This window comes from Streptosporangium sp. NPDC023963, from assembly GCF_040639135.1.
GTDB lineage: Bacteria > Actinomycetota > Actinomycetes > Streptosporangiales > Streptosporangiaceae > Streptosporangium.
On sequence record NZ_JBEZZK010000007.1, the window covers coordinates 340,313 to 389,278 of the forward strand.

At 70.1% G+C, this 48,966-nt stretch carries 44 protein-coding genes and 1 pseudogene (1 of these 45 running past the window's edge); 19 read left to right on the plus strand and 26 right to left on the minus strand.

Features of this window, described 5'->3' with window-relative positions; genetic code table 11:
• The 6 genes from AB0F88_RS23450 to AB0F88_RS23475 all read right to left on the minus strand — a co-directional run.
• Nucleotides 1-651: the 5' portion of a hypothetical protein gene (locus tag AB0F88_RS23450; protein WP_362687670.1), read on the minus strand. Its footprint begins 1,182 nt before the window's first position; 651 of the gene's 1,833 nt are visible here — the first part of the coding sequence; the start codon lies at nucleotides 649-651; the stop codon falls past the left edge of the window.
• Nucleotides 652-700: 49 nt separating this feature from the next.
• The gene (locus AB0F88_RS23455; protein ID WP_362687673.1) at nucleotides 701-2,305 is read right to left on the minus strand and encodes a glucoamylase family protein; all 1,605 of its coding nucleotides are present in this window, start codon (nucleotides 2,303-2,305) and stop codon (nucleotides 701-703) included.
• 53 nt (nucleotides 2,306-2,358) lie between these two features.
• The gene (locus AB0F88_RS23460; protein ID WP_362687677.1) at nucleotides 2,359-3,168 is read right to left on the minus strand and encodes a carbohydrate ABC transporter permease; all 810 of its coding nucleotides are present in this window, start codon (nucleotides 3,166-3,168) and stop codon (nucleotides 2,359-2,361) included.
• Between the two features lie 116 nt (nucleotides 3,169-3,284).
• Complete coding sequence (locus AB0F88_RS23465; protein WP_362687680.1) at nucleotides 3,285-4,232, minus strand: sugar ABC transporter permease; 948 nt, start codon at nucleotides 4,230-4,232, stop codon at nucleotides 3,285-3,287.
• 2 nt (nucleotides 4,233-4,234) lie between these two features.
• Entirely contained in the window at nucleotides 4,235-5,485 is a 1,251-nt protein-coding gene (locus AB0F88_RS23470; protein WP_362687683.1) for a sugar ABC transporter substrate-binding protein, read from the minus strand.
• On the minus strand, nucleotides 5,482-6,525 hold the full coding sequence (locus AB0F88_RS23475; protein WP_362687687.1) for a LacI family DNA-binding transcriptional regulator: 1,044 nt from the start codon (nucleotides 6,523-6,525) through the stop codon (nucleotides 5,482-5,484). The genes AB0F88_RS23470 and AB0F88_RS23475 overlap by 4 nt, the downstream gene beginning before the upstream one ends.
• 337 nt (nucleotides 6,526-6,862) lie before the next feature.
• Here AB0F88_RS23475 and AB0F88_RS23480 point away from each other — a divergent pair, with 337 nt between their 5' ends.
• Nucleotides 6,863-9,889: a BTAD domain-containing putative transcriptional regulator gene (locus AB0F88_RS23480; RefSeq protein WP_362687690.1), complete on the plus strand. Its 3,027-nt coding sequence runs from the start codon at nucleotides 6,863-6,865 to the stop codon at nucleotides 9,887-9,889.
• 241 nt (nucleotides 9,890-10,130) lie between these two features.
• On the opposite strand, the gene AB0F88_RS23485 is transcribed toward AB0F88_RS23480, so the two are convergent.
• The 3 genes from AB0F88_RS23485 to AB0F88_RS23495 form a co-directional block, all read right to left on the minus strand.
• Nucleotides 10,131-10,274: a hypothetical protein gene (locus AB0F88_RS23485; RefSeq protein ID WP_362687695.1), complete on the minus strand. Its 144-nt coding sequence runs from the start codon at nucleotides 10,272-10,274 to the stop codon at nucleotides 10,131-10,133.
• 752 nt (nucleotides 10,275-11,026) lie between these two features.
• Entirely contained in the window at nucleotides 11,027-12,082 is a 1,056-nt protein-coding gene (locus AB0F88_RS23490) for an NADP-dependent oxidoreductase (RefSeq protein WP_362687699.1), read from the minus strand.
• A gap of 179 nt (nucleotides 12,083-12,261) precedes the next feature.
• Nucleotides 12,262-13,230 carry a zinc-binding dehydrogenase gene (locus AB0F88_RS23495; RefSeq protein WP_362687703.1) on the minus strand — a complete coding sequence of 323 codons (969 nt, stop codon included), beginning with the start codon at nucleotides 13,228-13,230 and terminating at the stop codon, nucleotides 12,262-12,264.
• An 85-nt stretch (nucleotides 13,231-13,315) separates the two neighbouring features.
• Between AB0F88_RS23495 and AB0F88_RS23500 the strand changes: the two genes are divergently transcribed.
• Nucleotides 13,316-14,584: an ADP-ribosylglycohydrolase family protein gene (locus AB0F88_RS23500; protein WP_362687706.1), complete on the plus strand. Its 1,269-nt coding sequence runs from the start codon at nucleotides 13,316-13,318 to the stop codon at nucleotides 14,582-14,584.
• A 52-nt stretch (nucleotides 14,585-14,636) separates the two neighbouring features.
• On the opposite strand, the gene AB0F88_RS23505 is transcribed toward AB0F88_RS23500, so the two are convergent.
• Both AB0F88_RS23505 and AB0F88_RS23510 read right to left on the minus strand, forming a co-directional pair.
• Complete coding sequence (locus AB0F88_RS23505; protein ID WP_362687709.1) at nucleotides 14,637-15,965, minus strand: ATP-binding protein; 1,329 nt, start codon at nucleotides 15,963-15,965, stop codon at nucleotides 14,637-14,639.
• The gene (locus AB0F88_RS23510; protein ID WP_362687713.1) at nucleotides 15,962-16,888 is read right to left on the minus strand and encodes a hypothetical protein; all 927 of its coding nucleotides are present in this window, start codon (nucleotides 16,886-16,888) and stop codon (nucleotides 15,962-15,964) included. Before AB0F88_RS23510 ends, AB0F88_RS23505 begins: the two co-directional genes overlap by 4 nt.
• Nucleotides 16,889-17,251: 363 nt before the next feature.
• On the opposite strand from AB0F88_RS23510, the gene AB0F88_RS23515 reads away from it, so the two are divergent.
• From AB0F88_RS23515 to AB0F88_RS23525, 3 genes are all read left to right on the plus strand, one after another.
• Nucleotides 17,252-18,097: a helix-turn-helix transcriptional regulator gene (locus AB0F88_RS23515; protein WP_362687716.1), complete on the plus strand. Its 846-nt coding sequence runs from the start codon at nucleotides 17,252-17,254 to the stop codon at nucleotides 18,095-18,097.
• Between the two features lie 398 nt (nucleotides 18,098-18,495).
• A complete protein-coding gene (locus AB0F88_RS23520; RefSeq protein WP_362687720.1) occupies nucleotides 18,496-18,738 on the plus strand; it encodes a hypothetical protein in 243 nt (80 codons plus the stop codon).
• Nucleotides 18,739-18,879: 141 nt separating this feature from the next.
• Complete coding sequence (locus AB0F88_RS23525; protein ID WP_362687723.1) at nucleotides 18,880-21,402, plus strand: DUF4132 domain-containing protein; 2,523 nt, start codon at nucleotides 18,880-18,882, stop codon at nucleotides 21,400-21,402.
• Between the two features lie 76 nt (nucleotides 21,403-21,478).
• Here the strand turns inward: AB0F88_RS23525 and AB0F88_RS23530 are convergent, their stop codons facing one another.
• The 3 genes from AB0F88_RS23530 to AB0F88_RS23540 all read right to left on the minus strand — a co-directional run bounded on the left by AB0F88_RS23530 (nucleotide 21,479) and on the right by AB0F88_RS23540 (nucleotide 26,565).
• Nucleotides 21,479-22,633, minus strand: a complete 1,155-nt coding sequence (locus tag AB0F88_RS23530; protein WP_362687726.1) for a hypothetical protein — start codon at nucleotides 22,631-22,633, stop codon at nucleotides 21,479-21,481.
• Complete coding sequence (locus tag AB0F88_RS23535; RefSeq protein ID WP_362687729.1) at nucleotides 22,630-24,144, minus strand: hypothetical protein; 1,515 nt, start codon at nucleotides 24,142-24,144, stop codon at nucleotides 22,630-22,632. Before AB0F88_RS23535 ends, AB0F88_RS23530 begins: the two co-directional genes overlap by 4 nt.
• 279 nt (nucleotides 24,145-24,423) lie before the next feature.
• Complete coding sequence (locus AB0F88_RS23540) at nucleotides 24,424-26,565, minus strand: MMPL family transporter (protein WP_362687732.1); 2,142 nt, start codon at nucleotides 26,563-26,565, stop codon at nucleotides 24,424-24,426.
• 70 nt (nucleotides 26,566-26,635) lie between these two features.
• Here AB0F88_RS23540 and AB0F88_RS23545 point away from each other — a divergent pair, with 70 nt between their 5' ends.
• Nucleotides 26,636-27,106 (plus strand): MarR family transcriptional regulator, encoded by a 471-nt coding sequence (locus AB0F88_RS23545; RefSeq protein WP_362687735.1) that lies wholly within the window; start codon nucleotides 26,636-26,638, stop codon nucleotides 27,104-27,106.
• Between the two features lie 96 nt (nucleotides 27,107-27,202).
• On the opposite strand, the gene AB0F88_RS23550 is transcribed toward AB0F88_RS23545, so the two are convergent.
• Both AB0F88_RS23550 and AB0F88_RS23555 read right to left on the minus strand, forming a co-directional pair.
• Nucleotides 27,203-28,120: a hypothetical protein gene (locus AB0F88_RS23550; RefSeq protein ID WP_362687739.1), complete on the minus strand. Its 918-nt coding sequence runs from the start codon at nucleotides 28,118-28,120 to the stop codon at nucleotides 27,203-27,205.
• Complete coding sequence (locus AB0F88_RS23555) at nucleotides 28,117-29,628, minus strand: AMP-binding protein (RefSeq protein ID WP_362687743.1); 1,512 nt, start codon at nucleotides 29,626-29,628, stop codon at nucleotides 28,117-28,119. The genes AB0F88_RS23550 and AB0F88_RS23555 overlap by 4 nt, the downstream gene beginning before the upstream one ends.
• An 824-nt stretch (nucleotides 29,629-30,452) precedes the next feature.
• On the opposite strand from AB0F88_RS23555, the gene AB0F88_RS23560 reads away from it, so the two are divergent.
• The 7 genes from AB0F88_RS23560 (at nucleotide 30,453) to AB0F88_RS23590 (ending at nucleotide 34,000) form a co-directional block, all read left to right on the plus strand.
• The gene (locus AB0F88_RS23560; protein ID WP_362687746.1) at nucleotides 30,453-30,851 is read left to right on the plus strand and encodes a hypothetical protein; all 399 of its coding nucleotides are present in this window, start codon (nucleotides 30,453-30,455) and stop codon (nucleotides 30,849-30,851) included.
• Nucleotides 30,852-30,981: 130 nt separating this feature from the next.
• The gene (locus tag AB0F88_RS23565; protein ID WP_362687749.1) at nucleotides 30,982-31,104 is read left to right on the plus strand and encodes a hypothetical protein; all 123 of its coding nucleotides are present in this window, start codon (nucleotides 30,982-30,984) and stop codon (nucleotides 31,102-31,104) included.
• A complete protein-coding gene (locus AB0F88_RS23570) occupies nucleotides 31,101-31,457 on the plus strand; it encodes a nucleotide pyrophosphohydrolase (RefSeq protein WP_362687754.1) in 357 nt (118 codons plus the stop codon). Before AB0F88_RS23565 ends, AB0F88_RS23570 begins: the two co-directional genes overlap by 4 nt.
• Nucleotides 31,458-31,619: 162 nt before the next feature.
• On the plus strand, nucleotides 31,620-32,123 hold the full coding sequence (locus AB0F88_RS23575) for a hypothetical protein (protein WP_362687758.1): 504 nt from the start codon (nucleotides 31,620-31,622) through the stop codon (nucleotides 32,121-32,123).
• Complete coding sequence (locus tag AB0F88_RS23580) at nucleotides 32,117-32,836, plus strand: DNA/RNA helicase domain-containing protein (RefSeq protein ID WP_362687760.1); 720 nt, start codon at nucleotides 32,117-32,119, stop codon at nucleotides 32,834-32,836. The genes AB0F88_RS23575 and AB0F88_RS23580 overlap by 7 nt, the downstream gene beginning before the upstream one ends.
• Nucleotides 32,837-33,293: 457 nt before the next feature.
• Nucleotides 33,294-33,710 carry an ATP-binding protein gene (locus AB0F88_RS23585; RefSeq protein ID WP_362687764.1) on the plus strand — a complete coding sequence of 139 codons (417 nt, stop codon included), beginning with the start codon at nucleotides 33,294-33,296 and terminating at the stop codon, nucleotides 33,708-33,710.
• Nucleotides 33,707-34,000: a hypothetical protein gene (locus AB0F88_RS23590; RefSeq protein WP_362687767.1), complete on the plus strand. Its 294-nt coding sequence runs from the start codon at nucleotides 33,707-33,709 to the stop codon at nucleotides 33,998-34,000. The genes AB0F88_RS23585 and AB0F88_RS23590 overlap by 4 nt, the downstream gene beginning before the upstream one ends.
• A 147-nt stretch (nucleotides 34,001-34,147) precedes the next feature.
• On the opposite strand, the gene AB0F88_RS23595 is transcribed toward AB0F88_RS23590, so the two are convergent.
• Together AB0F88_RS23595 and AB0F88_RS23600 are read right to left on the minus strand one after the other, a co-directional pair.
• Nucleotides 34,148-34,618, minus strand: a complete 471-nt coding sequence (locus tag AB0F88_RS23595) for a hypothetical protein (protein WP_362687769.1) — start codon at nucleotides 34,616-34,618, stop codon at nucleotides 34,148-34,150.
• An 87-nt stretch (nucleotides 34,619-34,705) separates the two neighbouring features.
• Nucleotides 34,706-35,329 (minus strand): NucA/NucB deoxyribonuclease domain-containing protein, encoded by a 624-nt coding sequence (locus AB0F88_RS23600; RefSeq protein WP_362687772.1) that lies wholly within the window; start codon nucleotides 35,327-35,329, stop codon nucleotides 34,706-34,708.
• A 456-nt stretch (nucleotides 35,330-35,785) separates the two neighbouring features.
• Between AB0F88_RS23600 and AB0F88_RS23605 the strand changes: the two genes are divergently transcribed.
• Nucleotides 35,786-36,613: a transposase family protein gene (locus tag AB0F88_RS23605; protein ID WP_362687775.1), complete on the plus strand. Its 828-nt coding sequence runs from the start codon at nucleotides 35,786-35,788 to the stop codon at nucleotides 36,611-36,613.
• Here AB0F88_RS23605 and AB0F88_RS23610 read toward each other — a convergent pair.
• Genes AB0F88_RS23610 through AB0F88_RS23620 form a run of 3 tightly spaced genes read right to left on the minus strand, consistent with a single transcriptional unit; the run spans nucleotide 36,606 to nucleotide 40,039 of the window.
• Nucleotides 36,606-38,750, minus strand: a complete 2,145-nt coding sequence (locus AB0F88_RS23610) for a LamG domain-containing protein (protein ID WP_362687778.1) — start codon at nucleotides 38,748-38,750, stop codon at nucleotides 36,606-36,608. The two genes, AB0F88_RS23605 and AB0F88_RS23610, sit on opposite strands and share 8 nt — an antisense overlap.
• Before the next feature lie 14 nt (nucleotides 38,751-38,764).
• Nucleotides 38,765-39,163 (minus strand): DNRLRE domain-containing protein, encoded by a 399-nt coding sequence (locus AB0F88_RS23615; protein WP_362687826.1) that lies wholly within the window; start codon nucleotides 39,161-39,163, stop codon nucleotides 38,765-38,767.
• A 9-nt stretch (nucleotides 39,164-39,172) separates the two neighbouring features.
• Entirely contained in the window at nucleotides 39,173-40,039 is an 867-nt protein-coding gene (locus tag AB0F88_RS23620) for a hypothetical protein (RefSeq protein WP_362687781.1), read from the minus strand.
• Between the two features lie 517 nt (nucleotides 40,040-40,556).
• Between AB0F88_RS23620 and AB0F88_RS23625 the strand changes: the two genes are divergently transcribed.
• Together AB0F88_RS23625 and AB0F88_RS23630 are read left to right on the plus strand one after the other, a co-directional pair.
• Nucleotides 40,557-40,682, plus strand: coding sequence for a hypothetical protein (locus AB0F88_RS23625; RefSeq protein ID WP_362687784.1), 126 nt, complete (start codon nucleotides 40,557-40,559; stop codon nucleotides 40,680-40,682).
• A gap of 463 nt (nucleotides 40,683-41,145) precedes the next feature.
• Nucleotides 41,146-42,663, plus strand: a complete 1,518-nt coding sequence (locus AB0F88_RS23630) for an integrase (RefSeq protein WP_362687787.1) — start codon at nucleotides 41,146-41,148, stop codon at nucleotides 42,661-42,663.
• 45 nt (nucleotides 42,664-42,708) lie between these two features.
• Here the strand turns inward: AB0F88_RS23630 and AB0F88_RS23635 are convergent.
• Nucleotides 42,709-43,362, minus strand: a pseudogene (locus AB0F88_RS23635) (DUF998 domain-containing protein); the annotation flags it as partial.
• Nucleotides 43,363-43,450: 88 nt separating this feature from the next.
• Here AB0F88_RS23635 and AB0F88_RS23640 point away from each other — a divergent pair.
• Both AB0F88_RS23640 and AB0F88_RS23645 read left to right on the plus strand, forming a co-directional pair.
• On the plus strand, nucleotides 43,451-44,131 hold the full coding sequence (locus tag AB0F88_RS23640) for a TetR/AcrR family transcriptional regulator C-terminal domain-containing protein (protein WP_362687790.1): 681 nt from the start codon (nucleotides 43,451-43,453) through the stop codon (nucleotides 44,129-44,131).
• A 100-nt stretch (nucleotides 44,132-44,231) separates the two neighbouring features.
• Nucleotides 44,232-44,675: a hypothetical protein gene (locus AB0F88_RS23645; RefSeq protein WP_362687793.1), complete on the plus strand. Its 444-nt coding sequence runs from the start codon at nucleotides 44,232-44,234 to the stop codon at nucleotides 44,673-44,675.
• A gap of 129 nt (nucleotides 44,676-44,804) precedes the next feature.
• Here AB0F88_RS23645 and AB0F88_RS23650 read toward each other — a convergent pair whose 3' ends face one another.
• Complete coding sequence (locus tag AB0F88_RS23650) at nucleotides 44,805-45,374, minus strand: TetR/AcrR family transcriptional regulator (RefSeq protein WP_362687797.1); 570 nt, start codon at nucleotides 45,372-45,374, stop codon at nucleotides 44,805-44,807.
• Nucleotides 45,375-45,477: 103 nt separating this feature from the next.
• Between AB0F88_RS23650 and AB0F88_RS23655 the strand changes: the two genes are divergently transcribed.
• A complete protein-coding gene (locus AB0F88_RS23655; RefSeq protein ID WP_362687800.1) occupies nucleotides 45,478-45,957 on the plus strand; it encodes a nuclear transport factor 2 family protein in 480 nt (159 codons plus the stop codon).
• Nucleotides 45,958-46,189: 232 nt separating this feature from the next.
• Here the strand turns inward: AB0F88_RS23655 and AB0F88_RS23660 are convergent, their stop codons facing one another.
• The 3 genes from AB0F88_RS23660 to AB0F88_RS23670 all read right to left on the minus strand — a co-directional run bounded on the left by AB0F88_RS23660 (nucleotide 46,190) and on the right by AB0F88_RS23670 (nucleotide 48,598).
• Nucleotides 46,190-47,185 (minus strand): CU044_5270 family protein, encoded by a 996-nt coding sequence (locus tag AB0F88_RS23660; RefSeq protein WP_362687803.1) that lies wholly within the window; start codon nucleotides 47,183-47,185, stop codon nucleotides 46,190-46,192.
• Entirely contained in the window at nucleotides 47,178-47,765 is a 588-nt protein-coding gene (locus AB0F88_RS23665; RefSeq protein ID WP_362687829.1) for an RNA polymerase sigma factor, read from the minus strand. Before AB0F88_RS23665 ends, AB0F88_RS23660 begins: the two co-directional genes overlap by 8 nt.
• A gap of 479 nt (nucleotides 47,766-48,244) precedes the next feature.
• Nucleotides 48,245-48,598, minus strand: coding sequence for a DUF1801 domain-containing protein (locus AB0F88_RS23670; protein ID WP_362687806.1), 354 nt, complete (start codon nucleotides 48,596-48,598; stop codon nucleotides 48,245-48,247).
• Nucleotides 48,599-48,966: the final 368 nt, after the last annotated feature.

Sequence of the window (48,966 nt, forward strand, 5' to 3'; positions counted from 1 at the left end):
CACCCGGCTGAAGTCGTGTACGGGCTTGCCGTCCTCCTCCCGGTAGACGCCGAGGTCGTCGCAGAGGATCGCGTGGGCGCGCACGGTCTCGACGCCCAGCTCGTCCCGCATCGTCCGCAGCGCTTCGGTCAGCTCGGGGCCGATCGGGCGCCCGCCCACGGTGTCGGCGGACAGCATGTACGACAGGTGCTCGGAGCCGATCATGTACTTCCACGGCCTGGGCAGCGGCCGCGTGCTCACCGAGGCGTCGACCCGCAGGACCGTCGCGCCCGGCTCGGCGAGCGGCGCGGCGAACACCGCCTCGGTGAGGGGGCCGGTCCGCTCCATGGTGGTGACGGCGGCGACCCGGTACCAGGCGGGTTCCCCGCGCGTGTCGACGTAGCGCGGGTCCGGCACGGCCGGCACGTCGACGTCGCGCTGCTCGGTCGGGGTGTACGGCCCGTCCTCGGCGGGCGCGCGGTGGACGAGGTAGCCGATGGCCCCGGCCACCGGTTCCCAGGTCAGCGTGACGTGCCCGCCTCCGCTTTCGGCGCGCAGCCCCCGGGGGGCGGCGACCTCGACCCGATCGGCCAGACGGGGAGAGGCCACCTCCCCCGACGGCCGGTAGATGCGGGCCTGCCAGTCCCGGTGTGCGGCGTCGGCCGTGCTCATTGATGTCTCCCCGATGGTCGATGGGTGGATGTGCGCGTTGGGCCACGGCTCACTTGGGGGGCACGACGGCCCATTCCTCCTGGCGCAGCACGGGGGCGAGCCTGGCCGTGACGTCGCGGGTGGCGAAGTGGCGGCGCAGGCTGTCGTCCGCGAGCGCGTTGCCGAGCGCGATCATGATCATTCCCTGGTCGAGGGCGAGATACTGCTTGGCGACCTTGCCGCTGCGCACGGCGACCGCGTCGTAGAAACCGCCGGGCCCGTAGGCGTCGAAGTTCGCCCTGAGCCTGGCGAGGTTGTCCAGGGCCGCGTCCGGCGCGTGGCGCAGCGCGAGGAACGACGCGTGCGGGGTGACCACGCCGTCCCCGTACGACGCCGGTTCAGGCTGCCCCTCGCGGCATCCCTCGAAGCCGTAGTCGACGGAGGTGCGCTCCTGGTCGGAGGTGTAGCCGGGGGTGTCCATGCCGATCGCGTCCACGCCGTACTCGCGGTAGCCGCCGGCGGGGTCGTTGGACGGGGAGAAGCCCCAGTAGCCGTACTTCGCCTCGTTCATGCCGTGCTCGATCTGGGCGGCGATGTAGACCGGCTGGTTGCGACCCCAGCTCCTGGCGCCCCAGACGTCCTCCGGCACGAGCTGGGTCACCATCAGCTCCTCGAACATGCTGCCGCCCCAGGTGGGCACCAGGCGCATGCCGCGGTAGCCGTAGGTGCCCTCGAAGACGTTGACGCCCATGTACGTGCGCCAGGCGCCGACCGGCTTCTGCTCGGCCCACGACCAGTCGCAGGTGTCGGGGAAGGTCCGCCACATGCCGTAGTAGTGCTCGGGCGGGAGCTGGCCGAGGGCGATGCCGACGTAGCTGGCGATCCTGGCCTCGGTGAGCGCGCCGTAGTGGTGGCAGGTGGAGTGGACGGTGGTCCCCGAGCCGTTGTAGTCGCTCTCGACCGAGCAGCCGGTGGGCTTGTCCGGCCAGAACCCGCCGCGCAGCAGGCCGGTGCCCGCGTCGGGCCGCGCCTGCGGGTCGTAGTAGGACTCGAAGTCCATGCTCCTCGCCAGCGCCCCGGCCTGCTTGGAGACCTCGGGCACGGCGCTGCGGAGCATCATGAGGGCGGCGGCGAGCCAGCCGTTGTCGACGCTGGACAGGAACGGCTGGACGGCCGAGCCGTCCTCCGGCCAGGTGCGCACGATCTGGAGCGTGCGCGGGTCGTACCAGTTGTAGAACTGGCCGGTCGGGGCGTGCCGCTCCAGCTTCGCCGTCGAGGCGAGCGTCCTGGTCACGCGGCGCAGGGCCTCACCCCGGGAGATGAGGCGGGTGTCGCGGGCGGCCACCGTACTCCACAGGTAGGTGGCGATGTTGGTCGGCGAGGTCACCTTGGCGCGGGTGGCGGGGTCGAGGGAGCCGTCGATCTTGTCGGAGGGCAGCCCGGTCGCCGGATCGGCCAGCGCGGCCATGGACCTCCAGGTGTCCGCGGCGTAGCGGCGCAGCAGTTCCCGCCGCCGCCCCGCCGTCAAGGGGACATCGGGGGAGACGAGGGGAGACGCGGAGGGGGAACCGGAGGGGACGGGGGGAGCGGGGGCAGGCGCGGCCGAGGCGGGAGAGGGGGCGGCCGTGATCAGGGCGAGACAGGCCGCCAGGGCGGCCACGTGACGACGACGCACGGGGGCTCCTTACGTGGGGGGTCACTTGGGTCCGGTGGAGGCGACGCCCCGGATCACTTGAGTCCGGTGGAGGCGATGCCCTGGATGAAGAAGCGCTGCAGGAAGACGAAGAGGACCAGGACCGGCAGCACGACGACCACCGCCCCGGCGATGAGCAGGCCGTATTGGGTCCCCTGGTAGCCGTTGAAGATCGCCAGCGCGACGGGCAGCGTGTACTTGTCCTCGCTCTGGGCGACCACCGCGGGCCACAGGAAGTTGTTCCACGAGCCGAGGAACGTGATCAGGCCGAGCGTGGCGAGCGCGGGCTTGCAGAGCGGCATGACGATCCCGAAGAAGATCCGGAACTCCCTGGCGCCGTCGACCCGCGCGGCGTGGATCAGCTCGTCGGGGATGTCCGCGATGAACTGGCGCATCAGGAAGATGCCCAGCGGGGTGACCAGGCCGGGCAGGATGATCCCGAGGAAGGTGTTGACCAGGCCGAGCTTCGCGATGAGCACGAACTGCGGGATCATCACCACGATCGCGGGCAGCGCCATCTGCGTGAGGACCAGCGCGAAGAGCACGTTCTTGCCGCGGAAGGCGAGCTTGGCGAAGGCGTACCCGACCATCGAGCAGAACAGCAGGTTGCCCGCGACGGTGGCGAGGGCCACCACCGCGCTGTTGACGAACACCTGCGTGATGTTCATCTTCTCCAGCAGCTCGCCGTAGTTGGCGAGCGTCCACTGCACCGGCAGGAGGTCGGGCGGGGTCCGCCTGATCTCGGTCTCCGGCTTGAACGAGGTGAGCAGTGTCCAGACGAACGGCAGCACGACGACCACGAGCCCGGCGCTGAGCAGCGCGTACGTGGAGAAGCGGCGTTTCACGAGGGCCTCGCGGCCCGGAGCGGGTTTCGCCGGGGTCCTCCGCCTCGGCGCCGGTTTCACGCCGGCCGCCCGGCCCGGAGCCGGTTTCGCGGGGGCCTCCCCGCCCTGAACGGGTCTCATCTGGACCTCCCGACCCGGAACTGCAGGACCGCGAGGGCCACGATCACGGTGAACAGGACGCTCGCCGCGGCGGCGGCGTAGCCGTAGTTGCCGGAGCCGAACTGGTCGTAGATGGCGAGCGACGCCGAGGTGGTCGCGCCCGCCGGGCCTCCCTGGGTCATCACCAGCGGTTCCTCCATGAACTGGGCGAACCCGATGGAGCTGTAGACGGTGCAGAACAGCAGCGCCGGGCGGAGCATCGGCAGCGTGACGGAGCGGAACCGCTCCCAGCGCCCGGCGCCGTCGACCTCCGCCGCCTCGTACAGCTCCCTGGGGATGCCCTGCAGGGCGGCGAGCAGGACGACCATGTCGAAGCCGAAGCTCCGCCAGGCGGTCATGACGATGATCACCGGAAGCGCCAGGTTCTCGTCGGCGAGCCAGCGGGGGCCGTCCACGCCCACCGCCGCGAGCACCTGGTTGACCAGTCCCGCGTCGGGTTCGAGCAGGAACCTCCAGGCCACCGCGACGCCGATGATGCTGGTGACGTACGGCAGGTAGTAGCCGAGCCGGAAGAACGCGGCGGGCAGCCGGGCGATCCCCGAGTTCAGCGCCACGGCCGCGCCCAGGCCGAGGGCGATGGTGAGCGGCAGCGCGGTCACCACGAAGATCAGCGTGTTGACCGCCGCCTTGCGCATGAGCTCGTCGTCGAACAGTCGCAGGTAGTTGTCGAGCCCGACGAGGTTGACCCCGAGGGGGTCGCGCACGTCGGTGCTGCGCATGTCGGTGAAGCTCATGCCGAGCTCGACGAGGAGCGGCCCCGCCCAGAAGACCGCGAACATCACCACGAAGGGCGTCACGAAGACCCAGGCCAGGCCGGTACGGCGGAATCCTCCCCCGGATCGCCGCTCCCCGGCGGGGGCCGGTCCGGTGGGCTCGCGCGAGCCCACCCGCTCGCCGACCACCATGGTCAGACCCCGGTCCCGATGGTCTCGGCCTGCTCCTGGACGCGCTTGGCCGTCTCCTCGGCCGTCTGCTTGCCCAGGGCCATCTTCTCGACCTCGGTCTCCATCACCTTGGCCACCTGCTCCCAGGTCGGGACGGCGGGGACGGCCTTGGCGTCCTTGAGCTGCTCGCCGAAGACGGTGACGCGCTCGTCGGCGGTGAGCGCCGGGTCCTGCCAGGCGGCCTCGACGCTGGGCAGCGCGTTGACCTTGGTGTACCAGGTGGCCTGGACCTTGGGGTCGACGAGCCAGCGCAGGAACTTCCAGGCGGCCTCGCGGTTCTTCGCGTCCTTGAAGACCACCATGTCGCTGCCGCCGATCAGGCTGGAACCTCCCGCGCTCCCCTTCGGGTAGGGCGCGACGGCGAACTTGTCGCCGAAGCCCTCGCCGCCGTCCTTCTCCAGGCCCGCGATCATCCACGGCCCCGAGTAGAAGGCGCCGACCTTCCCCTTGACGAACGTCTGCGGGAAGGCGCCGGTCGGCTGGTCGGTGCTGGCGAGCCCGCTCTCGAAGAACGAGCCGTACTGCTTGAGCGCCTTGACCATCTGCGGGGTGTCCAGCGTCCACTTGCCGTCCGCGATGATCTCGCCCCCCGCCTGCCACACCAGCGGCAGCACCTCCTGCCAGGAGCCCTGCCGGAAGTTCTGCTCGACACCGAGCGAGGCGCCGCCCTTATCCTTGAGCGCCTTCACGAAGGCGGTGGTCTCCTCCCAGGTGGTGGGCGGCTTCACCGACGCCTTCTCGGCGAGGTCCTCGCGGTAGTACAGGGCGCGGGTCTCGACGTACCAGGGCACGCCGTACGCGGTCCCCTCCACCTCGACCGTGCCCCACGCGCCGGGGAAGAACGACGACTTGTCGATCAGGTTGGCCGGGGTGGGGTCGAGGGCGCCGGTCTTGGCCATCTCGCCCATCCAGGTGCTGCCCAGCATGGTGACGTCGGGGGTGGCGTTTCCCGCGATGGCCGCGGTGATCTTGTCGTGGGCGACGTCCCAGCCGAGCGCGGTCACCTTGATCGTGATGCCGGGGTTGGCCGTCTCGAAGTCCTTGGCGAAGGCGCCCAGCGCCTCCCCCTCGGCCCCGATCGCCCAGACCGTGACCTCGCCGGCGGCCTTGCCTGTGTCGACGTCCCTCGCCTGCTCGGCGGCCCCTCCGGTGCTCCGGCCGCACCCGGCGAGCACCAGCCCCAGCGCGAGGATCCCGACGGCGTACTTCTTCACTTTTCCTCCAGGGGGTGAGACCCGCAGCTGGATCGGACGATCAGCTGGGTGGGGAGAATCTCGGAGTTCGGGACGGTTCGGGTGCCCTTGATGAGCTCGTCCAGCGCGCGGGCGGCGCGGGCGCCGAGCAGGCGCATGGGCTGGCGCACCGTGGTGAGGGCGGGCCTGGCGTGGCGGGCGGCCATGATGTCGTCCCAGCCGGTGATGGCCACGTCGCCGGGCACGTCGAGGCCGAGCTCCTCGGCCGCCAGGATGACGCCCAGGGCCACCTGGTCGTCGGCGCAGATCACCGCCTCGGGACGGCGCCCGCCAGCGGGTTTCCCGCCCGGGTTTCCCCCGAGCAGCGTCCGCCCCGCCGCGTACCCGCCCTCCACGGTGAGCTCGCAGGGCAACGGCGCCGGAGGCCGGATCCCGTGGCCGGACAGGACCCGCCTGACCCCCGTCCAGCGCTGGGTGACGTCGCCCCGGTCGTCGTCCCCGGCCAGGGCGAAGGTGGTGTAGCCGTGACCGAGCAGGTGGGTGGCAAGCGCCTCGGCCGAGGCGGTGTTCTCGCTGGAGACCGCGTCCGCCCGTTCGACGGGGTCGCGCGCGAGCAGGACCAGCGGCGTCCTGCTCCTGACGATCTCGTCCACCAGGGCGTCCTCGACGGTCCTGCCGAAGATCACCATGCCGTCCACCCGGCCGACGAGGTCCCTGACCAGGTCCTGCACCGCGGCCCGCCCGCGGGTGGACAGGATGAGCACGGAGCGGCCGAGCTCGGCGGCCACCTCCTCGTACCCCAGGAGGACCTCGGCGAAGTAGGGGCCCGACAGGTCGGGGAAGACGATCCCGTTGGCCGCGTGGCGGCCCTGGGCCAGGGAGACGCCGAGGCGGCTCGGGGTGAAGCTGAGCTCCTCGACCGCCCTCAGCACCTTCTCGCGCGTTCCGGCCGCGACGGGGCCGGTGTTGCGCAGCGCCCGGGAGACGGTGGCGATGGAGACGCCCGCCCGCTGCGCGACCTCGTAGATGGTCGCGCCCTGACCTTCGTCGCTGTTTGACACCCGTCGTCCGATCTGCCGGGAAGTGGAAGCGCTTACACTCGGCGGCGACAGAGGGTGGAAGCGCTTACAGTGAATGACCGGAGTCAACCACCGGACGGAATCATCAGTAAAGACTTGTTACGCCACCGTTACCAAACGGGCACAGCGATATTCCGGGATTTGTGAGACTTGTCAGGAAAAAAGAGGCCAGGTCACCTCCCGATACGAACGAACGCCGATTGACTATCGCCAAAAGATCATCCGGGCTATCCTCGCCGGAATCGGGCAGTCCATGACCGCCAGGGCGTGGCACCGTCCACCTCGCCCCCTGAGATCCGTGAGCCGTTCGGGGAGCTTGATGAGATTCCAGGTGCTCGGCGATGTGACGATCATCGCCGACGAACGTCCCGTTCCCCTGTCCTCACGCAGGCAGGAGCAGCTGCTGGCGCTCCTCGTCTGCGCGCGGGGGCGCGTCGTGCCGGCCGAGATCCTGATCGACGCGCTGTGGGGGGAGCGGCTCGGACCGCGCGCGGGCAAGAACCTGCAGGTGCTCGTGCACCGGCTGCGCAGAACGCTCGACGCCCCCGAGCGGATCCGGCACGACCGCTCGGGCTACGCGCTGTCCGCGCGGCCCGAGGAGGTCGACGCCTGGCACTTCGCCGACCTGACCGAGCGCGCCAGGCGGGCGCTGAACCGGGGGGAGCGGGAGGAGGCGTCCGTCCTGCAGCGGGAGGCGCTCGCGCTGTGGAACGGCCGGGCCTTCTCGGGACTGGACGGCGTGGCCCAGCTGGCGGAGGCGGCCGAACGCCTGGAGCAGGACCGCAGGCGGGTGCTGACCGAGCGCATCGACACCGACCTGGCGCTGGGCAGGCACGCGGAGGTCATCCCCGAGCTCCTCTCGATGGTCGCGGAGGATCCGCTGGTGGAGTCCACGACCGCGCGGCTGATGGTGGCGATGCACCGGGCCGGGCTGCGTACGGAGGCGCTGGAGACCTACCGGCGCACCCGTGCCGTCCTGGCCGAGGAGCTGGGCCTGGAACCGGGACCGCAGCTGCGCGCGCTGGAACAGGCCATCCTGCGCGGGGATCCCCGGGTCGACCTGGACCCCCGGCCGGAGACGGCACCGGCGAGGAACCCGGCCCCCGCCCCTCCGGCCCCCTCTCCCCCGGCTCCGCCCCCGCTGCCCCCGCCGCCCCCGCCGGCCCCGTCCCTGCTCCCCGCCGGAGTGGGCGACCTCACCGGGCGCGACACCGAGCTGCGCTGGCTCGTCTCCGTCCTGCGCGACCGCCCCGCCTCCGGGCCGGTGATCTGCGCCGTCTCCGGCATGCCGGGGGTGGGCAAGAGCGCGCTGGCCCTGCAGGCCGCCCACGACCTGCGGGACGCCTTCCCCGACGGCCGGCTGTACGTGAACCTGCGCGGCGCCGGAGCCGAACCGGTCGAGCCGTCGCACGCGCTCAGCCGGTTCCTGCGCGCCCTCGGCGTGGCGGGGACGGCCGTTCCCGACGGCCTGGACGAGCGCGCCGAGGTGTTCCGCGCCCACCTGTCCGACCGGCGCGTGCTGGTGCTGCTGGACGACGCCGCGAACGAGGCCCAGATCGAGCCGCTCATCCCCGCGGGGAACGGCTGCGCGGTGGTGGTCACGAGCCGCGGCGCGCTGACCGCCCTGCCCGGCGCGCAGCGGCTCGCCCTGGGGGTGCTCGGGAAGGCCGCCGCAGTCCGGCTGCTGGGTACGATCACCGGCCGGGTCGAGCTGGCCGCCGACACCGCCACCGCCGAGCGGCTGGCCGAACTGTGCGGGCACCTCCCCCTGGCGCTCAGGATCGCCGGGGCGCGGCTGGCCGCCCGGCCGCACTGGAGCGTCGACCGGCTGGTCTCCCGGCTCGCCGCCGAGCACGACCGGCTCGACGAGCTCACCCACGGCACCCTGTCGGTACGGGCCAGCCTCGCCCTCGGCTACTCCGGTCTCGACGAGCCCGGCCGCACCCTGTTCCGCCGCCTCGCCCTGGTCGAGACGCCCGACTTCGCCGGCTGGGTCGCCGCGGCGCTGCTCGACGCCGGCCCCCGCGCCGGATCGCGCGGCACCGGGGAGATGGACGCCGAGGAGATACTGGAGAGGCTCACGGAGGCGCAGCTCGTCGAGTACGCGGGCCGGGACGGCGTCGGCGAGCCCCGCTACCGCGTCCACGACCTGGTGCGGCTGCACGCCAGGGAGCGCGGCGAGACCGACGATCCTCCCGGCGCCGCCGTCGCCGCGCTGACCCGGCTGGCGGGAGGGTATCTCGCGCTCGCCGAACGGGCGCACCGGCGGCAGTACGGCGGCGACTACACCGTGCTGCACGGCGGCGGGCCGCGCTGGGACTGCGGGGAGGCCACCTCCGACCGCCTACTCGCCGACCCGTCCGGCTGGCTGCGCGGCGAACGGCTCGGCCTGGTGGCGGCCGTGGAGCAGGCCGCCCGGCTCGGCCTGAGCGAGATGTGCTGGGACCTGGCGATGACGGCGGTCACCCTGTTCGAGGCGCAGGGCCACTTCGACGACTGGCGGCGCACCTCGGAGACCGCGCTGGCCGCCGCCCTGCGCGCGGGCGACCGGCGCGGCGAGGCGGCGATGCGCTACTCGCTGGGCACGCTCGCCCTGTTCCGGCAGCGCTACACCGACGCGCGGCCGCACCTGGAGGCCGCGCTGCCGCTCTTCGAGGCGGTGGGCGACCGGCACGGCCAGGCTCTCACCCTGCGCAACGCGGCGCTGATCGAGCGGGTGGAGGGACGGGCGGAGACCGCGCTCGACGCCTACCGGCGGGCGTTGCAGATGCTCCGCGAGGTCGGCGACCCGCACGCCGAGGCCCACGTGCTCGGCAGCATGGCCCAGATCCACATCGAGCACGACCGCCCCCGCACGGCGGCCCCGCTCCTGGAGACGGCGCTGGCCGTCTACCGTGACCTGGGCAACGCGCGAGGGGTGGCGCAGATCCTCAACAGGCTGGGACTGCTGCACCTGCGCCAGAACGACCCAGCGCGGGCGAAGGACGCGTTCGGGCAGGTCCTGCTCGCCGCCAGGTCGGCCGGAGACCGCATCGGCGAGGCGTACGGCCTGCTCGGGACGGGCGAGGCCGAGCTGCTGGCGGGCGAACTCGATCGCGCGACCGGCCTGCTCGACGCGGCGCTGCTGCTGGCCGAGGAGCTCGGGGAACCCTTCGTCGCGGCCCGCGCCCGCCTGGCCCGCGGGCGGCTCGCCGCCGAGCGCGGCGAGTACGGGCAGGCCGCGACCATGCTGGACCGGGCGGTGAGGGAGTTCGCCGACATCGGCCTGCCGGTCTGGCACGAGCGGGCGCTCGAGGCCCGGCGCGCTCTCGACGGCATGCTCTCCGCGCCGCCCACCCCCTGCTGACCGGGCGGGAACCTCCCTGCCGATCGGGCGGGAACGCGACCGGACGGGAACGCGATCAGGGGATGCACGCCGGGGTGCGGCCGGGCGGGTGCACGGCCGGGAGGTGCACCCGGCCGAACGGAAGCGCGGCCGGGCGGAAGCGCGACCGGGCGGGTGCACGGCCGGGCGGAAGCGCGGCCGGGCGGGAGTGTCGAAACCCCTCGCCCGGCCGCTTCACGCGACGCCGGCTTCCGCCGGTGAGCTACTCGCCGGGGTCCATCCAGTGGCTGTCGCAGTCGGGCTTGGTAACCTGATCATGCAGATCGATCGCCGCGGCCGGCGTGGCGCTCGCGCCCAGCAACCCGGCCACCATCAGCGCCAGCAACCCCGTCTTGATCTTCTTCATCTTTCTCCTTGATCGTCAACAGATCGGTGCCATACCCCGCAGGCGTTGGTGATCGATAGCAAACCACGAGCGCCAGGTGTCGCGTATGGGATCTCGCTGTTGAACTTCTCCCCCTTCAGGTCGTTATCGCCCTTCCCCTGGCGAAGGCCTACGGCCGGGTGAAAGACCGGTTCCGCCGGCCTGGGCACCGAACCTCGGCCCACCCGCCGCTCGACGCTGAGCGGCGGCTGCTCCCCGCCGGCGATCAGTGCTCGATGCCCGGCCGCCGGTGCCGGACGTCCGGCGCGAGCGGGCCCGCGCAGAAGTGACCGGCACCCCTCGGTGGAGCCGCGATGACCCCGTACAACCCCGTTGCCGGTGTCAGGCCGCAACAGCCCCCGTAGCCGCTACGGCGACGACCCCGGCGCGATGTGGCCCACCCGACGTCGTTCCCGGCCGGTGGCCCACCCGGGGTTCCGGGCGGTTCCCCGACCGGTGGGAAGCGAGACGACAGGCATGGGTGCGACCGGCTGACCGGCCGTACCCATGCCGCCCCGGTGTCGTGTCGTTGGTTCCCACTGCGGACGACCATCTCCACCTCGCACAGCTCGGATGCCGCCTGCGGACGGCATCGACGCTGGTCAACGCCAAGATAGACAAATCCGGTTTCACGTCGGTTTCACGTCACCCCCTCCGACCGGACCCGGGCACCCCGGCCCCGGACGGCCTGGTTTTGGACACCCCGGCCCGGGCCGGGGACCGCGGATCCGGTGTCACGGGACGGTGATCACGATCTTGCCGAGGAGATGCCCCTCCTCGCTGAGACGATGGGCGTCGGCGGTTCTCTCCAGCGGGAAGGTCCTCTCGATCGGCATGCGCAGCGCGCCGCGCTCCAGCAGGGGGAGGACGTCGGCGAAGACCTCCGCCAGGGGAGTCCCGCCGACACCCCTGGAGAAGCGCACACCGTACTCGGCGGCCCGCCCGTCGGCGATGGTGACCACCCTGTCCGGGCCACCGGCCAGTTCGACCGACATGGCGAGCACGTCGCGGCCGGAGGCGTCGAGGACCGCGTCGACACCTTCCGGGGCCGCGGCGCGCACCCGTCCCGCCATGCCGTCGTCGCCGTCGTCGCCGTCGTCGCCGTACGCGACCGGTCGCACGCCCAGCTCGCGCAGGAAGTCGTGACGGGCCGGGCTCGCCGTACCGACCACCCGCACGCCCCTGGCCCGGGCGAGCTGCGCGGCGACCAGCCCGACACCGCCGGCGACCGCGTGGATCAGCAGCGTGTGCCCCTCCTTCACGTCGAGCTCCCGCAGGGTACGCCAGGCGGTGTCCACGGCCACCGGCAGCGCGGCGGCCTGCTCGAAGGACAGCCAGGCGGGCATGGCCAGCAGGTTCCCGACGTCGGCCGGCACGTGGGTGGCCACGGCGCCGGAGAGGACCCTGCCGAAGACGGCCTGCCCCACCCTCCAGCCCCCGGCACCGGCCCCGAGATCGACAGCGGCACCCGTACCCGTACCGACACCGACACCGACACCGACACCGACACCGACACCGACACCGACGCCGACACCGGCCCCGGCCCCGGCCCCGGCCCCGGCCCCGAGAGCGTCGACCGTTCCGGCGAACTCGACACCGACGCCGGCGGGCCCTGCCGACAACTGGCCACGGTCCATGAATCCGCGGCGGAGTTTCCAGTCGATCCCGTTGACCCCGGCGGCCCGTACCGCGACCCGCACCTGACCGGGACCCGGATCGGGAAGGGGAACGTCGTCGAGGGTGAGCACCTCGGGACCGCCGTAGCGGGCATAGCGGATGGCCTGTGACATGGTTCTCTCCCTCTGAGCGGGTGTGTGCCTGATCGACGGCGTGGACTGCCGGGCCCGCGGCCCCGGCGGCACGCCACGATGGAGGCGCGGGGAAGCGCGAGGACGGCATGGAGAAGGCGCGAGGACGGCAGGGGGAAGGCGCGGGGACGGCAGGGGACGGTGCCCGGCCGGTGAACCTCTCAGACCAGCAGCAGGGTCTTCCCCACGGTGTCGCGGGCCTCGATCGCGGCGTGCGCCTCGGCGGCCCGATCGAGGGGGAAGGTCTGCCCGATGACCGGCCTGATCCGGCCCGCCGCCGCCTCGGCCAGCGCCAGCCCGGCCAGCCGCCTGCCCTCCTCCGGGGCGAACCGCACCTGCTCCATCCCGCGCACGCCCACCCCCCGCCGCCCGGCCTCCTCGAGGTCTATCCGCGCGAAGCTCCCACCGGGCACGCCGTACGTGAAGAACCTGCCGCCGCTCGCGACGATCCCGAACGCGTCCTGTCCGATCCGCCCCCCGGCGCCGTCGAAGACCACGTCCACCCCGGCACCGCCGGCCGCCTCCCGGACCCGTTCGGGCCACCCCGGCTCGGAGTGGTCGACCACGGCGCCGGCCCCCAGCTCCCGGGCCAGGCCGAGCTTGCGCCCGCCCCGGGCGGTCGCGATCACGTGGGCGCCGGCCGCGTGGGCGAGCTGCACCAGCAGGGTGCCGAGCCCTCCGGCCGCCGCGGTGACCAGCACCCGCTCCCCGGGCTCGATCTCGGCCGCGCCCGCCAGACTCAGCGCGGCCGGGCCGATCTGGAGAAGCGCCGTCGCCTCCCGCACGCCCAGCCCGTCCGGTACGGGGACGAGAGCCTCCACCGGCACCACGGCCCGCTCGGCGTACCCTCCGTCGCCGGTCATGGTGATGACGTCGCGGCCGACCCAGCCGGAGTCGACCCCCTCCCCGACGGAGAGCACTCTCCCGCCCACCCCGCCCCCCGGCACGTACGGTGGACTCTGGCCGAAGAACTCGGCACCCCAGCCGGTACGGAGCTGCGTCTCGAGGGACAGGACGTCGACGGCGGACACCCCGACCACGACCTGCCCGGCTCCGGCGACCGGCTCCGGCCGCCGGTCCACCACGAGTACCTCCGGTCCCCCGAACGCGGTCACCTGAACAATGCGCATATCGACCACTTTCTCTCGGTGTCCTCGCGCACAGTCTCAAACCTGAAGTTATGTTGATGTCAACCTGCAACGAAAGGATCTGCCCGTGCGTCCTCCCGTCCATGACCTGCCGGACCGTCCCGGCCGCGTGAGAGGCTGCCTGCTGGGCGGCGCGCTCGGCGACGCGCTGGGGGCTCCCGTCGAGTTCGAGTCGATCAAAAGGATCCGCAGGCAGCACGGGCCCGAGGGGCTGACCGGCCTGGTCCCCGACTGGCGCGGCAAGGTCGGCCTGATCACCGACGACACGCAGATGACGCTGTTCACCGTGGAGGGGCTGATCCGCGGCGGTGACGTCGCCGCCGTCCGGCGCGCCTACCTGCGCTGGCTGGACACCCAGCAGCACCGCTCCCCGCCTCCCGCCGCCCCCGCGCACGACCGCACCGCCACCCGCCCGGCGCCCCTCTCCTCCCCGGCCGCGAACGATCGCCCGACAGATGACCTCCCGGCGCGCGATTCCGCTCCGGCCCCGTCCGCGAACGACCCGGTCCGCACCGGCCTGCTGCGCGAGCAGGAATGGCTCTACTCCCAGCGGGCCCCGGGGAACGCCTGCCTGTCGGGCCTGCGCGACCGCCGTGCCGCCGCCCCCGCCCCGTTCGGCGAGCCCGGGCCGGTCAACCCTGATTCCAAGGGCTGCGGGACGGTCATGCGCTCGGCCCCCTTCGGCCTGGCCGCGCGCGGTGCCCGCCACGCCTTCGACCTGGCCGCCGAGTGCGCCCAGATCACCCACGGCCACCCCACCGGCTACCTCGCCGCCGGCGCCTTCGCCGCCATCGTCCACTTCCTGACGGAGGACGAGTCCCCGGCGGAGAACGGGCCCCTGAAGGAGAACGAGCCCGGCGGGGTGGACGGGTCCCCGGGGCCGGACGAGACGCTCGCGCGGGCCGTACGGAAGGCGATGGACCTGCTGGCGACGTACCCCTCGCACGAGGAGACCAGCCTGGCTCTGCGCGGTGCCGTGTCCCTCGCGGCGGAGGGCGGCCCGACACCGGAGAAGGTGGAGTCGCTGGGCGGCGCGTGGGTCGCCGAGGAGGCACTCGCCATCGCGGTCTACTGCGCCCTGACCCACCCCGCGCCCGGCGACGTCGGACGGGCGCTGCTGCTCGCGGTCAACCACTCCGGCGACAGCGACTCCACCGGCGCCGTCTGCGGCAACCTCCTGGGCGCCCTCCACGGTGAGGCGGCGCTCCCCGCCGACTGGCTCGCGCACCTCGAGGGCCGGGACGCCATCACCGAGCTGGCCGACGACCTCGCGGCCTGGTCCGCAGGGAACCACGAGATCACCGACGCCTGGCGCAGGAAGTACCCCGGCGCCTGACCTCTGGGCCTCCCCCGGTGGTGAGCCCGCGTCCAGCCGATGATGAGGACGCCTACCGCGTGCTGAGCGGGAGACGGAGGACGAAGCGCGCTCCGCCCGAGGACGCGTCCTCGACGTGGAGGGTGCCGTGGTGGGCGCGGGCGATGTCACGGGCGATGGCCAGGCCGAGCCCGGTGCCGCCGCGATCGCGGCTGCGGGCGGTGTCCAGCCGGGCGAAGCGCTGGAAGATGTGCTCGCGCTCCGCCGGAGGCACGCCCATGCCGTCATCGGTGACGCTGAGCTCGGCGATGCTTCCGGCGCGGCGCACTGTGACCACCACGTCGTGCGTGGCGTGCCGTTGCGCGTTGTCCAGCAGGTTGTCCAGCACCCGGCCGATCTGTTCCGGGACGGCGTCGGCCGTCATGCCGGCGGTGAGGTCGAGCCGTGCCGGGTGCGGATCGCCGGTGCGGCGTGCGGTTCCCGCCTTGGCCAGTACGGCCAGGTCGACGGGCTCCAGGGCGGCGGGCGGCGCCGCTCCGATCCGGGCCAGCATGAGGAGGTCGCTGATGATGGCCTGCAGCCGCTCCACATCGCCCAGGGAGTGTTTCACCAGGTCGGCGAGGTCGGTCTCGTCGGGATGAAGTTGCGCCTCCTCCAACTTGACCCGTAGCCCGGCCAGTGGAGTGCGCAGTTCGTGCGAGGCATCGGTGGTGAAGCACCGCTGGCGGTCGAGCGCCTGCTGCAACGACTCGGTGACGCGCTCCAGCTCTGCGGATATCGCGCGCTCGCGGGTGTAGTGGCGGGCGTTGTCGACGCACACCGCGGCGCGGCCGACCAGTTCCTCGGCCAGGGCGAGGTCGTCCTCCTCGAACGCGTCCTTGCCCGTGGCGCGATAGAAGCTCACCACCCCGAGCGTGACGCTCCGGGCCCGCACCGGCACCGTGATGAGCGAGTGGATGCCCTGCTCACAGATTCTCCGGCCGCGCTCGGGATCCTGTGCCAGCCACCCGAAAGTGGTGGACAGCACCGGGCCGAGCACCGGCTGCCCGGTGGCGAGACTGCGCCCCTGCGGCGTGGACGGGAGCGGGTGGATGAGCGCGCCGAGCTGGTACAGAGCGGTCCTCTTCCCGATGCCCGCGAAGGCGACCCGGCGCAGCCCCGCGTCCATGCCGGCGGGCTCGTCGCCCCGCAGGACGCAGTCGGCCAGGTCGACGGCGACATAGTCGGCGAACCGGGGGACGGCGACCTGGGCCAGTTCCTCGGCGGTCCGGGTGACTTCCAGGGTGGTGCCGATGCAGGAGCCCGCGTCGCACAGCAGGCTGAGTCGCTCACGCGCCCGCAGGGCGAGCCGGCCGATGCCCGGCTCGCTCATGGCGAGCAGCCACCCGTCGGTTTCGGTCACCGTCCTCCCCCGTTCCCGTTCCCGTTCCCGTTCCCGTTCGGCCGGGCCTCATGGCCGTCGGTGAGCCTCGCCTTCACCGCGATGGCGGTGGAACCGATGATCGACTGGGCCACGAGCGTGGCGGTGCGGCCGTCCGAGAGGACCATCTTCACCACCGTCGCCCGGCCCTGCGCGACCAGCCTCACGGCGGCGTCCTCCAGGGCGCGCCGATCACAGCGGCACAGGTCCAGGGGCGTGGAAGTCGTCGCGACCCCTCCTTCGGGCGCCCGGAGGAACTCCTCCATCAGGGCCCGCTCGTGTTCGACCACCATTTCGAACAATCGCCGCTCGACGGCGGCGGCCGATCGCCGGGCCAGGACCATCATCTCCGCGTTGGCCGTGTCCTTCAGGCAGACGACGCTGATGGCCCCGGTCATCCGCCCGCTGAGCGGGTGGCGGATCGGGGCGCCCACGCCGGTGAGCCCGCGCAGTTCCTCCGCGAAGTGCTCATTGCCGGTGACCTGGCGGATTCGCCGTTCCACCAGCGCCGAGCCAAAGGCGCTGGTGCCCATGTCCGCCTCTGCGAAGTGGAACCCGGGCGCGGCGCCGACCGCGTCCATGGTCCGGCGCAGGGCCGGGTCGCCCTCGTTGCGCAGGAACAAGACCCCCCTCGCATCGCCCAGGAACATGGTCACGGGAGTGCCGTTGATAACGGTACGCAGCCGCTCGAACACGGGTCGGGCCGCGCGCACCACTCCGCAGTCAAAATCAAGATCACCAGACAGGCGCGGCCTCACGGCACCGGGCGTGAGTCCCGCCTCCTGGCACCGCCGCCACGATTGCAGGGTCGCGGCGCGCACCTCGTTCCCCGTGAGCTTCCCATCCAGGAACCACTCCACGAGCTTCTCGTCGGGCCCTCTCCCGTCGTCCCATCCATCTGCCATTGCCATCCTGCCCACTCCAAAAACATCCATACGGTGAGCTTTATGTACCTTTCATCCAGAATACGGAGGAAAAACATATTTAATCCCATACCGTGGCAAAGAAATGTCAGGCCTTGGCCTTCCCCGGCGGAGGCCGCCATGTCCGCGCGCCCTCGGATGCGAGTGCCACCGGAATGGGCCTTTCCCCAAGGCCGGGTAATAAAGGAACACCCGTCTCGCCCTCCCTCCGGCTGGGCGACACCGGGGATGGCGTCCTCCCCTCTCCCGGGCGGGGCGATACCAGGTCATGGACGGGGAACACGCCGTCCTGCCTGGGACGGGGGGTACCAGGCTGCGCCCTGCGAACCGGCGCATACTGGGTAAATGACCGAAAGCGGAGAATTGGGCCCCGCGCTGCGGCACTGGCGTGACCGGGTCGCCCCGGCCGCGGTCGGGCTGCCCGGCGGCGGGCCGCGCCGCGCGGCGGGCCTGCGGCGCGAGGAACTGGCGATGCTCGCGGGGGTGTCGGCCGACTACATCACCCGCCTCGAACAGGGCCGGGCGACCTCCCCGTCCACGCACATCCTCACCGCGCTGGCCCGGGCGCTGCGGCTGTCCACCCAGGAACGCGAGCACCTGTTCCTCCTCGCGGGGCAGCCACCGCCCACCGCCGGGCGCATGTCCACCCACATCACCCCGAGCGTGCAACGGCTGCTCGACCAGCTGGACGGCACACCCCTCAGCGTCGGCGACGCCTCCTGGAACCTGATCAGCTGGAACCGGCCGTGGGCCGCGCTCTTCGGAGACCCCTCCCTGCTGGTCGGGCGCGACCGCAACCCGATCTGGCGCCACTTCATGGGCCTCCCGGGGCGCGTGAGCCACACCCCTGAGCAGGAGATCCGCTTCGAGACGGTCGCGGTCGCCGATCTCCGGTCGGCGACCGCCCTCTACCCCGCCGACACCGGTCTGCGCTCGCTCGTCACCGACCTGCGGAACGCCAGCCCGCGCTTCGCGGAGCTGTGGGACAGCCACGTCGTCGGCGTCCACGAGTCGGACCGCAAGACCGTCCACCATCCCGACGTCGGCCCGCTCACGCTCGACTGCGACGTGCTCACCGTGCCCGGCAGCGACCTCCGCATCATCGTCTACAGCGCCGCCCCCGGCACCGAGGCCGCCGACAAGCTGAAACTCCTCACCGTCATCGGCACCCAGACGATGCGGCCGTCCTGACCCTTTCGACCAAGACCTGGTCGATCGTCTCGCGCGGCGAAGCCGACGGACGCCCGCTGCGCGGGGGAAGCGTCGCGGCCGACGTACCGGGGCGTGGGGCGTGAAGGGTTTCGTGGCGGCCGGCTTTCGCCGTCTTGGAATATGGCCGACACTGAACACATGTCGAGACGCACACTGACCTGGCCAGGTGTGGCCGTGGCGCTGGGGACGCTGGGATGGCATTTCATCGCCATGTTCGTAACAGCCGGCTGACTGTTCGCAAACCGGGCATTTCCTCGATTTTTTCTGGATAAGCATCAGATTTAATCATCTGAGGGGCGGAAATCGACCCCGGTTTACCCTGTGCCTCACACCGGTACGATCACGCCGGCGGCAGCGAGAACCCCGGGAGATGATGCATGGCGAGACTCGGCGTCCACCGCGACTTCTTCCGGACCTTTCTCAAGCTCGAAAAATCGGTTCAGGACCAGACCATCGAGGTGTTCTCGAAATTCCGGCAGGCGACCCACACCGGGCTGCATCTGGAGCCGGTGGCCAAGGCCCGCGATCCCCGGACGCACAGGATGCTCCTTCACGACTCCTCGACACGTTCCGCGACCTTCCCCCTGTCCACGGTCACGGCCCGCAGGAGCCCCCGGTGACCCCGGCAGGCGTCGTCGTACTGGGCCTCGTCACCCCGGTCGATGATCAGGGTGTCTTCCGCCTGTCTCCCACACCGCGGCCGGAATCTGTCGGAGCCGGTTGGTAGTCATGGCGGTACCCCCTCTTCCTGGAGACGACCGTTGACCTCTGACATGGGCCTTCTCGGCGAGCTCTCCCCCGAGCAGCTCGACCGGCTCGGCGACCTCGACCGGACCCGCGCGGACGTGTTCACCCGGCTCGACGAGCTCTACGCTCTCGACAGGCTCGACGTTTCGGAACATTCCTGGCCCGCGCCGATGCTCGCCGACACGGTCACCGCCGCGCTCGGGCCCGATCTCGGCGACGCGCAGTGGCGCGCGCTGGGAGTGTGGGCGCAGTTGCGGATGAGCGTGTCCCGCGACCACGACCACCGCCCCGACCCCGCGCCGCTGGCCCTGCGGGTCGCCGAGCAGGACCTCGCCTGGACCGGCGACGAGATCGAGCTGCTCTGGCGGGCGGCGGCCGAGCCTCTCCGGCACCGTTACAGCTACCAGTCCTCGCTGGTCATCCCGTGGGCGGCCACCCAGAAGCTCTCTCGCGGGGAGCAACGCCGCCATCTTCCCCGGATGCGCCGGATCCAGGAGATCATGACCGGCGCCCGGTGGCACTCCCGCTCGTCGCTCAAGCACGACCTGGACGTCTTCCTGGCCGGGCACGCCGAGAACGACCCCGCGATGGTCACCACCTGCCTGACCGGCGGCGGCGACGGTTTCGCCGTCCTGATGGCCGCCGAGTACGGCTCGCGCCTCGGCGACCCGCGGATGACCCCCCTGATGCGCCACTGGATGACCGCCACCTCGGCGCGTCCCAGCCCCGCCTGGCTCAAGCAGGCCGCCGCCCTGCTCACGCCGGAGGCCGCCGTGCTCGTCCGGGAGGTCCTGGACCGCGTCCCCGCCCACCGGGAGGTGACGACCCGGCACCGGAACGGCGACCACGAGTGGACCACCACGACCTATCTCCACGAGCGCACCGCCACGCCGCTGCGCGGCATGGTGTGGACGTGTGAGCTGATCGACGAGCCCTGGATCGTCCCGCTGCTCGGGGAGGTGGCGCTGGCGGCGGGCATCGGGATCGGCGGGTCCGGCCCCAACTCGCGCTGCGAGATGCTCGTCAACGCCGCCCTGCTCGTGCTGGCCGGACGCGGTGGCCTGGAGGTGGTGGCCCCGCTCGCCCGGATGCAGACCAAGGTCAGGAAGAAGTCGATCCTGGCGAGGGTGGCGCGGACGCTGGACGAGGTGGCCGCACAGGCCGGACTCGGCCGCGAGCAGTTGCTCGACCGGACCGTGCCGGCGTTCGGGCTCGGCCCGGACGGCGTACGGGAGGAGAAGGCGGGCGACCACGTCATCCGGCTGGCGCTGGACGAGGCGGGCACACCGCTGCTGACCTTTCTCACTCCAGCCGGCAGATCAACCAGATCAGCCCCGAAAGCGGTCAGGGAGAGCCGCGGCGGGCTGCTCGCCGAGTTCCGGAACACGCTCAAGGAGATCCGGAAGACGCTGCCCGCCGAGCGGTTCCGCGTCGAGCGGGCGCTCGCCGAGGACCGGCTCTGGCGCTGGAGCGAGGTCGAGGAGTTCTTCCTTGACCATCCCGTCACCGGTGTCCACGGCAGGCGGCTGATCTGGCAGATCCTGCAGGGCCCCGCCGGGACACCGGTCAGGACCGCCGGCGGCTGGCAGCTCACCGATCCGGCCGGCCGCCGGATCCAGCCCCGCGCCGACACCCCGATGCTGCTCTGGCACCCCATCAGGGAAACCGTCGAGGAGGTCCGCGGCCGGCGCGACCACCTCCTGGAGACCGGGCTGCGGCAGCCGTTCAAGCAGGCCTTCCGCGAGGTCTACCTGCTCACCCCGGCCGAGGAGCGGTCCGGGACGCTCTCCGACCGCTTCGCCGGGCACAGGCTGCGGTACGGCCAGGCGAAGGCGCTGCTGTCCGAACGCGGCTGGACCGGACTCTCGCTCGGCCACTGGGACGGGGCGGGCGGCTCGGGGCAGGGCGAGGCCGTCAAGGACGTCCCCGGCTGGCAGGCGCGCTGGGACATGCACCTGCCCTGGGATTCCTGGGAGACGGACCGCCACGGCGACTCGGCCTCGTTCTGCCTCAGCGGGCCGATCCGGTTCCACCGCACCGACGAGGAGTCGCCGCAGGAGGAGTTCCACGGGCCGGCGCCGCTGACCGAGGTGCCCCCGCTGGTGCTGTCGGAGGCCATGCGCGACGCCGACCTCGCCGTCGGCGTCTCCTCCGTCGGCCTCGACCCGCAGGGGCAGGGCGACTACTGGCACTCCTACAACTTCGGCGACCTCACCGAGACCGCCGAGATCCGCCGCGACGCCCTGACCCGGCTGCTCCCCCGGCTGCGCATCGCCGACCGGGCCGAGCTCACCGACCGTTTCCTACGGGTCCGCGGCGACCTGCGCACCTACCGGATCCACCTGGGCTCGGGCAACATCCTGATGGAGCCCAACGACGCCTACCTGTGCATCGTCCCGGGTGGCACGTCCGACCAGGTCTTCCTGCCGTTCGAGGAGGAGGGCGGCATGCTGTCGGTCATCGTCTCCAAGGCGCTCCTGCTGGCCGGCGACGCCGCCATCACCGACCCGTCCATCGCCCGCCAGATCAGGGCCTGACCGCGGGTCCGCCGGGGGACACGACAGGCCGGCCGCCTCCCGGGGCATGTCGGCGACTTCACGAAACCCCGTGTGGTCACCGGCGACCGCGGCGGACCTGCGCGCGGTAGTGGTCGAGGATGTCCTGGCGGAGGAGGTGGCCGAAGCCCGCGGCCTCGATGCGCAGGCCGAGCTGGGGCTCGGTCACGCCGAGCGCGGCGGCGGTGGCGGCCATGTTCCAACCGGCGGCGGCGAGTTGGGTCAGCAGGTGACCGCGCCGGACCTGGTTCTCCGACAGGCGGAACGTCTTGAGGTACGCGACCCGGCCTGTGTCGTCGGTGATGAGCTCGCCGATGTGGTTCTCGCGCTGCCGTTCGAAGGGCGGCAGGAAGCGGGACAGGCGGTAGTCGCCCATCTCGTGAACACGCTGGTAGGTGTAGTCGGCGCCCAGCAGCCCGCCCGCCATGACCCGGTCGTGGAAGGCCGCCCACTCGTCCCGCTGCTCGCGGGCCCGCGCGCGCAGATCGGCGAGCGAGCGCACCGTCGCGTCCGCGATACGGGCCCGGAAGTCGGGCACCGGCCCGCCGAACATCGCGTAGTGGTGGATCAGCTCGCCGTACAGGTCCTGGACGAGGGTGGTGTGCAGGGCGCGGTAGTCGTCGGGGTGCGGCACCACGAACACCGCGGCGAGCGCGTCCGCGACGTAGACGAGAACGCCGCACTGGCCGTGGTGGATCTCGAAGACATGCAGGGCGTCCTCCAGACCGCTGACCGCGGCGCCCACGTACGCCTCCTCGACGCGGGGCGAGAGGCCGCGGCTGATCGCGCGGTGCGACCACTCCTCCCACGCGATCTCCGGACCGCCGAAGTGCAGCGCCAGATAGCCTTCGAGCGCCAAGTGCAGGGGCAGGAAACGCAGCCGGTTCCTGTCGGCCCGGCGGGCCATCCGACGGTGGAACCGCAGCGACATCCGGCCGGGCGGGCGGTCACGCTCCTGTGGCCCCCGGAGCTGGGTCCCGTACGCCGCGGCGGGGGTGCCGTCGCGCGTCCAGCTCGCCACGAACCCGTGCGGGATGTAGGAGAGGTACGAGGTCCGCGCGTCCACCGCGACGACGCCGAGGTCCGCGTCGTAGAGCCGGGCGTCGAGCCGCAGGTCCTCGATCGGCTCCTCGCGGACCAGCGGGACGAGCCGTACGCCACCCCACGCCTGCGCGGGGCGGGTGGAGAGCCCGGTGAGGGCGAGATCCGTCATGTGTCCTCCCGCAGGAACACCTCGACGCGGCGCGCCAGGTGGGCGCGTAGCTCTGAGATCCCGGTGCGCCCCTCCGCGAACCGGGCCAGCTCCACCAGGGCGACCAGGTTCTCGGCGTCGCGGATCCCGGCGGTCGGGACGGTGGGCGCCAGCCGCCGTACGTCGAAGTCGGCGGCGTCGTACACCGGGTTGAGGTGCACGACGGCACAGGCGTGGTCCGGGTCGAGCCGGGTGCGCCAGATCCGCAGCACCTCTCCGGCGAGCCCCGGCGGTGAGTTGTCCCATCCGTCGGAGACGATGACGAGGCGCCCGGGTCCGCGTTCGAGAGCGTCGAGGACGCGCTCGCCGAGCGGTGTCGCCCCGTACGGATGGACGAGCAGCGCGTCCGTACGGCCCGACAGCCACAGCGGCGTGTACTCGCGGGCCAGCGCCTCCAGCAGGAAGTGGCAGGCGAGCGCGACGGCGAGCGGGCGGCGGCGCTTGTGCCCCGAACCGTACGCGGAGAAGCTGTCGTCGAGGACGGCGGCCACCGCGCCCCAGCTCCCGGCCTGGTCGCCCGCGACCCGGCGGGCGGCCGCGCGCAGCGCCTCCGTCAGCTCGGCGCGGCGGCGGACGCGATCGTCCAGCGAGAGGGCGAGCACATATGACGCGAGCCGGGTCAGCGGCATCGTGGTGAGGTCGGCCCGCACCGCGCCGGCCCCCAGGTCGCGTGCCGACTCCTGCAGGCGCAGCCGCTCCAGCCGGGTGAGCCGGGGCGCGATGCGCTCCAGGAAGGTGGCGCGTGCGATGCGGTGTTTCGCCGCGAACCCCTCCGCGACCGTGTAGGGCAGCCTGTAGAGCGCGGCCTGCTCGTAGTGGGCCCGCCGCCAGGTCTCCAGGATCGGTGTGGCATAGGCGGCCGGCCGGTGCGGGGTGAACAGGAACGGCCCCAGCTCCCCGCCGGGCCTCAGGTGGGCGTGGCGGACGGCGTCCTTGACGGCGCCGCGGTACTTCACCGCGTCGAACGCGAGGTCGGGGCGAGCGGCGAGCCAGTCCCGCATGATCGCCCTGGTCCGCCGGTTGTTGACCTTGGCCCGGCGCAACTCGCGGAACAGCCGGTACACCCGGGGCGGCGGCAGCAGGGCGAGCCTCCGGGCGATCAGGCGCCCCTCGGCCCGGCGCTGCTCCGCGTCCGCCTCCCCTGCCGTGACCAGCAGGTTCCTGGCGATCAGTACGGTGTTGTGGTCGTTGACGTCCAGGGCGAGGGTCGCCGCGTACAGGTCGCGGTAGTTGCCCAGCAGGTAGCTGTGCAGGAAGTCCAGCGAGAGGCCCTGCTCGCCCGCGCCGGAGTGGAACTCGCGCTGGCCGGTGGAGGTGATCGCCGCGTTCACGAACAGCAGGACGTCCTCGGCGGCGATCAGATCCGCGACGGTCTCGACGTGGGCTTCGATCGCCGCCTCCGGGGTGATGTGCGGGGCCGGCCTGGAGTGGGGGCACAGGGTTGTATGGGGTCGGCCGGGGAATGGGGGCACGAGCTGCGAATCATCGCTTCAAAGGCGGGTCCCGGAAGTCGCGCCGGAGTCCCGCGGCCGACCCCGGAAGGCTAGCACCGGCATATCGCCTTCTTCTGCCCTATTTCCCACCGCCCGGGCCGGAGGTCACCTCTTTCCCACCGGCCCAGGCCGGGTGACGCCTCTTTCCCGCAGCCCGGGCCGGAGGTCACCTCTTTCCCACCGGCCCAGGCCGGGTGACGCCTCTTTCCCGCAGCCCGGGCCGGAGGTCACCTCTTTCCCCCCGGCCCGGGCCGGGGGTCACCTCGACGCCCCGGTCAGTTCCCGGGACTCCCGCCCCGCCTCGGCACGGCCCAGGCGGCTGGGCCACCAGGCCCGCGCGTCCAGGTCCCGTACCAGCGCCGGGACCAGCAGGGATCGCACCACCAGGGTGTCGAGCAGGACGCCGAAGGCGACGATGAAGGCGATCTGCACGAGGAAGGCCAGGGGGATCACCACCAGCGCGGCGAAGGTGGCGGCGAGCACGACGCCCGCCGAGGTGATCACCCCGCCGGTGGTGACCAGCCCGCGCAGCAACCCCTCCCGCGCCCCGTGGTGCGCGGTCTCCTCGCGCACCCTGGACATGAGGAAGATGTTGTAGTCCACCCCCAGCGCGACCAGGAAGACGAAGCCGTACAGCGGCACGGACGCGTCGACGCCGGTGAAGCCGAACACGTGCGTGAAGACCAGCGTGGAGACGCCGAGGGTGGCCAGGAAGTTCAGCGCGACGGTGACCACCAGGAGCACGGGCGTCACCAGCGAGCGCAGCAGGGCGATCAGGATGAGCAGGATGATCGCCAGGACGACCGGGACGATGAGCAGCGTGTCGTTCCTCGCGGTCTCCGTCGTGTCGTACCGCTGGGCGCTGTAACCGCCGACCAGGACACCGTTCTCGGGGGCGAGCGCGGCACGCAGACGCCTGACCGTGTCCTGGGCGGCGTCGCCGTCCGGCGCGTCGTCCAGTGTCGCCTCCACCAGCGCGAGCCCGTCGACGACCTTGGGAGTGTCGTCACCCGGTCGTCCGCTCCGGGTCACCGCCGCGGCGTCGGACACGCCCTCGACGTCGCCGGCCGTCTCCGCCACGGCCGCGGCACGGCCGGCGGGGACGACGATGACCGCGGGCTGCCCCGAGCCGCCGGGGAAGTGCTCGCTCAGCGTCGCCTGCGCCGCCACCGACGGCGCGTCGTTCACGAAGGTCTCGTCCAGCGGCACCCCTCTGGCGTTCAGCTGCGGCGCGAGGAGGGCGAGGCCGACGAGAGGCAGGATGGTGGCGATCCAGAGCCGGCGCGGATGGCGGTCGACCAGGGTGGCCACCCGGCTCCAGATCCCGCGGCCCTCGGCGCCGGCCGCGCCGGCCGCGTCGGCCGCGTCGGCCGCGTCGGCCGCGTCGGCCGGGCGCGGCTTCGCCGGCCACAGGGCGGCACGGCCCAGCAGGACGAGGGCCGCGGGCAGGAAGGTGAGCGCGCTGAGGGCGGCACACGCGATGCCGATGGCGCCCACCGGGCCGAGCGCGCGGTTGTTGGTCAGGCCGCTGAGCAGCAGCGCGAGCAGGGCCAGGGCCACCGTGGCGGCACTGGCGACGATCGGCTCGAACGAGCGCCGCAGCGCGACGCGGCCCGCGGTGAAGCGGTCGCCGGTCGTGGCCAGTTCCTCCCGGAAGCGGGCGGTCAGCAGCAACGCGTAGTCGGTGGCCGCGCCGATGACCAGGATGAACAGGATGCCCTGCACCTGGCCGTCGACCCGGACGATGTCGCGGTCGGCCAGGAAGTACACCACGGCGCACGCGAGGCCGAGCGCGAAGACCGCACCGCCGATGATGATGACCGGCAGCAGGACGCTCCGGTACACCGCCAGCAGGATGATCAGGACGGTGATCAGCGCCACCCCGAGAAGCAGGCCGTCGATCCCGGCGAAGGCGTCGGACAGGTCGGCCCGGGTGGCCGCCGGTCCCGCCAGCTGAGCCCGCAGGCCGTCGACCGCCACCGCCGAGCCGATCCGGTCCAGGGTCTCCCCGAGCGAGCCCTCGACGTCGGGGCCGAGCTGGACCACGCCCTGCAACGCCCGGCCGTCGTCCGACGGGATGGAGGGCGTGGGCGTCCCGACGACGCCCTCGGTGCCGCGCAGCGAGGCGAGCGCCTGCGTCGCCGCGGCGCCCTGCTCGGGAGTGACGTTCTTCCCGTCCGCGGTCCACACCACGATGAGCGGCTGCGTCGCGTCCTCGCGGAACCGCTCCTGCACCTCCAGCGCGCGGGTCGACTCCGCGCTCTGCGGCAGGAACGCGGCCTGGTCGTTGGTGGACACCTCGGTGAGCTTGCCCGCGTACGGCCCCAGCCCTCCGCCGACAGCCAGCCAGACCAGCACCAGCAGCGCCGGGACGAGCCAGCGGATCGGTCGCCGCGCCATGAGATCACCTTTCCCACATTTAACTCAACCATTAAGTATCTCAATAATTGAGTTAAAGTAGCATGGCGATATGAACGGCGACAACGAGGAGGCCATCGACCTCCTGTCCTTCGCGGTGCGACTGCGACGGATGACCGCCGAGTTCAACCGCATCGCCCACGAGTTCGCCCACGAGCACGGGCTGCACCCCACCGACGTCCAGGCCCTGATGAAGATCTTCGACGCTCCGTCGCCGATCACGCCGAGCCGGCTGCGGGAGGAGCTGAACCTCACCTCGGGTGCCGTCACCGCGTGCCTCGACAGGCTGGAGCGGGCCGGGCACATCCGCCGGGTCCGCGACCTGCACGACCGGCGCGTGGTCCACCTCCACTACCTCGACGCGGCGCAGGAACTCGCCGCGGTCTTCTTCCGCCCCCTCGGCCGCAGCACGGACAACGTCCTGCGGCGTTTCGGCCCGGAGGAGCTGCGCGCCGCGGCCGCCTTCCTCGACGCCATGAACGAGGAACTCGAGGCGTTACGAGGCGCGCCGGGGTCTGGCTGACCCTTCCTTCGAGCGCGCGGGCCGGACGGTTGCGTTCCGGGAGCGCCCGCTTCACCGAGCCGTGGAGCATCGCCGGCCGCTACACCCGTCGGCCGCTCATTCGGCCACCGTGTGCTCGGCGAGCCGCTCGGGCGGCCGCGCCTCCGCGGCTCCGGCCGGAGACTGGAGGACAGGCGATGCGGCGGCCTTGCGCGATGCCTGGTAGGCGGCCGTCGTCCGCTCGGGGCCCCGCACCCTGCGCCAGAAGAGGTACTGCAGGGCCATCAGGGGGCCCGCCGGCACCATGAGGGGGAACGGCTCCGTCAGCAGGCCCGTCCGCATCGCGAGGACCAGCGTCGCGGCCAGCGCCAGTGAGACGCCCGTGGCCGTCCAGCCGGCCTCCCGTCCGAACGCCTTGAACGCCACCAGCGTCCACAACACGAACATGAGCACGTCCCCGAGACCGATCACCATGGGCTGCGGCCCGCCCCACCAGGCGAACACCGGCGCGAACGGCAGGTCGATGACCTTGCGCAGGAAATCGCCCATCGTCGGCAGCATCGTCGTGGCCACGAGGTCGTAGCCGGCCAGGAGCAAGGCGAAGACGGCCACGTCACGGGCCTTGATGCCACTCTGGACGTAGAGGTTGCACACGCCGATGACGAGGATCAGCAGCAGGACGTTGTTCCAGGCCGTCGCCGCGGAGGACCCCGAGAGGAAGAGGACGAGATCGAGCGCGGCCGCGCCGAACGCCACCAGCAGCGCCACCCGCCCCGGCAGCAGCGGCGCCAGGGTGATCTGGATCGCGAAGACGGTCATCAGGCCCAGTACCGTCGCGACGGCGGACGACGGCAGGGCGAGGTAGACCACGGGGATGACGAGGACGGCGGTCATCATGATCATGACGTCCCCGAGCGTGTACACCCCGACCGGGGGCCGTTCCATCCGCACCCGGAGGAAGTAGAGCACTCCGAGCAGGATGGCCGCGGCCGGAATGAGGACGATCACCACGATCTCGGCGAGGGCGGAATTCACTGTGCGGTCTCCGGATGCTTCTTCAGGCTCGCGTCGGTCTTCAGGCTCGCGTCGGTCTTCAGGGTCGCGTCGGTCTTCAGGGTCGCGTCGGCGAAGCTCAGCTCGCGCAGGTCCGCGCGTACGGGCGCGGTGGGCGGCATCGTGGCGCGTTCACCGTGCACGATGACGCGGGACAGCGGGATCTCCTGTTCGAGGCCCCGCTTGCGGATCCGGTCGGCGGCCTGCGGGTCGTCGCCGAGGATGTGCAGTTCCAGCCCGTCGGTCCCCGTCCGCAGGGACCACCGGGACGGGAACCTCGCCGCCGGATCGGCCTCGACGAGTTCCAGGATGTCGCGCGGGGTCACGGTGCGGCCCCCGAAGCCGTACAGGTGCCCGTCCTTGCCCAGCACCCGTGAGGTGGCCGGCAGCTGCGCCAGCTCGCAGCCGAGATCGTCGTCGGCCAGCCGGCGCACCACGTCCCCGCTGAACAACCTGAGGAGGAGAGTGGTCTCCCGGTAGGGGAAGACCGGGGTGAAGGTGAGCACTCCCAGCTCACCGGGCTCGGCGGCCCGGGTCCCGGTGAGATCGAGCACCTCGGTGATGCCCTGTTCCGGGTGGAAGTGCAGATGTCCCCCGGTGCAGATCTGACCGCTCGACGGAGCGATCTCGGTCATCCCGTAGGTTTCCACGACCGTGGCCCCGAAAAGTCGTTCGGCGCGGCGGCGCAGCCCCTCGGTGAGGATCTCGCCGCCGCACGTGATCTGCCGCAGCCCGAAGTCGGCGGCCGTGTACCCGAGCCGCTCACCGGCCTCCACCAGCAGGCCGAGGTAGCTCGAGTAGGTGACCAGCAGGACGGGCCGGGCCTCCGCGCCGGAGAGCCGGGTGCCGCCCGCCAGCCGGGAGAGCGAGATCTCGGGCTCCACCAGGCCGAGGGAGCTGGGCGCCACGCCGATCAGCGCCGCCGCCCCGGCGAAACAGTGGATTCCGAAGAAGGCACGCGAGACCAGGTTGAGCTGGATGACGTCGCCTTCGCCGAGCCGGTTGTCGATCAGGAGCGAGACCGCGGTCATCGCGGTGAGCAGCTCGGCCTCGTAGCGGGAGAACCACACCGACGACGGCGGGCCGGTGGTGCCGGAGGTCTCCGCCCGGTACCAGGGCCGGACACCGCGGTTCACGAGCGCCTCGGGCGTGTCGCGCAGGGTCTCCTTGCGCGTGACCGGCAGCCGCTCCAGGGTCGACAGGTTCACCTCGTCCGGCCGCATGCCGACACGATCGAAGAGGTCCCGGTAGTACGGGGTCTCGGCGTACGCCATGCGTGCGAGGCGGCGCAACCTCCGGTCGTCGATGGGCTTACGGTCCTGGACCGACATCGAGGTGCCGCGGAACGCGTCGAGGTCGCCGATCCCACCGAACTCGGCACGGGTGGCCACGATGTCGGCGACGACACGCTCGATGTTCGCCACCCGGAGCCGGCGACCGAACACAAGGGAAAGACCATGGTGCAGCTGGGCCACTGCGGTCCTCAGCACGAATTCATCCTCCGATGGCGGCAGGAGCTGGCAGCGAAACGGGTCGCCCCGGGGCGCACGCGCTCCGGGGCGACCCTTGGATCCCGTCGACTAGTACGGGCACACCACGAAAGCGACAGCGGTGATCGCGCTCACTGCGTACTTGCAGTAGGCGAAGGCAGCCTTGACCATTTTTCCCTCCCTTCGGTTCCTCTCATCCCCGTCAATGGCGCCGAGAGTTTCGGCCACTTCGAAAAGAGGCCTTCGGGCGTCCCCGGCACACCGTCAAGATTTCAGTCAATCGCGGTAAATGTCTACTGCTTTCTGCATAAACCTATTTACAACTGTTGACAGCATGATATGTATAGATTTATAGATTTTTGCTGACAAGTCTGGTCTGAATTCGGGGAAAGGTCCGCGCGAGGGTGGCGCGAGACGCCCTTCCCGCCGAAGGCGAGCCGCCGCACGGCCGGAATCCTCGCGGTGGGCCCGGTCACGGAGACTCCACGGGCGGCCCTGGCGGGAGGTCCCCTCACCGCAGCCGCGACTCACCGCGGCCTCGACCGGACATCCTGGCGCGAGCCGCCCTGAGGGCGCCGGAGCGTTCCTGCGCACCCCGTGCCACACGGCTCGTCACCCTCCCGGCAACGCCGGCGCGGAGAACGTGGGCGTGACGTACGCCGCGAACATCGGCGCAGGCCAGGCCGCCTGGCCACCAGGAGTTCGGCCGGCCGACGACGCCGGCGTTCACGCGCTCCCGGACGGTCCCGGATGGTCCCCGGTCCGCCCCCGACGGCCTGCCGAGGTCCGCCGCCCTGGGGGTGCCGGCCGCCCCGCTCGGCATCGTGGCCCTCAACACCCTCGCGACCGATCGCACCACCGACCGGACCCATGCCGGCCTCTCAGGCCCCGAAGGGGCAGCAGCAGTTCTTGTCAACCTGGAAGCTTCCAGGTTCCCATACGCCCGTCCTGTGTTTCATCATTTGATCGCACCATCTCCTCCCGGGCAGACCGGGAATTGTCAGACCGACTTTGCCGAGACCACCTCGATGCTCCATCGGCGCCGGCCAGAAAAGTCAGACATTCGACAGGTCGAGTCGATTTCCTCATCGCAGGAAATTCAGCAAAAAGAGAGAAATGAAAACTCCCGTCTGACAATCGCCGCCGGTTTACTCCTGACCGCAACCGTGGCGGGCGGGATGAGGCGGCATGGCCCGACCGGAGAATGGAATTCCGGTATATAAGGCGTTTCCGGCCTCACGGGACCACGGGGGCCTCGCGAGACCTCGCATGGCTTCGAACCGCTTCGCGCCGGGTCGTCCGGCGCCGGGAGGGCGTCCTGCCGGGCACCGCGCCCGGGTCCTCGTCCGCACCGTGTCCGCACCGTCCGTGCGGGAGGCGCGGAAGTTCTGGCACGACAAGCTCGCCGAGGTGACCGCCACCCCGTGCGAGTTGCTGATGGCGTCGATCATCGTTGCCGGTAATTTGCTCCCATGACAGAGCTTGAGGAACTGGCCGGAAAACTTCGGCGGTTCGCCGAGGTCAGGGACTGGGAGAGGTTCCACACGCCAAAGAACCTCGCCATGGCTCTGGCCGGCGAGGTCGGCGAGTTGCTCGCGGAGCTCCAGTGGCTGACACCCGAGGAGACCGCGAACGTCATGGACGACCCCGAGGCCGCCGAACGCCTCAGATCCGAGGTGGCCGACGTCATGATCTATCTGACCCGCCTCGCCGACGTGCTGGGGATCGACCTCGTCGAGGCTGCCTGTACCAAGCTCGACCAGAGCGACCGGCGCTACGACGCGGAGACCTATCGGGGGTCGGCCGGGAAGGCCCCGCCGCTCGCCTGATTTTGTCGGATGATCGCTGTAATGTGCCTGGCGTAGTGATGCGGCCCGACGGGCTTCCGCTCATCGTCTGAGCGCGGACACGCCCCCATACCGCACGAGTCTCTCGTGCTGCCTGGGGGTAGGTCCGTGACGGCATTTCGGCATTCCGCCGAAAGTCTGGCCATGCTGGCGACCGACGGTTCGGTTCCCGAACGACGGTTGAGCGAAGTCATCGCCGAGCACCTCCGAAGGACCGCACGCGTCAACCCCTCCGACGCCGAGCGCAGGTCCTGGGACCGCAGCCTCCCCGTCCTAGCCCGCGACCTGGTCGACGCCGGGCTCGGCGCCGTCGAGATTCTGGTCGAGTACCAGCTCCCGCTGACCAGCGAGCGCGCCGACGTGGTCCTCGCCGGGGTCGACCGCCGCACGGGCGATGACGCGTACGTGGTGGTGGAGCTGAAGCAGTGGAGCCGGGCCGAGCTGTTCGAGGGCGATCCCAAACTCGTGCTCGTCGAAGGCGTGGCCGGTGGTCCCCGACTGCACCCGGTGCTCCAGGTCGAGGACTACTGCGAATACATCGCCGACTTCGTCGCGGCCTTGGAAGGGCGCGGTAACGCGCTCGGAGGCGTGGCCTACCTGGACAACGCGGCCGACCTCGATGTCGAGGACCTCTACGGGAGGTGCTGAGTGAGCAGAGCCAGCCGTATCTTCACCAAGAGCCGTCGCGGAGCCTTCCTCGACTACCGTCGTCGTCATCACCGGCGGCCCAAAGCGGCAAGAGCGTCATCGCGCTGTCCCTGCTGGGTGAGCTGTCGCGACAGGGCCGCGCGGTCCTGCACGCCACGGGGTCCCGTTCGTTCACCGAGACACTGCGCCGGGTGCCGGGCAGGGGCTCCTCGAAGGTGAAGAACCTTTTCAAGTACTTCAACAGCTTCATGAAGGCCGAGCGAAACGGTCTCGACGTCCTCATCTGTGACGAGGCGCACCGGATCCGGGAGACCTCACAGAACCGCTACACCCCGGCCCGCCTGCGCAACAATCGACGCCAGGTCGACGAGCTGATCGACGCCGCCAGAGTGCCCGTCTTCCTGCTGGACGAACACCAGGTGGTGCGACCCGGCGAGATGGGTACCGTGGCCGAGATCATGAGCCACGCGGAGGCTCGCGGGTTCCGGGTTCACGAGATCTCCCTCGACGAGCAGTTCCGCTGTGGCGGCAGCCGCGCGTACGAGGAGTGGGTGCTGCGGCTCCTCGGCCTGCGGGCCGGCGGTCCTGTGCCGTGGCTCGGAGACGACCATTTCTCGGTCTCGGCGGCCGAGTGCCCGCAGGAGCTCGAGGCCCTGCTGCGGTCGAAGCTCGACAAGGGCTACTCGGCCCGGATGACCGCCGGATTCTGCTGACCGTGGAGCAAGCCCCGCGAGGACGGCACGCTCGTCCACGACATCCGGCTCGATGGCTGGTCCCGCCCGTGGACCATCAAGGGCGAGCAAACCATGGGCGATGCGCCCGCGAGCGCGGCGAGTTGCAACTCTCCGTGGATGACGAGGGCTGCTGCAAGTACCAACAGCTGCGGGGTCCAGAAGGGCGGACGATCAGATGAGGAAGCGTGACTTCGAGGGCAAGGCGGCCGGTTGGTGGAGCTGGCCTGGGAGTTGAACGACCTCGGGTTCGACTCCATGGTCCGGTTCCCTCCCGGTCAACAGCCGAGCCTGGAGGTCTTCCTGCCACCCGGACGGCGAAGGCCCACGAGCGGTACGACCGCGCCTCGGCCTTCGCCCGACAGCACAACCGGGAACGAGACGCCCGTACCAGGGCGCGGGCCCGGGAGGTCTTCGAGCGGATCACACGGGTGACGCGATGAGAGCGCTCGGACTGCTGGGTCAGGTCGATCTGCCTGCCCAGATCGCAGCTGTCCCCCGGGCCCGCCGCTATGTCCGCGACCTGCTCGACGGCGTGAACCACCCGCGCACCGACGACGCGCTCCTCCTTCTCACCGAACTCGTCACCAACTCCGTACGCCACTCCGACTCCGGCCGCACCCCCGGCGGCCGGGTGGTTGTCGCCGTCGCCCACCATGATGGAACGCTCCATATCGACGTCATCGACGCCGGATCGACAGGTCGTCGGCCCCAAGTCTGCGCCGACACCGACCCCGACAGCGACGGCGGGCGCGGCCTCTGGCTCGTCCAGCAACTGTCCACCGCGTGGGGCTGGTACGAGACCTCCGCCGGACGCGTCGTCTGGTTCCAGCTGGCGGAAAAGGTGGCCCCGTGATCCTCTGGGACCACCCACCCCGCTGCCTCAGCCCGCACGTCCTCCCCACCCGCTCCCACTGCGAGGCACTGACCTGGCATCCTCCCCGCGGCGACACCCAGGCCCGGGTCGTGAGGTGGACCTGCGACTGTGACCCACTCTTCTACGAGCTGTGCCAGGCGGGCGGCGTCAGGTTCATCCGCCGCACCAGGCGCTCACGGAGCGACCCGACGATCGACGAGACCGACCGCCGCCCCGCCGCGGAAGCCGACGCGATATGGATCGCCCTGCTGCACGGCCTCGTGCGATGACCGGACCCAGCACCGCTCTCCGATCGTCTCTAGAACCACCCACCGGGTGGACCACGCTTGCCCGCGGCGATGCGTATGGCGCTTACCGGCCTTCGGTACAAGGTGCCGTGCAACCGAATCGCCCCGGTCTCATCACCGTTCAGCCGCCTACGGCCACAACTGCACCCGGTAGAGCTCGCCATGGACGACGTCGGAAGGGAAGTCAGGCTCTTCGGTGTTGGTCAGCCTTCTGGTCTGCACACGAACCGACCAGGAAGCTTCCTTCACCCCGGTGTCGAACGGAAGACACTCGTCCCACCCCTCGTAGAAATACTGAACCAGACCGATGGCCCCGGAACCGAGATACAACTTCCCCTCCCACATCGGAGTCCAAGCGGCGAGCTGCTCCGGTGGCCCGTCCCAGCGCTCGTACCTGACGTGGATCACGGACTTCGCCAGAGAGCCGCTGTCGATGACCACGCCGTTAGGTCCAACCGAAATCATCGGCTGTCCCGGCAGGCTCTCAGCAGAGAACGGTGCGTCGACGGGCTCACCGTCCGCGGTCACCTCTGTCACAAGGAATTCACTGCCTGTGTGGATGCTGATGGAGTCGAGGGCACTGGCGAGAAGGACTGCCACAGCGATAGAACCTTTCCAATATCAAGATAAAAGGAGGCTCTGGTGTGGGGCCGTCAGACGGCTCCACACCAGAGCCTGCGGGTCAGACTAATCGATCAATTGGATCCAGAACTTGTCGCTCCGGATTATCCGGTTGTTCTGGTACCAAGCGCCGACCACTTTCCCATGAGCGGAGTTCTGGGCCGAGTTGACCGGCATTACAGAGAAATTGTTCTCCGGGTCGGCGTAGTGCGCCCCCTGCTGTGTGCTGGCGAAGGGAAATTCGTCGCACTGCTTACCTTGTCGCTGGGCAGAGGAGTATTCGATGGTGCAAGCCGTTTGTGCGATACCTCGGCTTCCCTCGGGGGAGGTGCGGTACTTGGCTCTGCTCAGCCAATCACCCCAATTCCCCGGGATGTCTTTGGCGTTGGGGCTGAGGTCGTAGAAGGTTTTCCTTCCCGGCTTGGTGAGGTACGGGTGTTCGAGAGCCATCCAGATATGGTCGTTCACATCCGTGAAGCTCGTTCTGACACCTGTTTCTGGATTGTGAGCCTCATCGTTGTAGGCCATCGTGAGAGCTACAACACCGCGCATGACCACGCACCCACCGCTGCTGTACCAGCCTATGAGAGGCGAGGAGTCGCAACGCACCGTCCGCGGAATGGCCTGAACACTGTAGGCTTTATCTCCTCCATCGGGTGTGGGGACCTTCACCCATACGATCGGGGTCAACGTGCAGGACCCCTCCTTGTCCACACCTTCCTTTCTTAGGCTAACGGTGACGTCCGTCGCGTGCCAGTCTGTGCCAGCTGCCTGCTTCCATGCGCTAAGCCGGTGAAATCCAGTCATGTTGTTCCCGCTCGGGGGACGTCCGATGCAGTTTTCCGTATCCGGGTCATCGGCATTCTCGACCCTGCCGCTCACCGAGAGAGGGGCATCCTGCAGAGTCCCGAAAGAAGACACGATGGTCACGTGACGCCGGGTTGTGAAATCGCGATTGTTCTGGTTCGTGGTGATCCTGAAGTAATTGAGGTGATCTCAGCGAGAACAGGCCGAGCATCTGCGGTGTTAAGTCGCCAAACGCCATTGACGCGCACGAACCGGGATAGGTCGCGATGTCCCTGAAATGAGCGTGGAGCCCCCGGTAGAAGAGGTCTCACCACAAGATCCTCAACCGGAAAGCTCCACGTGATCACCTATCGTGCCACGCTCGACGTCTCCCGGGACCTGGTTCGCCATGTCGCAACCCTCCTGGCCGCAGAACGCCGCCGACGCGGCACCCGCGCCGACACCCGGACACTGACCTGCTTCGGCCAAGCCGTCCTGGTCCTGCGCTGGTTTCGCGACCGCACCGACCCCACCGCCCTGGCCCGCGACCACCACATCTCCCGCGCCACCGCCTACCGCTACCTGAACGAGGCCATCGAGATCCTGGCCGACCAAGCACCCGACCTGCACCAGTGCCTGCGCCACGCCCAGGCCCAGGAACTGCCCCACCTGATTTTGGACGGCACCGTCATCGCCACCGACCGCTGCCGCGAGAAGACCACCAGCGTCAAAGGCGAACCCATCGACCTGTGGTATTCGGGAAAGGCCCACCACCACGGCGGCAACCTTCAAGCGCTGTTCGCCCCCGACGGCATGCCGTTGTGGGTCTCCGACGTCGAACCCGGATCGGTCCACGACCTGGTCGCCGCCCGCACCCACGTCCTGCCGGCCCTGTATCCCGCCTGCGCCCGCGGCCTGCCCATCCTGGCCGACCCCGGCTACGACGGCGCCGGGATCGGCGTGCGCATCCCGGTCCGCCAACCCACCGACGGCAACGCCCTCGATGTCGACACCCGCACCCGCAACATGCTGCTACGCGCACTGCGCTGCCTGGGCGAACGCGGCTTCGCTCTCCTCACCCAACGCTGGCGCACCCTGCAGCACATCACCGCCAGCCCCAGCAAGATCGGCGACATCGCCCGCGCCGCACTCGTCCTCACCCATTTCGAGCACGGCAGACTCATTTAAAAGTCGTTGAGATCACCTCATTGACGCCGACTATTTCCCCCTTCATGACCCCACCACGATACTGGCGGGCACGCCACGGGACGCGCCAACAGTAGTCGAAGCGGTTCTTGAGATATTCGGTATGCTTGTCTAGATCACTGCTCTTGGTCTTTTCCAGGCATTCGGCGTATGTCATCTGACTCATACCAGCCGGCTTTACGGGGAGCAGTCGCTTGATCTCATCCGCCTCCGTTGCGGTGACCGACTTCGCTGAGAAAGACTCACCTGCCGTCTTCGACTGAGTCTGGTCCACATGCGGTTTCGCGGACAGGTCGATCTTCAGGACCTGCCACTCCGACCAAGGTCTCTTTGCATCTCCAGTGACTACGCGCACGCGCCAGCGCACCTGCGAGCCGTCTCGCAACTTACCGGCAGGAACACGCAGGCTCTTGATCTGATCGGCGGACGCCTCGGACGTGCCCGACCAGATCAGCTTTCTCTCCTTGGACGGCTTGGACGGCGGCTCGACGATTTCGAATTCCGCCGACGACCGTTCGGCCGCTCCGGACATCCATACCGACAGATCGGGCGTGCGGGTGGCCGCCAAGCTGACACCGTCCACCACTACCGAGCGTGCCACCGCCACTTTCGCCACGGCCGGTTCCTCCGCACCCGGAGCCGGACTCCGTAGTGCCTGCGTGGCCGCGGGAATCGGGTTGCCGATGGGGGTGTTCATGTCGGCCTGGATCTGCCCTTGGGTCTGGGCGATGTTGTAGATCCGGACCTCGTCGATGGCTCCTTGGAAATACTCGTTCCAAACACCGTTGCCACCGATGTGAACCGGGCCGTTCTCATTGTCCAGCGTCCCCGTCGCCGGCGTATGGTTGGACAGAACACCGTTGACGTACAAACGAGCCGTGCTTCCGTCATAGGTGACGGCCACGTGACTCCACGCGCCCACCGACAACGGCGAACTCCCGACGACCTGCGCGGTGACACCCTGAGCCCGCAACCAGCCCGACGGAGCAACGCCGTTGGAGGCATACAAACCGTAGGAAGCATTCGCTGTCTCGGGAAGGTCCTTCATCACCACCGTCCGCCAATTCGCCACCGTGGCCGGATTCACCCACGCCGACAACGTCGCCTTCGTCCCCAGCCGCAACGACGACGCGTCAGCGACGGTGACCCAACTCGACGAACCATTGAACGACAAGGACTGACCGTACTTGCCGGTCCTCCACGACGTGTCACGCACCGTACCGACATTGCCCTTACCTGACACGTCACCCACCACCGTGCCCGTACCCTCGTTCATGCCGTACGCAGCCACCAACCCCGGAACCGGAGTCGGAGCAGATGTCGGACCGAGGGCTTTCAGCTCATCCGCGTACAGGGTGACGACTTCGGACGCGCGATCTGGGACGAGCAGCTTGAGCTGGGCTTTCACCGCCCCATCGGGCGGAAACTCCTGTATCGAGATCTGTGTCCAGACATCACGCGGCAGCGTCTGGGTGGCCAAGCTGGACCCGGCTGATGAGCCATCCGTTTTGAACCAGTCGATCCCATATTGGACTTCCACATCAGTAGCCACGGGAAAGAACCATCCGGTCGCTCCATGAAGGCGATCGGCAGTGACCGGTAGGTCAGGCTCAGAGCGGACGACGGTCTGCGCGCTTCCCTGCACGGTTGCGACCTTCGCGGATGCTACCCCCTGGGTCTCGTGTGCCCTGTCCGTCGAACGCTCCAGAGAACCGTCTGCGATGGTCCAGGGAGCGAGCGCCGTCTCGAAAGAAGGGTTCGTGTTCAGGACGCGGTCTGGAAGCCTTGGCGTGGGAGTGGGGTTCGGCGTCGGCGGTTCCCCGGGAGGATCCTCCCCGTCATAGTCCTCGGGATTGTTAATACCGGACACAAGGTCCTCATCGGACGTTCCCTCGGGGTAGAAGGCAGTATCGGTGCGCTTGGCCACCACTGAGACGCCCGCATCGATGGAATCAGCGAGAGCCTGCTCCGCGGGAAGGCTCACACTCGGAGGCTCGTGGTCGTACATCTGGCCGCTTTCGGCCCACGCTTTGTCCTCCTCGTACGTAGCGGGGGGAACATCGTGAAGGTCAGGGTATTGCCGCACCACGTCGAGGTCTTCGTACTCGACGAACAGCACCGGCCCACGGCCATCTATCCCGGCCCATTCCGCTGAGAGGTATTCGCGGTAGTTAAGCGGGCCCCCTCATTGAGAGCACCGACCCGTAAACCGTAGTTGGGATCGCCATTGGCCCAAGCCTGGACGATGCCCTCGATGGAGTAATAGACCTCCTGAGCCGGGTCCGAGCAGTATCGAGGCGGGCTGGTGTTGACCCGGCCCACACCGCTGCCCTTGGTGCCCTGGCCGCTGGTGGTGACCGAGGGCTGGTTGTTCCAGCGCAGGCTGCTCATCGTCCAGTCGCTGGTGATGCGGCGAACAACGATGTCACCGACCTCGGCGCCACAGGCGTGGGTGATGTAGTTCCACGGCCGCAGGGCGGCATTGATGATGTCCAGACCGTAGAAGGGCGCGCCGATGAGGTCGTAACGCAGGTAACTGCGCTAGATTGCCCCGTCGTTGGTCTTGCCCGCCACCAGCGCGTCCATGTACTGGTTGGGGGCACCCGTGCCCCAGGTGCCGCTGTTGATGAAGGTGTCGGCAGGCATGCCGGCGCCGTACCACGGGGTCGCGTCCATCAGCAGCGTGACCGGATAAGTGGTCGCGGGGTCGGCCAGGAAGGCCTCGTCCGGGGTGTAGCGCAGCACGGATCCCTTGCCGGTCTGCTCCACCGTGGCCGCGACGGTGCTCATCCGCCCGGCGTCCGGCGGCGCGTCGGGACTCGCCGCCGTCTTGTCCAGCAACAGAGCCGGCGTCAGAGGGGCGGCCTTGCCGTCGCCGTCGACGGTCGGCAGGGTCGGCTTGCCCGACGCGTCCTTGCCGTACTTCACCCCGGTCGGCAGCTTCACCGGAAGACGGAGGTCGAGTTTTCCGTCCGGGCGCTGGGGGATCACCACCTCCTGGCGCAGGCCGGTGGGCGTGACGGTGACGACCAGGTCGATTCCGGGGCCGTAGGCCGACCGGTAGGTGGCCGTGCTACCCGACAGTTCCGGTTTGGGCAGCGCGGTCGGCGCGCCGACCGCTGCCTCGCCCTTACCTGTCTTGGTCCTGGCCAGCGTGGTGTCACCACCGGCCGACAAGGTCACCTCCACCTTGGAGACCTTGGGACGGACGATCCCGTCCTCCTCCACCAGGGTCGTGTCGATCGCCGCCCAGGCTCCGTCCTTCTTGACCCGGATGGGCGCACTGTAGACGTACGTGCCCAGCGTCTTGCCGTTGCTGGTGGCCACTGTCGTCGAGTTCTCGGTGTTCAGGGCGTCGATCTCGACCTGCTTGTTCTGCCGCTTCGCCTCCCGCTGTGCTGTCTCCACTGGATCAGAGGTGGCGGCCGGTCGCGGCACAGGAGAGACGGGCGCCGGTGTTGGGGTGGGATCGGCCGCGGCGGGGGCCACGAGCAGCGAGGTGGACAGCCCCACTGCGACTATCAGCGAGGCGCGGCGACGGTTACGGGACAGAACGCCAGGTCTTGGTTTCTGCGGTTTCACTCTAACCTTTCCGGTAAACGGTATTGGGCCGGAGTGATCTTCACATGGAACCAGTAAGAAAGTAAAGACATAATCGGGGACACCGGATAGCCTTCACAATCGGTAGCGTAACGGGGACCTCACATTCCGCGTTCCAAGTGGCGCCCGATGTTCAAAGAAAGCTGTCATAGAAACGAAAACGAAACTGAGTGCCTCCTCTGTTCATGCAGCTCAAGCGGCCAATACAACCTGCAGACCGACGCATCGATTGCTGGACGAAGAGCAGCCTTGTCAAAAATGTCGGTGGCTCTGCCTATACTCCCCGCCCGCGAATGATTCGGTCAGCGGCATCGACATTTTACGGATGAGACGTATGCACCCACCGCTCATACACGCGCTCCTCAACGCCAAGGATTTACTGGGCGAAGATCCGGTGAACGACCACTCTGAACATCTCATCGTGTTCGTCGGCGTGAAACCGGTCAGTTGACGAACACGATCGACCGGAACGGGGCGGGGTGACGATGACCACACTGCCCGGCGTCCGCGGGAACTCCCCAACCTTTGGTGATGATCGTCCTGACCGCAGATGCTCCAGGATGCTGTGGGGCGACGCCCACGCCTCGAGAAGGTCGTGCCCCTCCCGGCGCCCAGGGATGCGAGACGGTAGCCGAGGCTTCGCGAAAAATCGCGATCGATCAGCGCGATGCGGGGTATATTCGGGGAGTCGCGAAAGCGAGCACATGCTTACCCGGGGCTTCACGCCTCTGAGGGCGCGGTCTTCGGACCGCGCCCTCTTTTCTTCCCCCTTGTTCTCCCCCACCCGAGGCTGCGCCGCCATGAACGCAATCTCCATCGGGCGTGATCCTCGGTCCGCCTACTCACGGCATGTCACGACCCGGCTGCTCGACTTCAGCAGCGTCACTACCCCGTGGACACGCCGACTCTGGGATGTGAGCTCCCTCCTCGCCCTGGAGGAGCTGCACGAGGCGGGCATCTGGGTCGATCGCAGGGTGCTGTCGCAGGGCGCGGTCGACTGGCAGCGCCACACCATGGAGCGGCTCCTCGGCAACGACCCGGCAATGGGGTCCGGGACCTACCGACGCGAGCTGCAGGAATGCGTCAAGACCACCCTGACGCTCGCCAGCGACGGACGCCGCAAGCTGCGCCACCTCATCGACATCGCCCGCCCCGGTTACCTGGACCGCTGGGCCACCCGCGTCGCCGTCGACGCCCCGCCCGCACCCGAGCGGGTCGCCCGTGCCGTCGCCTCCCACCTGCTCGACAGCGGGCACAGCCTCTCCGGCCTACAGCGCTGGCTCCGCGACGGGCGCCAGAACCTCTCGGCCACGGACCTGCTCTCGGAGGCGGCGACCCTGATCGCCACGCCGCCGCGCAGTTGGCATGTCGTCGTCCCGTTCCAAGCCCTGCACAGACACGAGGAACTGGCCGGGCATCTGCCGCACTGGCGGGCGGTTGCCGAGACGCAGATGTTGATCGCGGAGGCGGGGCTCAAACCTCCGGAGCGGATCGTGGGCTCGCTGGTCTTCACCGTCGAGGCGCGAGACTCCACCCGTGCCGTGGAGATCGTCTCCGACCTGGTCGAGCGGATGCAGGCCAGGGCAAGATTCGCCGCGAGCGGACCCGTTCTCCCCCTCGGTGACGCGTACGTCATCGGAGAGACCAGGCCGGTTCCGCTGCAGCCGCCCGCCAGGGGAGCCCAGGTGCTGTCGCTGGCCGCCGAACGTCAGCTCTACGTGGTCGGTGGGGAGACGCAACGCTTCGGCGAGCAGGCAAGGAGCACGCTCGACGATGCCCTGGAGATCGCCTCCGCGCTCAACCAGGGGCCGCTCGCGCCCGCGATCGCCGGAGGCTGGGCGGCTCTGGAGTCTCTGCTCACCGAGGCCCGCGACCCCGACGAGCGGGAGAAGGTGGTGGCCGCGGCCCGTGCCGCTGCTCTGGTCGCCGCCTCCTGGCCACGCGCCGAGCTCACCGCGCTCTCCTACCGAATCCGGGAGGTGAAGGGCGACGACCTCACCGCCCGCCTCGAAGCGTGCGGGTCGAACCGGAGCCGGGCAGCGGTGATCGCCGCCGAGCTGAGGAGCGGAGGTTCACTTCCCCTCGTGCGCTCCTGGCGGACCGGCAGTGACGTCGCCTCCGTCCTGCGCCTGCGCGAGCTGCTCGCCGACGAGAGGCGTGTGCTGGACCGGGTGCGCTTCTATGTGGAGGTCTCGCTCAGGCGCCTGTACCGCTGCCGCAACATCGTGCTGCACGGCGGTTCCACCGGGGGTGTCGCGCTCCCCGCCGCCCTCCGTGTGACCGCTCCGCTGGTCGGAGCCGCTCTCGACCGCCTCACCCACGCCCACCTGGTTACCAGGGTCTCGCCTATCGCCCTTGCCTCCCGTGCCGAGACCGCCCTGCGCATGGTCGGCGACGACCTGGGCTCGGACCTCTGCGACCTGCTCGAATAATCTCCGGCCGGTCGGCGCGTGTGATCCTCGCACCCGCACCGCGAGTGCCGCGGCCCATCCCCAGCCCAGGAACGCGATGGCGCGCAGGAGCAGGCTCAGCGGCCGGGAGTTCTCGCCGCCGTCCGACAGCAGTCCCGCCAGCAGGTAGAGGGCGGGAAGCGCCACGCCGGTGGCCGCGCAGTAGAGCGCCCATCCGCGCTCTCCCCGTACGGCGAAATGGCGGGTGAAGACGAAGCACGCCGCGACCAGGGAGACGAACACCAGGCCGAAGGCGGCGCCGTGCAGGATGTAGCCCAGGCCCGGGTCGTCGGGAAGGCCCCGCGGTGCGCCGGGCGGGTAGCCCCACGCCGGTTCGAAGCGGAAGACACCGGCGGCGACCAGGCCGGTCCCGTACGCGCCGATCAGTAACGGACCCCAGGTGGCGCCGCGGCCCGGACGCAGCGCCCGCCACAGCCCGGCCGCGAACGCGATGTTCAGCAGCCCGGTGATCACGAAGTTGGCAATCTGGATCCACCCCAGGTCGCCCAGGCTCAGCATGCTGAGCGGCTGCCGCCGGGGGTCGAAGTCTGCGCGCGTGTAGTCCTGGATCACGACCGCGAGGACGAACAGTGGTCCGGCTACGGCGCCGCAGGTCAGCAGCGCCCTGGTCAGGCGCTGTTCCCGCATGGTGGACATGGCTCTCCCCTCCACGGCCGGCATCTCGGGATGCCCGGCACGCGAGTTTTCCTTAGCAGCGCTAAGTGCGCGCCGCCGTCATGCTTCCTTAGCGCTGTTAAGGTGTCAACCGATGGGCGAGAACAAGCGGGGGGCCGGCCTGACCCGGCAGACGATGATCGATACGGCGCTGCGGCTGCTCGACGAGGTCGGCCTGGACGGTCTGACGGTGCGCCGGCTCGCCTCGGAGCTGGGCGTCCAGTCGCCCGCCCTGTACTGGCACCTGCGCAACAAGCAGGAACTGCTCGACGGGATGGCCGACGCGATCGTCCTGGCCGCCGGGATGGGACCGCCCCGCGGGGGCGAGTCCTGGCAGGACTGGCTCGCCCGCCGGGCCCGCGCGTACCGCGACTCCCTGCGCGCCCACCGCGACGGCGCCCGCCTCGTCGCCAACGCCGCGAGCCTGAGCCCGGCGACGATCAGGATGTTCGACGAGGAGCTGACCGCCATGGTCGGCCGCGGCTTCACCCCGGTCCTGGCGCTGCGCACGATCACGGCCCTCACCCGCTACGTCAACGGGTGCGTCCTGCAGGAGCAGACCAAGCGCCAGGCGTCCTCGGGCACGCCCGCGGACGGGCTCGCGGCGCTGGCCGGAATGCTCGACGGGGGCATGGAGGCCACCCTGATCGCGGCGTTCCGCGAGAGCGGCGGCTCGTTCGGCGAGGACGCCTTCGAACACGGCCTCCGAGCCCTGATCGACGGCACGGCCACCGCCCTGGTCCTGGAGCGATCCGACCGGGACGACCGGGGGTGAGGTGCCGTCCACGACGCCGATGTGACCAAGGGAGCGCCGGTCTCCTCCACGGGCCCTGCCTCTCACTCTCGCCCCCGACCTCGAAAGTGTCAGGAAGACCATGGCGAACATCGTCACCGAGCTCCTCGATGAGCGCGAGATACCGAAGTATCTGTCCGGCGTCGCATGCGTCGACGAGGACTGGGTCCTTGATGAGATCCCCTTCGACGAGGAGGGCTGGATCGGCGTCGGCGACGACGGGATCGCGATCGACGAGATCGACAGCGAAAGATGCCTGATCAGATACGAGCTCTGGGACGGGCCGCCACCTGCTCTCGACACCTGGGACAGGACCTGGTCCGGGAGCGTGCGCCTGACCTCCGGAAGGATCCAATCCGTTGACCAGTGGTCCGGGGATGTGTCCTACGGCGCGGAATTCGACCTCGGCAGGGAGAACGGCGTCTGGCAGGTCAGAATCCACCGCAAGGCTCTCGGTCACGAGGAGTTCACGCCGGACATCGTCGGCTTCACCCTGCTCAAGCTCCAGTTCTGGCTGGACCACTGACCGACACCCGACCTCTTCCCGGTCCCCGCAGGGCACCCCGGCCCGCCCCCAGCCGACCACTTCGTCCCCGTCCTGACCATGTCCGGCCGGTGCTGCGGCGGGGTTCTTCCCGGTCTCGCGTATGGCCGGTCAGGCGGGGGTGGGTGCTGACCGGCCGGGCCGCGCCAGGCCGGTGAGGACGACGTCGATGGCGCGGGCCAGGGTGTCGGGCGGGGGCGGCGTCGTCGCCGATGCCTGGGCCAGGCCGCGGATGAGCAGATAGACCTCCTCGACCGTGACCGAGGACCGGACGACCCCGGCGTCCTGTCCCCGGCGCAGGACCTCGCCGACCACGGACTTCAACCGGTTCGACGCGGCGACGGCGCCGGCGGGGAACTCGTCGCGCTCGGCCACCAGGGAGATGAGGGTGAGTTTGGTGGCGCCGGTCTCGATCATCGTCCGTATGAGGGCGCGCCATGCCACGGCCGGGTCGGCGTCGGCGACGAGCGCGTGGGCCAGGTCGGTGAGCTGCTCGAAATGCCGCAGCAGCGCAGCCTCGATCAGCTCCTCCTTGGTCGGGAAGTGGCGGAAGACCGTGGCGATGCTGACGGCGGCCCGCCGGGCCACCTCCTCTGTCGACCCGGCGGCACCGTACTCCCCGAACACCGCCTCCGCCGCGGCCAGGATCCGTTCCCGGTTCTCCCGTGCGTCCTGCCGCATCCGGCCTCCTCCTGATCTCTGATCTCATTTAAGGGCTTTAAACGTAGTCTGGACTACGGTACGCTTTTCGTAGTCCAGACTACGGTTACCTTGGGAGGATGCCATGCCACAGCCGTACACACCAGCGGAGGTCGTCCAGGCCGTCGCCGCGGGAGTCAGCCGCCTGATCGCCGACGAGCTCACCGAGCACGAGCGGGAGGCCGAGCTCGACCACCTGACCGGCCTGTACGCCGAGCAGACCGACGTCCGGCACCCGTTCGCGCCGCTGGGCGATACGCCGCTGCGCACCCGTGCCGAGCTGCGCCGGCATTTCGCCGGAGGGCCGGCCCAGGCTCGGGCCGACCGGTTCGAGCCCGTGGGTCATGTCCATGAGACGGCCGATCCCGAGGTGGTCGTCTTCGAGTTCGACTACGTCGGCTCGTTCGGCGGCCGTCCCTTCGCGGTGCCGTGCACCTTCGTGTCACGGGTACGTGACGGCGTCATCGTCGAGTCCCGCGACTATATCGACCACCTGGGCATGGCCCGGGCCTTCGGCCGTCTCAACGGCCTGGTCACCGCGCTGGCCGCGGGCTCTTCGTCCTGAGCGAGTTCTCGAGAAGGCTCGGTTGGGCGTTCGCGCCTTCAACGGGACCCTGCTCCTCGACGTCCCCGAGAATTTCAAGATCAAGGCGATCGAACTCCATGACTCCGTCTTCTCCGGCGGCGTCACCGTCGCCCTGGACGACCGACGACACGCCCCTACCGGACGACGTCGCTCCGGCTGTTCTCGATCCCCGGGCGTCGACTCCCCGGGGAACCCGTCCGGCGTCGTCTTCCTAAGGGATCTGTCCGGGTTCGTCGACGACTCCCGACGCGACCTCGGCGGTCACGAAGGCGCTCCCCTTCCGGAAGGCCACCTCGCCGTTGATGAGATAGTCCTGCAGGTAGTCCGTCCGCGTGCCGAGATGGCGATAGGTCGTGCTGTCGAGGATGACGTAGGACCGTTCGGTGACCTGGCCGTTCTCGTCGCGCTGCGTGCCGTAGCCCGGGCTGCCGACCTCGTAGGCGATGCCCATGCCCGACCTGCCCACCGCGTCGCGTACGCCGAGGTCCACCCGGACTCCCGGAATCCTGGCGAGGGCGCGGAAGATCGCGGCCTCCAGCTTGGGCGGCATGTACTCCTCCTGGCCGAGGTAGAGCGACAGCACTCGGAACGCCCGCGCGTCCGGGTGCTCGTGGAGACCGCGCTCCTCGTCCGGCTTGTCCCTCCAGTGCAGGTCGCCCTTGACGTGGGCCAGCAGCCTGTCCGGGTCGGTGGGCAGCTTGGCCAGCCTGGCCGCGTACTGCCGGGGGGACAGGTCGTCGTCACCCGGGTCCGGCCCGATGGTCCGTGTCTCCATCGGGCGCGAGCCCATCCGGGTCGCCTGCCTGGTGCCGTCGTAGCGCGTCCAGTACTCCTGGACCTCGGTCGAGCCGTCGGCGGGCTGCGTGACGACGCTCTTGCGGTACAGCCACTGGTCGGGACGGAGAGGGGTGCTTTCAGGCCGGCGCTTCTCGGCCGTCAGCGCCGCCTTCCTCAGCATGACCTCCGCGCTCACCGGCGTCGCCTCCACGGTGACGGACGGCGGCACGACCGGCCGCTCGTCGTCGTTCACCACCACGATCACCGCCGCGATCACCGCGACGGCCGCCGTCACGGCCATCGGCAGCGAGAGCACGGGCCGGAACCGGCTGCGGCGGCGCAGAGAACGCGCCCGCAGCGCGCGCAGACGGTCGGCGTCGGGCTCGGGCGCGTCCGCCCGCAGCTCACTCAGCAGCTTCAGGTCATCCACGACCGGTCTCCTCCTCCGAGATGGCGGACGGATCGACCCCGCCCAGGGCCTCGCGGGTCTTTCTCCTGGCACGGTGCAGCCGCGAGCGCACCGTGCCGATGGGGACGCCAAGTGCCCGCGCCGTCTCCTCGTAGCTGAGATCCGCCCAGGCGATCATCAGCAGCACCTCGCGGTCCTTCGGCGACAGCACGGCGAGTGCCCTCACCAGATCGCGTTGCGCCGCCGAGGCCGTCACCCGGGACTCCACCCGGTCGGCGTAGCTCTCGGCCACCTCGTCCACCCCAGTTCTGGCCAGCGAGAGGTACGCCCTGACCTCTGCGCGGCGGTGCTTGCCGATGAGGTTGGCGGTGATGCCGTACAACCAGGGGCGGGCATTGCGGTAATCGGTGTCGTAGCGCCCGAGCCGCCGGAAGGCGGTGAGGAACGTCTCGGCCACGATGTCGTCGGCCATCGAGTCTCCCAGGCGCCGCGTCACGTAACGGTGCAGGGCGGGGGCGTGCCGGTCGAACAGCACCGAGAAAGCGGCGGGATCACGCCGGGCACGCTTGATCACCTCCGCGTCGTCCAGGTCTGTTTCCACACTCAAGCGTGAACTCCGTTTCCTTGGTCCGGTCACCCCTTTTCACCCGGTACCGCGAATCGAGTTCTCCACGCCCTGTTTCGATGGATCTGGCCGCGCCTCTGTTCCCGGGATCGTTCGCGATCCCGGTCCCAGTCCTGGTCCCGATCCCGTTTCCTGGGATCGGTCCCGTTTCCTGGGATCGGTCCCGGTCCCGGCCTCGTTTCCTGGGATCGTTCCCGGTCGCGGTCCCGTTTCCCGGGATCGTTCCCTGTCCAGGCCCGCGGGCGTCCCCCGCTCAGATCACCGGCGCGAGCACCGCCCACGCCACGCCCGCTTCGGCCGCCGCGACCGCGACGACCTGGGCGGGCGTGTGGTGGGAGACACATGCCCGGGCCCACCCATCAGACCGACGAGGGCCGTGCCCACCGCGCCCACCGCGCCCACCGCGCCCACCGCGAGCGTCGCCGCGGCGGGCAGCGCGTGCGCCGGTACGACGGCTACTCCTGCTCCAGCCGCACGGCCTGCCGCGCGTAGTCGCGCAGGGCCTCCAGGTTCATGGTCTCCGGCTTCTTGAGCTTGACGTGCCTCGTCGTCTTCCCGACGCCGTCCAGCAGGCCGAAGGAGTCCTCGAACTCCGCGCCTCGGGCGAAGGCGAAGGTTATGTGCGTCTTGCTGACGCTGACGATCGCCAGGATCTTGCGGCCCTGCTGCCAGGCGGGTGACCCGCGGCTGATCACCTCGGTCGCCTCGGGGGCGCACTCCTTCATGAGCGTGCGCAGCGTGTTCACGATTTCCCGGTGGTGCGACTGGACCTTGGTTTCGACGAACTCATCCACAGCTTCGCTGCTCATGAACACACCTTTCTGACATCGCTTGCTGACCTGGATCGTGCGGTCCCCGATTCCTGGACGGTCGATCATCGGCGGGATGAGGCGGCGTAGCCCGGCCGGAGGACGAAGACCTGAGATACCCGATATATCGGGACGCCTGGTCTCCGTGTTTCGGTGCGTCCGGCCTCGCCGGCTCTCACATGGCTTCGGGCCGCTTCGGACCGCTGTGAGCAGCTTCGGGCCGCTTCGGGTGGGCCGTTGGGTCGTCCGGTGCCGGGACGGTCGCGGCAGGAGGACGGCACACGGTACGTCGCCGAGCGGTGGGGGCGGGGGCGGGGGGGGGCCCCCCCCCCCGCCCCCCCCCCCCCCCCCAACACCAAAAACACAAC

Bases quoted from the DNA above. Each gene is read 5' to 3' on its own strand.
- AB0F88_RS23465 (WP_362687680.1), bottom strand. From the start codon at position 4,232: ATGGTGGTCGGCGAGCGGGTGGGCTCGCGCGAGCCCACCGGACCGGCC.
- AB0F88_RS23480 (WP_362687690.1), top strand. From the start codon at position 6,863: ATGAGATTCCAGGTGCTCGGCGATGTGACGATCATCGCCGACGAACGT.
- AB0F88_RS23485 (WP_362687695.1), bottom strand. From the start codon at position 10,274: ATGAAGAAGATCAAGACGGGGTTGCTGGCGCTGATGGTGGCCGGGTTG.
- AB0F88_RS23490 (WP_362687699.1), bottom strand. From the start codon at position 12,082: ATGTCACAGGCCATCCGCTATGCCCGCTACGGCGGTCCCGAGGTGCTC.
- AB0F88_RS23495 (WP_362687703.1), bottom strand. From the start codon at position 13,230: ATGCGCATTGTTCAGGTGACCGCGTTCGGGGGACCGGAGGTACTCGTG.
- AB0F88_RS23510 (WP_362687713.1), bottom strand. From the start codon at position 16,888: ATGGCAGATGGATGGGACGACGGGAGAGGGCCCGACGAGAAGCTCGTG.
- AB0F88_RS23515 (WP_362687716.1), top strand. From the start codon at position 17,252: ATGACCGAAAGCGGAGAATTGGGCCCCGCGCTGCGGCACTGGCGTGAC.
- AB0F88_RS23520 (WP_362687720.1), top strand. From the start codon at position 18,496: ATGGCGAGACTCGGCGTCCACCGCGACTTCTTCCGGACCTTTCTCAAG.
- AB0F88_RS23530 (WP_362687726.1), bottom strand. From the start codon at position 22,633: ATGACGGATCTCGCCCTCACCGGGCTCTCCACCCGCCCCGCGCAGGCG.
- AB0F88_RS23540 (WP_362687732.1), bottom strand. From the start codon at position 26,565: ATGGCGCGGCGACCGATCCGCTGGCTCGTCCCGGCGCTGCTGGTGCTG.
- AB0F88_RS23545 (WP_362687735.1), top strand. From the start codon at position 26,636: ATGAACGGCGACAACGAGGAGGCCATCGACCTCCTGTCCTTCGCGGTG.
- AB0F88_RS23570 (WP_362687754.1), top strand. From the start codon at position 31,101: ATGACAGAGCTTGAGGAACTGGCCGGAAAACTTCGGCGGTTCGCCGAG.
- AB0F88_RS23575 (WP_362687758.1), top strand. From the start codon at position 31,620: ATGCTGGCGACCGACGGTTCGGTTCCCGAACGACGGTTGAGCGAAGTC.
- AB0F88_RS23585 (WP_362687764.1), top strand. From the start codon at position 33,294: ATGAGAGCGCTCGGACTGCTGGGTCAGGTCGATCTGCCTGCCCAGATC.
- AB0F88_RS23625 (WP_362687784.1), top strand. From the start codon at position 40,557: ATGAGACGTATGCACCCACCGCTCATACACGCGCTCCTCAACGCCAAG.
- AB0F88_RS23640 (WP_362687790.1), top strand. From the start codon at position 43,451: ATGGGCGAGAACAAGCGGGGGGCCGGCCTGACCCGGCAGACGATGATC.
- AB0F88_RS23645 (WP_362687793.1), top strand. From the start codon at position 44,232: ATGGCGAACATCGTCACCGAGCTCCTCGATGAGCGCGAGATACCGAAG.
- AB0F88_RS23650 (WP_362687797.1), bottom strand. From the start codon at position 45,374: ATGCGGCAGGACGCACGGGAGAACCGGGAACGGATCCTGGCCGCGGCG.
- AB0F88_RS23655 (WP_362687800.1), top strand. From the start codon at position 45,478: ATGCCACAGCCGTACACACCAGCGGAGGTCGTCCAGGCCGTCGCCGCG.
- AB0F88_RS23670 (WP_362687806.1), bottom strand. From the start codon at position 48,598: ATGAGCAGCGAAGCTGTGGATGAGTTCGTCGAAACCAAGGTCCAGTCG.